The sequence below is a fragment of the Paucibacter hankyongi genome, assembly GCF_037482915.1.
Classification (GTDB): Bacteria; Pseudomonadota; Gammaproteobacteria; order Burkholderiales; family Burkholderiaceae_C; genus Paucibacter_A; species Paucibacter_A hankyongi.
The window spans coordinates 173015-230685 of sequence record NZ_JBBHJX010000004.1; the positions used below are offsets into that span (position 1 = coordinate 173015).

34 protein-coding genes (2 of these 34 running past the window's edge) are annotated in these 57671 nt (G+C 63.1%); 11 read left to right on the forward strand and 23 right to left on the reverse strand.

Going from position 1 to position 57671, the window contains the following annotated elements; genetic code table 11:
* A protein-coding gene (locus WG899_RS09010) for a penicillin acylase family protein (protein WP_339595298.1) crosses the window boundary here: on the forward strand, positions 1–1499 show its 3' portion. The gene continues 895 nt to the left of window position 1, outside the view; 1499 of the gene's 2394 nt are visible here — the last part of the coding sequence; its start codon lies off the left edge, out of view; its stop codon occupies positions 1497–1499.
* 92 nt (positions 1500–1591) lie between these two features.
* On the opposite strand, the gene WG899_RS09015 is transcribed toward WG899_RS09010, so the two are convergent.
* The 3 genes from WG899_RS09015 to WG899_RS09025 all read right to left on the reverse strand — a co-directional run bounded on the left by WG899_RS09015 (position 1592) and on the right by WG899_RS09025 (position 7061).
* Positions 1592–5356, reverse strand: a complete 3765-nt coding sequence (locus tag WG899_RS09015; RefSeq protein WP_339595299.1) for an EAL domain-containing protein — start codon at positions 5354–5356, stop codon at positions 1592–1594.
* A complete protein-coding gene (locus WG899_RS09020) occupies positions 5340–6497 on the reverse strand; it encodes an ABC transporter substrate-binding protein (protein WP_339595300.1) in 1158 nt (385 codons plus the stop codon). The genes WG899_RS09015 and WG899_RS09020 overlap by 17 nt, the downstream gene beginning before the upstream one ends.
* 138 nt (positions 6498–6635) lie before the next feature.
* Positions 6636–7061: an Lrp/AsnC family transcriptional regulator gene (locus WG899_RS09025; RefSeq protein ID WP_339595301.1), complete on the reverse strand. Its 426-nt coding sequence runs from the start codon at positions 7059–7061 to the stop codon at positions 6636–6638.
* A gap of 182 nt (positions 7062–7243) precedes the next feature.
* On the opposite strand from WG899_RS09025, the gene ocd reads away from it, so the two are divergent.
* Entirely contained in the window at positions 7244–8332 is a 1089-nt protein-coding gene (gene ocd / locus WG899_RS09030) for an ornithine cyclodeaminase (RefSeq protein WP_339595302.1), read from the forward strand.
* A gap of 1 nt (position 8333) precedes the next feature.
* Here the strand turns inward: ocd and WG899_RS09035 are convergent, their stop codons facing one another.
* The 3 genes from WG899_RS09035 to WG899_RS09045 all read right to left on the reverse strand — a co-directional run bounded on the left by WG899_RS09035 (position 8334) and on the right by WG899_RS09045 (position 10899).
* Complete coding sequence (locus tag WG899_RS09035; protein WP_339595303.1) at positions 8334–9554, reverse strand: ATP-binding protein; 1221 nt, start codon at positions 9552–9554, stop codon at positions 8334–8336.
* A gap of 88 nt (positions 9555–9642) precedes the next feature.
* Entirely contained in the window at positions 9643–10404 is a 762-nt protein-coding gene (locus WG899_RS09040; protein WP_339595304.1) for a substrate-binding periplasmic protein, read from the reverse strand.
* A 54-nt stretch (positions 10405–10458) separates the two neighbouring features.
* Entirely contained in the window at positions 10459–10899 is a 441-nt protein-coding gene (locus WG899_RS09045; RefSeq protein WP_339595305.1) for an HIT family protein, read from the reverse strand.
* Positions 10900–10961: 62 nt separating this feature from the next.
* Here WG899_RS09045 and WG899_RS09050 point away from each other — a divergent pair, with 62 nt between their 5' ends.
* Positions 10962–11957: a Bug family tripartite tricarboxylate transporter substrate binding protein gene (locus WG899_RS09050; RefSeq protein WP_339595306.1), complete on the forward strand. Its 996-nt coding sequence runs from the start codon at positions 10962–10964 to the stop codon at positions 11955–11957.
* Between the two features lies 1 nt (position 11958).
* On the opposite strand, the gene WG899_RS09055 is transcribed toward WG899_RS09050, so the two are convergent.
* Together WG899_RS09055 and WG899_RS09060 are read right to left on the reverse strand one after the other, a co-directional pair.
* The gene (locus WG899_RS09055; protein ID WP_339595307.1) at positions 11959–16035 is read right to left on the reverse strand and encodes a response regulator; all 4077 of its coding nucleotides are present in this window, start codon (positions 16033–16035) and stop codon (positions 11959–11961) included.
* Between the two features lie 165 nt (positions 16036–16200).
* On the reverse strand, positions 16201–20142 hold the full coding sequence (locus tag WG899_RS09060) for a DUF3683 domain-containing protein (protein ID WP_444718828.1): 3942 nt from the start codon (positions 20140–20142) through the stop codon (positions 16201–16203).
* Positions 20143–20545: 403 nt separating this feature from the next.
* On the opposite strand from WG899_RS09060, the gene ugpB reads away from it, so the two are divergent.
* The 5 genes from ugpB (at position 20546) to ugpQ (ending at position 25911) form a co-directional block, all read left to right on the forward strand.
* Positions 20546–21865 carry a sn-glycerol-3-phosphate ABC transporter substrate-binding protein UgpB gene (gene ugpB, locus WG899_RS09065; RefSeq protein WP_339595309.1) on the forward strand — a complete coding sequence of 440 codons (1320 nt, stop codon included), beginning with the start codon at positions 20546–20548 and terminating at the stop codon, positions 21863–21865.
* Between the two features lie 332 nt (positions 21866–22197).
* Positions 22198–23079, forward strand: a complete 882-nt coding sequence (ugpA, locus tag WG899_RS09070) for a sn-glycerol-3-phosphate ABC transporter permease UgpA (RefSeq protein ID WP_339595310.1) — start codon at positions 22198–22200, stop codon at positions 23077–23079.
* Positions 23080–23100: 21 nt separating this feature from the next.
* A complete protein-coding gene (gene ugpE, locus WG899_RS09075) occupies positions 23101–23952 on the forward strand; it encodes a sn-glycerol-3-phosphate ABC transporter permease UgpE (RefSeq protein WP_339595311.1) in 852 nt (283 codons plus the stop codon).
* A gap of 122 nt (positions 23953–24074) precedes the next feature.
* The gene (locus WG899_RS09080) at positions 24075–25157 is read left to right on the forward strand and encodes a sn-glycerol-3-phosphate import ATP-binding protein UgpC (RefSeq protein ID WP_339595312.1); all 1083 of its coding nucleotides are present in this window, start codon (positions 24075–24077) and stop codon (positions 25155–25157) included.
* 10 nt (positions 25158–25167) lie between these two features.
* The gene (gene ugpQ, locus WG899_RS09085; protein ID WP_339595313.1) at positions 25168–25911 is read left to right on the forward strand and encodes a glycerophosphodiester phosphodiesterase; all 744 of its coding nucleotides are present in this window, start codon (positions 25168–25170) and stop codon (positions 25909–25911) included.
* 8 nt (positions 25912–25919) lie between these two features.
* On the opposite strand, the gene WG899_RS09090 is transcribed toward ugpQ, so the two are convergent.
* Complete coding sequence (locus WG899_RS09090) at positions 25920–26558, reverse strand: NAD(P)-dependent oxidoreductase (RefSeq protein WP_339595314.1); 639 nt, start codon at positions 26556–26558, stop codon at positions 25920–25922.
* A 121-nt stretch (positions 26559–26679) separates the two neighbouring features.
* Between WG899_RS09090 and WG899_RS09095 the strand changes: the two genes are divergently transcribed.
* Entirely contained in the window at positions 26680–27594 is a 915-nt protein-coding gene (locus tag WG899_RS09095; protein ID WP_339595315.1) for a LysR family transcriptional regulator, read from the forward strand.
* A gap of 29 nt (positions 27595–27623) precedes the next feature.
* On the opposite strand, the gene WG899_RS09100 is transcribed toward WG899_RS09095, so the two are convergent.
* The 4 genes from WG899_RS09100 to WG899_RS09115 form a co-directional block, all read right to left on the reverse strand.
* Entirely contained in the window at positions 27624–28205 is a 582-nt protein-coding gene (locus WG899_RS09100; protein WP_339595316.1) for a GNAT family N-acetyltransferase, read from the reverse strand.
* Between the two features lie 8 nt (positions 28206–28213).
* Positions 28214–29608 carry an MFS transporter gene (locus WG899_RS09105; protein ID WP_339595317.1) on the reverse strand — a complete coding sequence of 465 codons (1395 nt, stop codon included), beginning with the start codon at positions 29606–29608 and terminating at the stop codon, positions 28214–28216.
* A gap of 352 nt (positions 29609–29960) precedes the next feature.
* Positions 29961–30860, reverse strand: coding sequence for a GNAT family N-acetyltransferase (locus WG899_RS09110; protein ID WP_339595318.1), 900 nt, complete (start codon positions 30858–30860; stop codon positions 29961–29963).
* On the reverse strand, positions 30838–32469 hold the full coding sequence (locus WG899_RS09115) for a gamma-glutamyltransferase family protein (RefSeq protein ID WP_339595319.1): 1632 nt from the start codon (positions 32467–32469) through the stop codon (positions 30838–30840). The genes WG899_RS09110 and WG899_RS09115 overlap by 23 nt, the downstream gene beginning before the upstream one ends.
* 1329 nt (positions 32470–33798) lie before the next feature.
* Between WG899_RS09115 and WG899_RS09120 the strand changes: the two genes are divergently transcribed.
* Positions 33799–34464: a class I SAM-dependent methyltransferase gene (locus WG899_RS09120; protein ID WP_339595320.1), complete on the forward strand. Its 666-nt coding sequence runs from the start codon at positions 33799–33801 to the stop codon at positions 34462–34464.
* Complete coding sequence (locus WG899_RS09125) at positions 34461–35447, forward strand: GlcNAc-transferase family protein (protein WP_339595321.1); 987 nt, start codon at positions 34461–34463, stop codon at positions 35445–35447. The genes WG899_RS09120 and WG899_RS09125 overlap by 4 nt, the downstream gene beginning before the upstream one ends.
* Before the next feature lie 19 nt (positions 35448–35466).
* Here the strand turns inward: WG899_RS09125 and WG899_RS09130 are convergent, their stop codons facing one another.
* The 10 genes from WG899_RS09130 to WG899_RS09175 form a co-directional block, all read right to left on the reverse strand.
* Entirely contained in the window at positions 35467–36159 is a 693-nt protein-coding gene (locus tag WG899_RS09130; protein ID WP_339595322.1) for a hypothetical protein, read from the reverse strand.
* Between the two features lie 10 nt (positions 36160–36169).
* A complete protein-coding gene (locus tag WG899_RS09135) occupies positions 36170–37960 on the reverse strand; it encodes a putative porin (RefSeq protein WP_339595323.1) in 1791 nt (596 codons plus the stop codon).
* A 75-nt stretch (positions 37961–38035) separates the two neighbouring features.
* Positions 38036–38758, reverse strand: a complete 723-nt coding sequence (locus WG899_RS09140) for a TonB C-terminal domain-containing protein (protein ID WP_339595324.1) — start codon at positions 38756–38758, stop codon at positions 38036–38038.
* Between the two features lie 11 nt (positions 38759–38769).
* The gene (locus WG899_RS09145) at positions 38770–39171 is read right to left on the reverse strand and encodes an ExbD/TolR family protein (protein ID WP_263537697.1); all 402 of its coding nucleotides are present in this window, start codon (positions 39169–39171) and stop codon (positions 38770–38772) included.
* Between the two features lie 24 nt (positions 39172–39195).
* Complete coding sequence (locus WG899_RS09150; RefSeq protein WP_339595325.1) at positions 39196–39609, reverse strand: ExbD/TolR family protein; 414 nt, start codon at positions 39607–39609, stop codon at positions 39196–39198.
* A 39-nt stretch (positions 39610–39648) separates the two neighbouring features.
* Positions 39649–41364: a DUF2341 domain-containing protein gene (locus WG899_RS09155; protein WP_339595326.1), complete on the reverse strand. Its 1716-nt coding sequence runs from the start codon at positions 41362–41364 to the stop codon at positions 39649–39651.
* 53 nt (positions 41365–41417) lie between these two features.
* Positions 41418–53825: a filamentous hemagglutinin family protein gene (locus tag WG899_RS09160; protein WP_339595327.1), complete on the reverse strand. Its 12408-nt coding sequence runs from the start codon at positions 53823–53825 to the stop codon at positions 41418–41420.
* A gap of 96 nt (positions 53826–53921) precedes the next feature.
* Complete coding sequence (locus WG899_RS09165; protein WP_339595328.1) at positions 53922–55703, reverse strand: ShlB/FhaC/HecB family hemolysin secretion/activation protein; 1782 nt, start codon at positions 55701–55703, stop codon at positions 53922–53924.
* Between the two features lie 45 nt (positions 55704–55748).
* Positions 55749–56903 (reverse strand): PEP-CTERM sorting domain-containing protein, encoded by a 1155-nt coding sequence (locus WG899_RS09170; RefSeq protein ID WP_339595329.1) that lies wholly within the window; start codon positions 56901–56903, stop codon positions 55749–55751.
* 135 nt (positions 56904–57038) lie between these two features.
* On the reverse strand, positions 57039–57671 hold the 3' portion of the coding sequence (locus WG899_RS09175) for a hypothetical protein (protein ID WP_339595330.1). Its footprint extends 717 nt past the window's final position; only the last 633 of its 1350 coding nucleotides appear in the window; the start codon falls outside the window, past its right edge — the gene reads right to left on this strand; the stop codon is at positions 57039–57041.

Sequence of the window (57671 nt, forward strand, 5' to 3'; positions counted from 1 at the left end):
GTGTGCCCAGCATCTGGTACCGGGCCCAGTTTGAAATCCAAGCACCGAAGGAAGCGGGCAAGCAGGGTCAGGTCTTGCGCGCCGCCGGTCTGACGCTGCCGGGCATGCCCGGCCTGGTGGTGGGCAGCAACGGCCATGTCGCCTGGGGCTTCACCAATGCCTACGGCCAATGGTTTGACTGGATCAAACTGCCAAAGGATTTGCCCGCGAGTCGTTTGACCCGACACGCAGAGAGCATCGCCATCAAGGGCGCCCCTGCGCAGCCGCTTGAGGTGTTGGAGTTCGAGGGCGCGCCGGTGCTGCAGGAGCAGCAAGGCGAGCGCTATGCCTTGCGCTGGGTCGCCCACCAGGGCTTGGCCTACAACCTGGAGCTCGACCGGATGCTGCAAGCCACGACCGTTCAGCGGGCCCTGCGGATTGCCGCGGGCTCCGGCATGCCGCATCAAAACATCTTGCTCACCGACGCGCAGGGGCAAATTGCCTGGAGTCTGGCCGGCCGGGTCTGGTCACACCGCGACCTGAGCAGCAGCTATGCACGATTCCAAACCCCGGATCTGCCGCCGACTCAGTGGCTGGCCCCGAGCGACTATCCGCAAGTCCTCAACCCCAGGGACGGCCAGCTGTGGACGGCCAATAACCGGCAACTGGGCGGCGCCCACGGTTCCCTCATCGGCGACGGCGGTTTCGGCTTCGGTGCCCGCGCCCAACAAATCCGCGAGCGGCTCAGCGAAAAACCTCGCCACGATCCGGCGAGCATGACGGCCATCCTCTTCGACGATGAAGCGCGCTTGATTCAAAGCTGGGCCCATCGCATCGCCCCACTGACGCAAGCCAGCCAGGCGCATACCGAGGTCAGCCAGATCTTGCGGCAATGGAATGGCCGCGCCGATGCCGACCAAGTCGGCTACCGGCTGGCCCGTGCGGTGCGCTTGCGCACTTTGGACACCTTGTGGGCGGCCTGGACTTTGCCGATCCTGGGGCCGCAACAGCTCGAGAAGAAGCCCAAGCTCAAATGGCCTTCGCACTTTGAATACAGCGCGGTGCAGGCACTGGAGCAGCAGCCGCCGCATCTGCTGCCGCCCGGCTATAGCAGCTGGGACGCCTTGCTGCTGGCCCAGGTGGACGCCGCGGTGAAAGAGCTGACGCTTGATGGCCGCCAGCCCCTGAGCAAGGCCAGTTGGGGCCAACACAATCGCAGCCACATTCAGCATGTTTTGTCCAAGGCGATACCTGCCCTGGGCTGGCTGCTGGACATGCCCTCGCAGCCGCAAAGCGGTGACTCGAACCTGCCGCATGTGGCGCATCCCGACTTCGGTCAATCGCAGCGCATGGTGGTGTCGCCAGGCCACGAAGAGCAGGCCACGCTGTCAATGCCGGGCGGCCAGAGCGGCCATCCGCTATCGCCCTTCTACGGCGCCGGCCATGCCGATTGGGCGCAGGGCAAAGGCACGGCCTTGTTGGCCGGCCCGCCCCGGCACCAGATCAGTGTCAGACCATGAGCAACTGCCCGGTCCAGGATGCGGAGCCAGACCTGTCCCCGTGCCCGCACCGCCCCCCCATTCCCTGAACTGCACGCCAGAGGAATCTTGGCTCAGGAGAGAACGCTACCGACATCACCCCGAGAGACCGTGCTTGCCAGCAACGCTTCGAATTCCCCCACCGGAAGTGGCCGGCTGAACAGATAGCCCTGATAAGCAAAACAACCCTGGCTACGCAAGAAGTCGCGCTGCTCCTCGGTCTCGACGCCTTCGGCAATCACTGACAAGCCCAGACTGTCCGCCAGCACCACCACCATGCGAGCAATGGCGGCGTCATTGGGGTCGACCAGGATGTCCCGTACAAAGCCCTGATCGATCTTCAGCTGATCGAGCGGCAAGCGTTTCAGATAGGCGAGCGAAGAGTAGCCGGTGCCGAAGTCATCGAGTGAAAAACCGACGCCAATCGCCTTCAAGGCCTGCATCTTGGCCGTCACCTCTTCGATATTGTTGACCAGCAGTCCTTCGGTCAACTCTAGCTTCAGGCGTTCCGGCCGCGCCCCAGTGCGCGCCAATACCGCCTGCACCTGCTCGACAAAGCCGTCCTGGTGAAACTGCTTGGCGCTGACATTGACCGCCACGCTCAGCGCAGCCAATTCAGGTTGATCTGCTCGCGCTGCCCAGTCGGCCAGTTGACGACAAGCGGCATCCAGCACCCATTCGCCCAGCGGCAGGATCAGGCCGGTGTCCTCGGCCAAGGGAATGAACTCGGCCGGCGACACCATGCCGCGCTGAGGGTGCCGCCAGCGCAGCAGCACCTCCGCACCCACAATCCGATCAAAGCCGCTGCCTGCGGACGGCTGCTGCATGAGCTGGGCTTGAAAGTACAAGAAGAACTGCCCCTGCGCCAAACCCTCGCGCAGGCCCTGCTCCAAGGCCACACGGGCCGTCACCACGGCCTGCATCTGAGGGTCAAAAGCGCGCAAGGTGTTCTTGCCGGCGGCCTTGGCCTGGTACATCGCCAGATCGGCTCGCTTCAAGGGCTCGTCAATGCCCTCGGGCCGTTCACCAAACAAGGTAACGCCAATGCTCGGCGTGCTGTGGTGCTCTTGAGTGGACAACTCGTAGCCCTTCCCGAGCAGCTCAAGCATCTTGCGGCCCACCACATCCGCCTGCGCCGCAGCCTCGGCAGGCTCACCACTCAGGTCCTCCAGCATCACCACGAACTCATCACCGCCGAGCCGAGCCACCGTGTCGCAGTCGCGCACGCAAGCGCTCAAACGCTTGGCCACCTGAACCAGCAGGATGTCCCCGTACTCATGGCCCAAAGTGTCATTGAGCGTCTTGAAGTTATCCAGATCCACAAACAGCAAAGCACCCAGATGCTGGTGGCGCAGACCCGTGGCCAGGGCCTTCTGCAGCCTGTCCATCAACAAGCGCCGATTGGGCAACCCGGTCAACGGGTCATAGTAGGCCAAGCTCTTGATCTGCTCCTCGCTGGCGCGGCGCTCGGTGATGTCTTGAAAGGTGCCCGCCAAGCGCAGCGTGACGCCGCCCTCTTGCTCGGCGAATCCTTGCGTGCGCAGCCACTTGCTGCGTCCGCGCACCGTGATGATGGGCAGTTCTAGGTCATAAGGCGTACCTTGCTCAATCGCCGTCTGCATCGCGGCCTCGAGCTGCGGCCTGATCTCGGCCGCGAAGAGGTCGAGGCCCCACGCCGGTGGAGGCACAGAAGAAGGCTCGAGGTCATGGATGCGGTAGGTTTCATCCGACCAAATCAGCGTATTGCTGCGAAGGTCCAACTCCCATCCGCCCACCTTGGCCAATTCGCCGGTGCGCGCCAGCAGCGCGGCCGAGCGATCGAGCGCCTCGCGCATTCGGTAGTCTTCGGTGACATCACTGAACACCAGCACCACGCCCAAGATCGTTCCAGCACTATCTCGAATCGGCGCGGCGCTGTCGGAGATTTGGTACTCCCGCCCGTCCCGGGCCAGCAAAGCGGTGTGGTTTGCCAAGCCAACCACTTGCCCATGGGCCATGACCGATTGCACCGGGTTGGTCGACGGCTCGCGCGTCTGCACATTGATGATGCGGAAGACCTCGGCGAGTGAGCGCCCCAGGGCCTCGGCCAAGGTCCACCCTGTCAAACGCTCAGCGGTCGTGTTCATGCGGGTAATCCGCCCTCCGGCATCGGTGGCAATCACGGCGTCACCGATCGACTGCAAGGTAATGGCCAAGTTCTCTTCGCTCAGGCGCAGGCGCTCCTCGCTGGCTTTGCGGGCCGAAATATCGCGAATCGTTGCCTGCATCAGCGCCAAGCCCTCGACCTCGACGCGGTTCAACAGCACTTCGGTCATGAAGGCCGCGCCGCTGTCGATTCGCTGATGCAGCCATTCAAAAGCCAGACTGCCATCCTGCAAGGAGAGCTCAGTGATTTTTTCAGCCGCCAAGCGCGAACTTTCGCCACTCGGCTGCAAGGGCGGTGACAAGTCAGCCGGATGCCGACCCAACAACTGCTCGCGCGAATCGACGCCAAACATCCGCAGCGCGGCAGGATTGCAATCGATCACCAAACCGCCATTGAGCAGCAAGACCGCATCGGCGCTGAACTCAAACAAGGTTCGGTGCCGCGCCTCGGATCGCTGCAACTCTTCGCTGCGCTCACGCACCTGCGTTTCCAAAGTATGGTGAGCGCGCGCGATATCGCGCGCCATGCTGTTGAAGGCCGTTGCCAAAACCGCGACTTCGCGGCTCTGGTCACGCTCAGCCACCTCTGCGCGCACCGTCAGATCGCCGGCACCCAAGGCGCGGGCGGCAGTGGCCAGCGTTTGCAGCGGTAGGCTTAAACGCCGCGCCAACCAGTTGATCAACACCAGCCCGAGCAGCGTCAACAACACACCCGCCAAGCCCAAACGCCAGGCTGTGTCACTCAAGCCCTCGACGGCCTCCCGCTCCAAGATGAAGTGAGCCAGATTCCAGCCCCGGGAACCACTGAGCGGCAGCGGCCGATACACCACCAGCAGCTTCTCGCCGCCACGCCCTTGCTCCCGCAAGGAGCCCTCGAAACCTACAGTGAGTCGAGAGTTGCTCTCGTACACCTCGGCGGCCCCCTCCAATTCCGGAAAACGCGCCAAGGGCCGACCCGTCGAATCAAACAACAAGGTCGCCCCGAGTTGCCCCGCACCCGTCAACTCGAACGCAGCCCCGAAATCGACAAACTTCTGCAGGTCGATGAAGGCCACCACGACCCCGACAAGTCGACCGCTCACATAACCATCGGCATCCCGCACATGCATCTGGCGAAAAATCCCCAAGCCCCGACGTCCGTCGGGGCCGGCCATTTCTGCCACGACTTCAAGTGCACCGGGCTGGCGCAGCATGCGAATCAACTCGGGTTGGCGAAAGGCCTGGCCCACCTCGGCGGCATCGCTGCTTGCCACCACGCGCTCGGTTTCTGGATCAAGCAAAGCGAGACCCTGGAACCGGTCGGGATAGGCCCGCTGCCAGCGCTCGAAGACCCGCAACAAACTCGCTTGCGCCGACTCGCGTCGATCCAGCAGCCCGGACAGAACGACGTTCTCAGCGACGATCAGCACATCGCCACGGCGTTCCTTGATGCCACTGGCCAAATTGTCGCGTTGCAGATCGGCCCGCGCTTCCAGGGTTCGCAGCGCCTGATTCAGGCGCATATCGGCCGCGCCCGATATCCCCAATTGCGGTAGGCCGAAATACCAAAGCGCCAGCAAGGCCGTCATGGCCAGCAGAAACAAAGCGCCGAAGTAACTCGCAATTCGCTTGGACAGCGCTAAGTGCCGATGCGACGCGGCGCCCGGCGACGAAGGCACATCGGACAAGGTGACAGGCTCAGTCCGAATAGTCATAACTGCGCAATTGGTAGGCGCGGGCCATGCCCTGCACGCGAGCCAAGCCGTCGTAACGGAAGGCCGTCTCCACCTGCGCCCAGGTGCTGGACGGCGGTAACTTGCCAAGCTTGCGCAGGAATTGGAACTCCTGCTGCAAGGGCGGCGCCTCGGCATGAACCAAGATATGCGGCGCCGACGGGACATTCAGGATCTCGCGTCGGGTAATGGTGGCAATCTGCGCCGCCGTCAGTCCCGAGGCCTTCCCGTCGAAGGTCTGGGTGTCAGCCATCGCCCAGCGTGCAGCCCGTTCTAGATTGGCGCTCGACATGCGCATCCATTCCAAGGCACGCAGATACGCCGCCACCAACAACGAAGCGGCTTGCGGAGAACGCTGCTCAAAGCGCCGTTCGATCACAAAGTAATCGCTGCTCTGGCTGCGAAACACGATATGGTTCTTGTCGCTGCGGGCCAGCGCCAATGTGGGTGCGGGCTCCCAGGCCGCAAAGGCGTCGATGTCGCCGCGCTCCAGCGCCTGCGGCATGTCGACCACCCCGACCGGCACCATCTTGACCTGCGTCTCTTGAATACCGGCCGAGGCCAAGCCTTGCAGCAAGGTCAGATGGGCACTGGAGCCTTCCACATAGCCGATGCGCTTGCCGGCCAGATCACCCACCTGCACATCCCCTTTGGCCACAATGGCCGTCGACGTTTGCTTGACCAGACCCACGATCAAGACCTGCCCCGCCGCCGCGGCCAGCAAGGTCGGCATATCCCCCAAGAGCCCAGCCTCAAGACGCTGTTCACCGAGCAAGCCAATCATGTCGGCGCCGCGGCGAAAAGGATGCACCTTGAGCGGCTGTCGGATCTCCGCCAGCGCCCGCCTCAAGATGGAGTCGCGCTGAATGACGGCACTGATCACGCCGGAGGGGTAACCCAGCGGCTGAGCACCCAAATCAAGTTCCGGCGAGGCGGGCTGCAAGCCATAGCGATCAAAGTAGTTGTCCGCCATGGCCGGACTCAAAGCACAAGCGCCGGTCAGCATGAGCAGCACCAGGAGGATGCGCTGCCCCCTACGAGCGTGCGGACCGAGCGAACGCTGCGAACGCCAAGCTTCAGCGGCATCGCGCGCGTCCGAGTGACCATTGACGGAAAAATCCATGGCGATTCCCTCGCTCAGTCCCACCGTTTCAAATCGACCGCTTCAAATCGACCGCTTCAAATCGAATCGCAGACCATCCTACTATGGGCTCGGTCGCCCGCCAGCCGAGTGTTGTCAAGCTTTTTGAGACTGGCGCGCTCAGGTCGCCTTGTAGCTCTGCAAATGGATGCTGGTCTCGGTGGCACCAATGCCCTTGATCAGCCGCACCCGCTCCAGCACCTCGGCCAACTCGCCCAGGGTGGCCGCGCGCAGCTCGGCCAACAGGTCCCAGCGGCCATTGGTATCAAACAAGCCGGAGACACCCGGTTCGCCGAGCAAGATGCTGATGACTTCGCGGGTCTTGTTGCCCTCCACCGCAATGCTGGTCCAGGCGGTGATCTCATTCGGCGTCACGTCCGGGCGCAGCTTGACGGTATAGCCAACGATCACGCCGCTGTCCTCCAGCTTGGTGATGCGGTTGCTGACCGTGCCGCGCGAGACCTTCAGCTTGTTCGCCAAGGTGGCGACGCTGGCGCGCGCGTCGTGGCGCAAGAGCGCCATCAGTTGTTGGTCCAGGCTGTCCATAGCGGCTCCACATCGACGTTGAAAGCTGGGGCGCGTTGCGCCCTTTTTCGCTCGAATTCTGTCATATCGGCAATTGCTACTGTCGAAATGGCAAGTTTTTATGATTTTTTAATCATTTGTTGCTCTTCTCGCTAACAGCCAGGTTGGCAAAAATCTCCCCAAGAAATCAAATGGAGACTTTCATGACCACCTTGCTGACCACCCAAGACGTCGCCCACATCACCCAGACACTCGGCATCGCCGAGGTCTTCAAACGCATGGTCGGCTATCTCGAATCCGACTATCTGCGCTGGGCCGAGTTCGACAAATGTGCCCGCGTCGCCAGTCATTCCGAGGACGGCGTGATCGAGCTGATGCCGATTGCCGACGGCGAGCTCTACAGCTTCAAATACGTCAACGGCCATCCGAAAAACACCAAGTCCGGCCTGCCCACGGTGATGGCCGTTGGCCTGCTGGCCGAAGTGGCCACCGGTCGCCCTGAGTTGGTCAGCGAGTTGACGCTGACCACCGCCATCCGCACCGCCGCCACCTCGGTGATGGCCGCCAAGGCCCTCGCCCGCAAGAACTCCCGCAGCATGGCCTTGATCGGCAATGGCGCGCAAAGCGAGTTCCAGGCGCTGGCCTTCCACTACCTGCTCGGCATCAATGAGATCCGCCTGTTCGACATCGAAGCCGCCGCCACCGCCAAGCTGCAGCGCAATCTGGCCGGCATCGCGGGCCTGCGTTTGATCGTTTGCCAGAGCACGGCCGAGGCCGTGCGCGGCGCCGACATCATCACCACCGTGACCGCCGACAAGACCAATGCCACCATCATCACGCCCGAGATGATCGAACCCGGTATGCACATCAACGGCGTCGGCGGTGATTGCCCCGGCAAGACCGAGATGCACCGCGGCGTATTGGAAGCATCCAAGGTGTTCGTGGAGTTCGAGCCGCAGTCGCGCATCGAAGGTGATCTGCAGCAGATGCCGGCAGACTTTGCCGTGACCGAGTTCTGGCAGGTGCTGAAGGGCAGCCGCAGCGGCCGCGACAGCGCCGATCAAATCACCTTCTTCGACTCGGTTGGGTTTGCGCTGGAAGACTTCTCGGCCCTGCGCCTGCTGCGCGACCTGGCGCGTGAATTGGGCCTGGGGCAAGACGTGGCCCTGATCCCGACCATGGCCGACCCGAAAGACTTGTTCGGCCAGCTGCGCGCCCCAGCCCCCACGGGTCTGCAAGCCGAAACCGTTACGAGCTTCAAGCCAGTCGCTGTCAACCGCCGGGCAGCCTGATTCAGCCCAGCCAGCTTTGGTCCGGCGGCTTGAGGCCCTTGCCCTGGCGCCGCTGCTCGCGCAGGCTGCGAATCACTTCGTCCAGCCGCGCACTGTCGGCCTCGGCCAGGGCTTCGACAATGCGCGTGCTCAGCTGCGGTAATTGGGCTTGCACCGCTTGGGCGGCCTGATCACGCCGCGCCAGCCTTGAGGCCAAGCCTTGCTGAGCCACCTTGGCCAAATCTGCTTGCTCCGAAGCGCGGTACAAGCGCTCCAGCGCGCGGTAGGTCGGCATGGCCACCACATCCCTAACACGCAACTCACCGGGCTCAAACACCCGCGTCAGCAGGTCCAGGGCGGTCTGCGCGTCACCTTGCTCATCGGCCATCAAGGCCAGCTCCAACAGCACCGGCCGGCGTACCGCATACCAGCCGGCTGACTCTGATTTGGCCAAGGCATCCAAGAACGCGCCGCGCGCCAATTGCTGGCGCCCACAGCGACGGTGCCAGCGCGCCAAATTGGCCCGCAGCATATAGACGATGTAATCACCGGCCAGTCCGGGAGCCAAGGCCTCTGCCTCGGGCACAAAGCCATCCACCTTGCGCAAGATCGCCTGCGCCAAATGCGGGAGCTCAGCCTCCAAATACATATCGTGCAAGCTGCAACTCAAATGCAGTGCATTCGAGAAGCGCCGAATTCGCTCGTACAGGGGACTGTGCTGGTCCATATAGCCCAGCGCTTCAAACATGAAGCGCTCGGCGGCCGGCCCGTCCCCCATGAAAAAGTACGTCATCGCCACCCGTTCCAGGGCCTGAGCGGTCAGCAAGCGGTCTTGCAGCAACAAGCCGTCTTGCATCGCCACATGAGCAGCGCGCAAAGCCTGCTCCGACATGCCGCATTGGGTATGCGCGAAAGCCAGTTGCGTCATCAACTGCGCGCGTTGGCTGGAGGGTTGATCGAGGGACACCAAATCCAGCATCCGGGCGCCCTCTCGCAGCACCTCTTCAAAACGATCGAGTTTGCTCAGGCCGACGATGCACATCATGCGAGCCCGGAACTCCAAATCACGCAAGCTCGCGTTGCCGGGGGTCGCCAAGTCCTCGATGTCCTTCAACAGGAACTGGACACGGTCGAACCCCGCCTCCAGGCTGCCTTCTTGGAACAGCGCCTCGACCTGCGCCAACTGCTGCTCAAGCGCCGCCAAGGCCTCAGGGTCCAGCGGGTTTTCATTCATGGCAAGCATCGCTCACACCTCTTCTTGGTTCGCGGGCGCCGGCGCCATGGGGCAGTCCGGCGCTCTCGCTTGATGCCGTTCTCGAAGCCTTTGTCTCTCAATCTTCAAAATAGCGCTGCCGCAGCTTGGCGTAGCGCCCGTCGCGTTTGAGTGCATCCAGCGCGGCCTGCAAACGCTGCCGAGTGGCCGGATCAAAATTCTGGTGCAAGCCGTACCAATAAGACAGCCGGGTATCCAACTCATGCACCTGGGTCAGGGCCGAGAACGGCAGCTTGAGCTGGCGCAGATTCCAGGCCGCGGCCCAGTCCAGCATGACCAGGTATTCCATCCGGCTGGCCAAGAGCTTGCGCAAATTGCTGGCGTCATCCTGCGCCCACTCGATGTCCTCGTCGGACTTCAGGCCGAGCGCCAGCAACTGCTTGCCGGCGGCCGATTCACGCACCGCGCCGAGGCGGCTGCCACCCAGCTCACCGAAACCCGCAAAAGACAAGTCGGTGCGCTTGCTCAAACGATAGATGACGATGCGGCGTTCGCTGATCGGCCCAACCCATTGGTATTGGGCCTCGCGTTCAGGCAGGCGCGCGAGCGAAAACAGTAACGAGTCGCGTGACTCGCCGGCCGAGCGGACGGCACGCACCCAGGGTTGCACCTCGATGTCGAGCTTGAGTTTGGCCTCGCTGGCCATCATGCGCAGCAATTCAACACTGAATCCGGCCGGTCCCGTTTCGCCCGAGTAATTCAACGGCGGCAGGTTTTCGGTAAAGCCATGCAAGACCTGACCCTGATCGCTGGCGCGAACCCAGCCGCAAGGCAGCAAAGCGCTCAGCAGCACATGGTTCAACTGACGCCGCTTCAGCATCGGGCGGATTCCTTCACTGTTGGGGGCCTGCGGCCAGTGTAAGCCGAGGTGCGCTCAGCCGAGCAGCGTCGACAGCGCCGCGCGCACCCTTTCATCCAAATCACTCAAGCCGACAGCCAAGCGATCCACCGCCGCCCCTTCCAGGCCGCGCATGGGCACGCCCCAGATCGGATTGGGAAAGTGGCTGTCCCAGTCAAAACGGGCCACAACATGCCAATGCAGATGCGGCACCACATTGCCGAGCGCGGCCAGATTGATCTTTGTCGGCCGCAAGGCCTCGCGCAAGACCCGCTCGATCACGGTGACCGCCTCCATGCAAGCCAGCCTCTCGGGACCACTCAGCTCGCTGAACTCGGCCACATGGGCCTGCCAAACGAGTCGGTAAAAGGCCGGAAACTGTGCATCCTCGGCGCGAATGACGCGCCACTGCGGTGTTTGCAGGATCAACAGGCCTCCATCGTCGCGGCAAAGAGGGCATTCAGGGGCGCTGGTCATGACAAGGGGCTGGCTATGGCTAAGATGCGCCGACTGTAGCAACCCAAGACAGGAATCGCTTCATGTGCCTCAACGCTCCCATCGGCTCGCGTCGCCGCCAACTCCTCGGCATGGCCCTGCTGGCCCTGAGTCCCCTCGGCGCCAGCCCAGCGCTGGCCGACAACTGGCCCAGCAAGCCGATCAAATGGGTGGTGGCCTACCCCGCCGGCGGCGGTTCTGATTTCCTGGCCCGACAACTCGCGCCGCAGCTGGCCAAACAGCTTGGCCAGACCATCATCATCGACAACCGGCCCGGCGCGGCCGGCAGCATCGGCACCGATGCAGTGGCCAAGTCTGCACCCGATGGCTACACAGTACTGAGTGGCGACAACGGCGCCATGGTGTTCAACCACGCGATGTACAAGAAGCTGCCCTATGCGGTCAGCGACCTCGCGCCAGTTGGCCTGATGGCTCGCTTCCCCTTGATCCTGACCGTCAACCCCGCCTCCGGATTCACCAGCGCCCGCCAGTGGCTGGCAGAGGTAAAGGCCCATCCGGGCAAATACAGCTATGCCTCCGCCGGCATCGGCAGCCCACACCATTTGGCGATGGAATTGATCAAGGAACGCAGCCAAAGTTTCATCGTCCACGTGCCCTACCGCGGCACTGCCTTTGCGATCCAAGACCTGATGGCCGGCGTGGTGCCGATGGCAGTTCTGGACAGCGCCGCCGGTCTGCCGCAGATCCGCGCCGGCAAGCTGCGCCCGCTGGCCGTGCTGAGCAGCAAGCGCATCGCGCAGCTGCCGGATGTGCCGACCTTTGAAGAACTGGGCCTGAAGGGCGTCGACGTCGCGGCCTGGCAGGGTCTGTTCGTCCCCAAGGGCACGCCCGAAGCCATCACAGCCCGCCTCGGCAGCGAGATGCAGAAGGCGCTGGCCATCCCGGAGGTGAAGGCGCGGCTGGAGGATTTCGGCCTGGAGCTCGCGCCCAGCGATGGCGCAAACCTGAGCCGCTTCATTCAACAGGAAACGCAGGCTTGGCACGCCTTGATCAAGGAGCGCCGCCTCTCGGCGGAGTGAGTCAGGGCGCCGGCGGGGCGGCCAGGGCCACGATGTCGGCGGCCAAGGCCCGCAAGCTGGCGTTGTTGGCGATGATGGCCTGCGCCAAGCCGGCGCGCCAGGCCGCGTCGGGCGCTTCAGCGGCCTTGAGCATCGCCTCGCCTTGCCCGCCCAACTGAGCCAAGTCGGTCGCCCCCAAAGTGGCGGCCAAGCCCTTGAAGCTGTGCAGCGCCATCTGGGCCTCGGGCATTTGCCCCAGTGACAAAAAGGCGTCGAGCTGGGCCGGCAAGTTTTCTGCATTGCTGCAGAAGGACTTGACCATGCGCTGATACAGCTCGGCCTTGCCCATGAAACGGTCAATGGCCGTCTGAGCGTCGATGCCGCAGGCCTGCGCCCGGGCCTGCAAGTCGGCTGGCAACGCCAGCGTGGCGAACTCCCGCGGCGCGGCCGCACCCGGCTCCGTCCGCCCCGTCATGCGCAGCACCACCCGCACCAGCTGATCAATCTCAAAGGGCTTGCTGACATGGTCGTTCATGCCGGCCGCCAAACAGTCATCCCGGTCGGAGGCCATCGCATTGGCCGTCATCGCCACAATCGGTAGTTCCGTCAGCCCCAGGCCCTCACCCTCCTCGGAGCGGATCAGGCGCGACGCAGTGAAGCCATCCATCACCGGCATCTGCACATCCATCAGCACCAGATCGAAGGCGCCGGGTCGCTCGCGCAAAAGCTCGACGGCCTGCCGGCCATCACCGGCCAATTGCAACTCGGCCCCGGCCTGTTGGAGCAGCTCCTTGGCGACCTGCTGATTCAACTCATTGTCTTCCACCACCAGCAGCCGAATCCCCTTCAAGGCCTGCCGATTGGCGCCACGCGCACGCGCCCGGTGCCGCACATTGGAATGCCCGGCGCGCACGCTCAGCACCATGTCATGCAGCATGGCCGCAGTCACCGGCTTGACCAAAATGCCGTTCAAGCTGGCCTGTTCTTGATCGCTGCGTTCGGCCAGACGTTCGCGGCCGTGGGCCGTCACCATCACCGTCACCGGCGCCTGCGGACCGAGCGCTTCGCGCATGCGTGCGATCGTCAACCAGCCGTCCATGCCGGGCATTTCCCAGTCCATCAAGACCGCGTCAAAAGCACCGCCACCTTCATTGCGTCGAGCCTGCATCAGCGCCAAGGCCTCGGCACCACTGGCCGCCACCTGCGCCTCCCAGCCCAGCGACTCCACCATATGCTGCAGCAGTTCGCGCGCCAGCGCGTTGTCGTCGACGACCAAGACTTGCAGATGCTCGTGTTCAGCGGCGCCTGCGGCTTCATCCGGCACCTCGGCCAGAGCCGTGCCGATCGGCAGATCGAGGGTGAAGAAAAAGCTGCTGCCGCGCCCCAACTCACTCTCAAGCCCCAAGATCCCGCCCATCAGATCGACCAGGCGCTTGGAAATATTCAGCCCCAGGCCAGTGCCGCCAAAGCGGCGCGTGGTCGACACCTCGGCCTGCGAAAAACCTTCGAAGATGTTCTTCTGGTTCTCCGGCGCGATGCCGATGCCGCTGTCGCGCACCGAGAAGCGCAGTCGCGCCGATTGCTCCTGGCGCTGCAGCAGTTCGATGCGGATCAAGACCTCGCCTTCGGCGGTGAACTTGATGGCGTTGCCGCTCAGATTGATCAGCACCTGCTGCAGGCGCAAGGCGTCAGCGATCAGCACCGGCGGCACTTGCGGGTCAATATCGAACAAGACCTCGACCGGCTTTTTGCCGACATTGGTGGACACGATCACCGACAGGTCGCGCATCAGCTGATCGACGGCGACGGGCTGCGGGTCCAGCGTCATCTTGCCGGCATCCATCTTGGAAAAATCGAGGATGTCGTTGATCAAGCCCAACAGCGACTTGGCCGCGCCGGATGCCTTGACCGTGTAATCCAGCTGGCGCTCATCCAGGTCGGTGTTTTGCAAGAGCTTGAGCATGCCCAGCACCGCGTTCATCGGCGTGCGGATCTCGTGGCTCATATTGGCCAGGAACTGGCCCTTGGCGGCGGTGGCGGCCTCCAGCTGGCGATAGGCATTGGCATTGTCCAGTGCGATGGCGCCGTAGCCACACAGCGCCCGCATGATCGAAATCTCGCGCTCGCCATAGGCATGCTGCTGCGGTGACTGCACCGACATCACCCCCAGTACCCGCTCCCCAACCAGCAGCGGAAAGTACATCATGCTGCGCGTTTCCAGCGTGCCGGGAATGGCGGCAGTGCCTTCATCGGCACACTCGAGTTCGATCACCAACTCGGCCGATTCGCGCGCGCAGCGGGCGAAATGCGAGCTCGGATGATCCAGTGCCAACTGCGCACCGGGCACCGACTGATCCCCCTCCATGGCGAACACCATTTCCAAACGCCGATTCTCGATATCGAGCAGGCTAACGCCGAAGAAGGACGCATCCATCAGTCGATGCACATGCCGGTTCAGGGCCGCAAATACCTCATCGGCATTCAGGCTGGCCGTCACCTCACGGCCGATCTGACCCAAGGTCTCCAGCGTGTCGCTGGTCTCCTGCAATGCCGCCGCCCGGCGTGCCTCGGTCTGCGCCAGTTGGCGCTGGTGTTCCGCCTCGGCATGCGCGCGCTCGGTATCCTGGCGCACCTGCAGGGCGATGGCCCGCTTGTGACCTTCGGCCACGCGGCTGCTTTCTCGGGTAGCCGTCGCCTGCGTTGCATAGCCATAGGCGGCCCCGAAAGCGCCGATGCGGGCATTGGCCCGCGCCAAATCGTCCAGCAATTCGGTCGGCGCCGACAAGCCACTGACGGCGGCCACCCGGTTCAAGGCCAGCTGCAAAAAATGCAGTTCCGCATTCTCCTGCTGCATATCGGGCGGCGCAGGCAAACCGGGGCTGCGATAGACCTCGGCCATCACCCGCAGGACCTTGATCTGCTCTTCGACATTGCTGTGCTGCTCGGCCAGCGCCTGCGCCAACTCGGCCTTGGCCAAAGCCTCGGGCAAGAGCCCCAGGCGTGACAGCGTCAAGGCCTGACCCCGGAAGCAACGCAGTTGCAACATCGGCTCGCCCAAGACTGCGGCCGAGGCCTCGGCCTGGGCAAAGCGCTGCTGCGCCTCTTGCAGCTCACCCAGGTCGAGCAACAACTCACCCAGGTTCTGCAAAGTCATCACATAGTTGTTGGATTTGTTCAGTGCGCTCAGCACCGACAAGGCTTCCTGCAAATTGGTTCGCGCGTCTTCTCGCCGCCCGAGCAGGCGCAGCACATTGGCCGACTGGGTCAGGGCCAGGCCCAACATGCCGGGCCAGCCGGTACGGCGCGCCAGCTCCAAGGACTGGGCTGACCATTCCAGCGCCGCATCGAAGTCCCCCAACGATGAAAAGGAGTCGGCACCATTGCCGGCGGACACAATCGCCAGCCGGGTCTGGCCGGTCTTGATCGCACAGTCTCGGGCGATGGTGAAGTGCTTGATTGAACCGGCCAGATCATCGGTATAGCCAGCCACCACGGCCCGCACGCTGGCCAGCATGGCCGTCACCACCGGACCGTAGTCGCGCGCGGCATCAAACTGCTCGGCCACCAGCACGGCGGCGGCCTTGGCATCGCGAAAGGCGGCATATAAAAGCCGGCGAGCCGAGCTCGCCTGGACCCGCTCTTCATCGCCGCCGGCGCGAAAATTTTCCTCGGCGGCGCTGAGCATCTCATCGCGCAATTGCGGTTGGCCACGCTCGATGGCCAAGGAAACCAGCAGTCCGCGGCCATCACCGGCGCCGACCCGATCGCCGAATTTTTCGAACATCTCGATCGCTCGGCGCACCAGGGGCTCGGCCAGATCGGGTTTGCCCTTGAGCCAAGCTGACTCGGCCCGCACCAGCAGTAAACGAGCACCACCCCGGTGGGCCGCCTCGGGCTCCAGGTCCAAGCCGACCATCAAGGCCTCGGCCTCATCGACCAGTTGCAAGGCGCGGCCGCAATCACGCTGGCGCAGATGCCAGGCCAGCGGCACCAAGATGGCCAAGCGCATCGGCCCCGACCACAAAGCCAAGGCGTCATCCAGCGCCGCTACCTCAGCGTCATCGACGAACTGCGCGACGGTTGGGTCGAATGTCCTCACAAGTCCCTTGCTCAGAATTGGTCTTGGCCGCGTGTTCAGTTGAACATATTTTCAAGACCTCACCAAGCCGGCTAGAAGGACAAGTTGCTACAAAAACAAAGGCGAATTCGCGCTATCGCCACCGGCCTGCATGGGGCACAAGCCGGCAGCGACACGAGCGGTCGTTTAAACCAAGACGCGCTCGATGCCGCCGCTATTGGCCTTGGCCACATACTCGGGCATCCAGTCCTCACCGAGGATCTTCTTGGCCATTTCCACCACGATGTAGTCGGCCTCGAGCAAGCCGTTTTGCAGGTCGCCGCCGTAGCGCGACAGGCCTTGCAAGCAGCTCGGGCAGCTGGTCAAAATCTTCAGGTTCTCGGCCGCGGCGACCTTGCCGCTGTCGCGCAGCTGGGTCTCGGTCTTGCGCAGCTCTTCTTCCTTGCGGAAACGGATCTGCGTCGAGATATCCGGCCTTGTCACGCCCAAGGTGCCGCTCTCGCCGCAGCAGCGCTTGCTCTCGACCACGTTGTCGCCGACCAAGGCCTTGACGGTCTTCATCGGCTCCTGCAGCTTCATCGGCGTGTGGCAGGGGTCGTGATAGAGATAGCTCTTGTCGGAGCCGAGGGTGATGCCTTTTTCCAGCAGGTACTCGTGGATGTCGATGATGCGGCAGCCGGGGAAGATCTCCTCGAACTTATAGCCCTGCAGCTGGTCATAGCAGGTGCCACAAGACACCACCACGGTCTTGATGTCCAGGTAGTTCAGCGTGTTGGCGACGCGGTGGAAGAGCACCCGGTTGTCGGTGATCATCTTCTCGGCCTTGTCGAACTGGCCCGAGCCGCGCTGCGGATAGCCGCAGCACAGATAGCCCGGTGGCAGCACGGTCTGCACGCCGGCATGCCAGAGCATGGCTTGCGTGGCCAGGCCCACCTGGCTGAACAGGCGCTCGGAGCCGCAGCCGGGGAAGTAGAACACCGCCTCCGTCTCGGCCGTGGTGGCGGCCGGGTTGCGGATGATGGGCACGTAGTCCTTGTCCTCGATGTCCAGCAGCGCCCGCGCCGTTTTCTTGGGCAGGCCGCCGGGCAGCTTTTTATTGATGAAGTGGATGACCTGTTCCTTGATCGGCGCCGGGCCCAGCGTGGCGCGCGGGGCGGCGGTCTGCTTCTTGGCAAAGGTCTTCAGCACATCATGCGCCAGGCGCTGGGCCTTGAAGCCCACGCCCACCATGGCCGCCCGAGCCATCTTGATGGTCTCAGGGTTGGTGGCATTGAGCATGAACATGGCCGCGGCATTGCCGGGGCGGAAGCTCTTCTGCCCCATCTTGCGCAAGAGGTTGCGCATATTCATGGTCACATCGCCGAAGTCGATCTTGACCGGGCAAGGATTGGCGCATTTGTGGCAGACCGTGCAGTGGTCGGCCACATCCTCGAACTCTTCCCAATGCTTGATCGAGATGCCGCGGCGGGTCTGCTCTTCGTACAAAAAGGCCTCGACCAGCAGCGAGGTGGCCAGGATCTTGTTGCGCGGTGAATAGAGCAAATTGGCGCGCGGCACATGCGTCGCGCAAACCGGCTTGCACTTGCCGCAGCGCAGGCAGTCCTTGATGCTGTCGCTGATGGCGCCGATATCGCTTTGCTGCATGATCAGCGACTCATGCCCCATCAAGCCGAAGCTGGGCGTGTAGGCATTGGTCAGGTCGGCAAAAGTGGTCATGGACTCAGGCCCGCCCAGGCGCAAGAGCTTGCCCTTGTTGAAGCGACCTTCCGGGTCCACCTTGGCCTTGTAGCCGGCAAAAGGCGCCAGCTCTGCGTCGCTCAAGAACTCCAGCTTGGTGATGCCGATGCCGTGCTCGCCGGAGATCACACCGTCGAGGCTGCGCGCCAGCTTCATGATGCGGGCCACCGCCTCATGCGCGGTCTGCAGCATCTCGTAGTTATCGGAATTGACCGGGATGTTGGTGTGCACATTGCCGTCGCCAGCGTGCATATGCAGCGCCACCCAGACGCGGCCACGCAGCTGCTCCTGATGGATGCGCTTGCACTCATCCAGAATCGCCGCAAAGGCGCCGCCGGTGAAGATGGCTTGCAGCGGCTTGAGGATTTGCGTCTTCCAAGAAGCGCGCAGGCTGTGGTCTTGCAACTGGTCGAAGAAGCTACGGCCATCGGCTTGCGACACATCCAGCTGATCCAACCACAGCTGCCACTGACCACCGACCTCGTCCAAGAGCGCGAGCGCTTGCTGGACACGGTCGCCCAACAGTTCGGCGCTGGGGATGTCGCCCGCGTCATCGCTCTTGCCCAAGGGCAAAGCGCCTTGGCTGAACAGCTTTTTGAGCGCCGCCACAAAGCCCAGCTTGTTGCGCAGGCTCAGCTCGATATTGATACGCTCAATGCCCAGGGTGTACTCGCCCATGCGCGGCAGCGGGATCACCACATCCTCGTTCACCTTGAAGGCATTGGTGTGCTTGGAGATGGCCGCGGTGCGCTTGCGATCCAGCCAGAACTTCTTGCGCGCATCGGCGCTGATGGCCACAAAGCCTTCACCGTTGCGGCCATTGGCCAGTCGCACCACCTCGGAGGTGGCGCGGGCCACCGCATCGGCGTCCTCGCCAACGATATCGCCCACCAAGACCATCTTGGGCAGGCCGCCGCTGGAGGCGCCGGCCAGATTGGCGCGCTTGCTCTTGGTGGCGTAGCCCACGGCCTTCAGGTAGCGATCGTCCAGATGCTCCAGGCCCGCCAGCACGGCGCCGCCGGGGCGCTTGGCTTCGGCGAACATGAAGTCCTTGATGTCGACAATCGCCGGCACGCAGTCCTTGGGGTTGCCAAAAAATTCCAGGCAGACGGTGCGCACATGGGCCGGCATTTTGTGCACCACCCAGCGGGCGCTGGTGATCAGGCCGTCGCAACCTTCTTTTTGTATGCCGGGCAGGCCGGCCAGGAACTTGTCGGTGACGTCCTTGCCCAGGCCTTCTTTGCGGAAGACGCGGCCGGGGATGTCGAGCCGCTCAGTGCGCTCCAGCTTTTTGCCCGAGGCGTCGAAGTAGCGCAGCTCAAAGCTGGCCATCTCCACATCATGGATCTTGCCCATATTGTGGTTCAGGCGAACCACCTCCAGCCACTTGGCATCGGGCGTGACCATGCGCCAAGACGCGAGGTTATCGAGCGCCGTGCCCCAGAGCACCGCCTTCTTGCCGCCGGCATTCATCGCCACATTGCCGCCCACGCAGGAGGCCTCGGCGCTGGTGGGGTCGACGGCGAAGACAAAGCCATGCTGTTCCGCCAGGTCAGCTACGCGCTGAGTCACCACACCAGCTTCGCTGAAGATGGTGGCCACCTCGCGGTCCATGCCGGGCAAGGTCAGCATCTCGACGCCGCGCAGCGCTTCGAGCTTCTCGGTGTTGATGACTGCGCTGTTCCAGACCAGGGGCACGGCGCCGCCGGTGTAACCGGTGCCGCCGCCGCGCGGGATGATGGTCAGGCCCAGCTCGATGCAGCCCTTTACCAACTGGGCCATTTCGGCCTCGGAATCGGGGGTCAGCACGACAAAGGGGTACTCGACCCGCCAGTCGGTGGCGTCGGTCACATGCGAGACGCGCGCCAGACCGTCGAATTTGATGTTGTCGCGCGCCGTGGTCTTGCCCAAGAGCCGCGTGGTGCGGCGGCGCAATTCGGCCACCGCATCAAACTGGGCCGCAAACTGGTTGATGGCCTTGCGCGCCGCCGTCAGCAACTCGCCCACCGAGGCATCGCGCTGCGGGTCACTGGCCGGGTCACGGCGGCGCTCCACCTCATGCAGGCGGTGCTCCAAAGCCTCGATCAAAAGGCTGCGGCGCTTCGGGTTGTCCAGCAAATCGTCTTGCAGATAGGGGTTGCGCTGCACCACCCAGATATCGCCCAAGACTTCGTACAACATGCGCGCCGAACGGCCGGTGCGGCGCTCTTGGCGCAGCTGGTTCAACAACTCCCAGGCATGGCTGCCGAGCAGGCGGATGACGATCTCGCGGTCGGAGAAGGAGGTGTAGTTGTAGGGAATCTCGCGCAGACGGGGTGCAGCTTCGGCACCATGCTTGGCAGGAGGCAGATCTTGAGCGGGGACAGACATCAGCGGATGCGGTGCATTCATGGCGGCCGGGCGCGGACAAAGCGCCCATGGTTGGCTGCAACCCGGCCTCCTGGGAAGGCCTGGGTCGCAAGGCTGGAATTTTGCAACGGCGCTGGCGGGCTTTTGGCCCTGGGCATCGTGAGACAAACCTAATAAGGGTCAACGGATGGACTCAATCGGTCTAGCACACCACCCGCCCAGCGGGGCATGAACCCAGGGCCGGGCAGCGATCCTACCGCAGCGCAGCATTTTCTCGCGAGCCGGCCCTGCAAAGTCCTTGCCGGCACGCAGCGCTTCGCGACAAGGAAAGAAGCGCTTCGCCTTGTGCGAAGCGCGCGCAAAGCCAAGCGGCTGACTGTCACAATCCGCGCCGAACATCTGACCTTTCTTTTCGCGCATCCTATTTACCGACGGAGCTTCAAGAATGAAATCCAACAAGCTTGCATACTCGCTGGCCCTGCTGCTGGCCGGCGGACTGATCAGTGCCTCGGCCCAGGCCCAGGTGGAAGTGCAATGGTGGCACTCGATGAGCGGCGGCCTGGGCGACTGGGTCACCGATCTGGCCAAGGACTTCAATGCCAGCCAGAAGGACGTCAAGATCGTGCCCACCTTCAAGGGCAGCTACGACGAGTCGATGACGGCCGCCATCGCCGCCTTCCGCGCCGGCAATGCGCCGCACATCTTGCAAGTCTTTGAAGTCGGCACCGCCACCATGATGGCCAGCAAGGGCGCCATCGTGCCGGTGGGTGAAGTGATGAAGATGGGTGGCGCCAAGTTTGACGCCGGCGCTTATGTGCCTGCCGTGGCCGGCTACTACACCGCCCCCAACGGCCAAATGCTGAGCTTCCCCTTCAACAGCTCGACCACCGTCTTCCACTACAACAAAGACGCACTGAAGGCCGCCGGCATTGACCCGAACAAGCCGCCGTCAACCTGGCCCGAGGTCGCTCTGGCCGCCGCCAAGCTCAAGGCCAGCGGCCACAAATGTCCCTTCACCACCTCTTGGGTGAGCTGGACGCAGCTGGAAAGCTTCTCGGCCTGGCACAACGTCGAGTACGCCAGCAAGAACAACGGCTTCGGCGGTCTGGACACACGTTTGGCCTTCAACACGCCGCTGCATGTGCGCCACATCGAGAACCTAGCCAATATGAGCAAGCAAGGCTTGTTGGTCTACAAGGGCCGGGGCAATGCCGCGGACGCCACCTTTGTGTCGGGTGAATGCGCCATGATGACCGGCAGCTCCGGCATGTACGCCAATATCAAGAAGAACGCCAAGTTCGCCAGCGGCATCGCGCCCCTGCCCTACTACCCCGATGTGGCCGGCGCACCGCAAAACACCGTCATCGGTGGCGCCAGCCTGTGGGTGATGGCCGGCAAAAAGCCTGCCGAGTACAAGGGCGTGGCCGCCTTCTTCAACTACCTGGCCCAGGCCGAAGTGGCCTCTGAGAGCCACAAGCGCACCGGCTATCTGCCGGTCACCAAGGCCGCTTTTGAGCTGACCGACAAGAGTGGCTTCTACAAGGCCAACCCCGGCACCGATGTGGCCGTGACACAGATGATCCGCAAGACCACCGACAAGTCACGCGGCATCCGTCTGGGCAACTTTGTGCAGATCCGCACCATCATCGACGAAGAGATGGAACAGGTGTGGGGCGGCAAGAAGAGCGCCAAAGAAGGCTTGGACGCCGCCATTCAGCGCGGCAATGAGCAGCTGGAGCGCTTCCAGAAAGCCAACAAAGGCTAAGGCAAGGTTGAACAAGTCCCCGTACGTCGCGTTTGCGAGAGATGGGGCCCGAAACTAGGCGCGGCGCGCAGGTCGGGCTGGTGGCCCGAACGCCAAGCGCCGCAACGACGGAGCGGGCGGCATCTCTCACAAACCCATTCGGGGCAGGACTTTGCGGGCCTTGGTCGGCGTTGCGAACCTTGCCCAACATCCCGCAAAGACCCTGCCGCGGCGCACGGGGACTTATTCAGCCTTGCCCTCAGCCCGGCTGATTCACAATCAACCCGCCGTCTTGGTGAGCACCGAGCCGGCGGGTTCTTGTTTTCTCAGGCTTGCCACGCACCCTCATCCCCATGGAAAAACGCGTTCAATTCAAAACCTCCTGGCTGCCCTGGCTGCTGCTAACACCGCAGTTGCTGGTGATCACCGTGTTCTTCTTCTGGCCGGCCGGTCAGGCGATTCTGCAATCGCTGCAGCGCCAAGACGCTTTCGGCATGTCGACCGAATGGGTCGGGCTGGAGAACTTCCGCGAGCTCTTCAATGACGCCAGCTATCTGGCCTCCTTCAAGACCACGGCAGTGTTCTCGCTGCTGGTGGCCAGCATCGGCATTGCGGTTTCACTGCTGCTGGCGGTGATGGCGGACCGGGTGGTCAAGGGTGCGGGCTTTTACAAAACGCTGTTGATCTGGCCCTATGCGGTGGCGCCTGCGATTGCCGGGGTGCTGTGGCTCTTTATGTTCGCGCCCTCAATCGGCGTGGTGTCTTACGCGCTCAATGCCATGGGCATCCCCTGGAACCATTTGCTCAACTCCAACCATGCGATGACGCTGGTGGTGATGGCCGCGGTGTGGAAGCAAATCTCTTACAACTTCTTGTTCTTCCTGGCGGGCTTGCAGTCGATTCCTAAGTCTCTGATCGAGGCCGCCGCCATCGACGGCGCTGGCCCCTGGCGGCGTTTTTGGACCATTGTGTTCCCGCTGCTCTCGCCCACCACTTTCTTCCTCTTGGTGATCAACGTGGTCTACGCCTTCTTTGACACCTTCGGCATCATCGACGCTGCCACCCACGGCGGCCCCGGCAAAGACACCGCCATCCTGGTCTACAAGGTCTATTACGACGGCTTCAAAGCCATGGACCTGGGCGGCTCGGCCGCGCAGTCGGTGGTCTTGATGTTCATCGTGATTGCGCTGACCGTGGTGCAGTTCCGTTATGTCGAGAAAAAAGTTCAGTACTGAAGAAGAGGCCGCTAAAACACCATGATTGAACGCCGCCCCGCTCTGACGGTCTTGTCCCACCTGGTGCTGATCCTGGGGGTCTTGATCGTCGCCTTCCCGCTCTACATCACCTTTGTGGCCTCCACCCAAACGGCCGACGCCATCGTGCAAGCGCCCATGCCGCTGCTGCCCGGCGGCCACATGATCGACAACTACAAGGCCGCGCTCTTCGGCGCCGAAACCGGCGCCGGCTCCAAGGCCCCGGTGGGCCAGATGATGATGGTCAGCCTGATCAGCGCGCTGACGATTGCCATCGGCAAGATCGCCATCTCGCTCTTGTCGGCCTTCGCCATCGTCTACTTCCGCATTCCCGGCAAGCCCTTTTTCTTCTGGGCCATCTTCGTCACGCTGATGCTGCCGGTGGAGGTGCGCATCGGCCCCACCTACCAAGTGGTGGCCGATCTGGGCCTCTTGAACAGCTACGCCGGCCTGACCGTGCCCTTGATCGCCTCGGCCACCGCCACCTTTTTGTTCCGCCAGTTCTTCATGACAGTGCCGGACGAATTGATCGAAGCCTCGCGCATGGACGGCGCCAGCCCGATGCGTTTTTTCAAAGACGTGCTGCTGCCGCTGTCCAGCACCAGCATCGCGGCGCTATTCGTCATCCAGTTCATCTACGGTTGGAACCAATACCTGTGGCCGCTCTTGGTGACCACCAACGAGACCATGTACCCCGTGGTCATCGGCATCAAACGCATGATCAGCGGCGGCGACGCAGCCAATGACTGGAACATCATCATGGCCACCGCCATGCTGGCCATGATCCCGCCGGCGTTGGTGGTGATCTTGATGCAGAAGTGGTTCGTCAAGGGCCTGGTCGATACCGAGAAATAAATAAGTAGGACTGGCGTGCCAGACCGCCCGAGCGAAGCGAGTAGCTCTGGCTCCCACTGATTGAGCGGGTTCTTTGAGGTCGAACACTCGCCTTAAGCCGCAAGCACTAAGAGAATTGAAATATGGCAAGCATTTCTTTGCGCAATGTCGTCAAACGCTATGGCCACGGCCCCAAGGCCAACCCGGTCATCCACGGCGTCAATGCCGAAATCAAGGACGGCGAGTTCATCGTCATCGTCGGCCCTTCGGGCTGCGGCAAGTCCACCTTGCTGCGCATGGTGGCGGGCTTGGAAGAAATTTCCGGCGGCGAGATTGCCATTGGCGGGCGCGTGGTCAACGAGGTCGAGCCGGCCGATCGCGACATCGCCATGGTCTTCCAAAACTATGCGCTCTACCCGCATATGACGGTGTTCGCCAATATGGCGTACGGCCTGAAGATCAAAAAAGTGCCCGAGGCCGAGATCAAGGCGCGCGTCGACAAGGCCGCCAAGATTTTGGAGTTGGGCGCCCTGCTGGAGCGCACACCGCGCCAACTCTCCGGCGGCCAGCGCCAGCGCGTCGCCATGGGCCGCGCCATCGTGCGCAACCCGCAGGTGTTTTTATTCGATGAGCCACTCTCCAATCTGGACGCCAAGCTGCGCGCGCACACACGGTTGGAGATCCAAAAACTGCACCGCGAATTGGGTGTGACCTCGCTGTTCGTCACCCACGATCAGGTGGAGGCCATGACTCTGGCCCAGCGCATGATCGTGATGAACGGCGGCCATATGGAGCAGATTGGCACGCCCGAAGAAGTCTATGCCCGCCCCGCCACCACTTTTGTGGCCGGCTTCATCGGCTCGCCGCCGATGAATCTGCTGAAGGGCCAGGCCTCGAGCCATAGCTTCGCCGTGGGCGGCATCAGCGTGCCGCTGCCAGCACCGGCGCCGCGCGATGGCGAATTGATTTTGGGCCTGCGCCCGGAGCACTTGGATCATTGGCACGACAGGGAAGCCGGCGGCCCCGGCTGGCCCTTCACGGTGGAGATGATCGAAATGTTGGGCGCTGAGCGCCTGGTCTACGGTCGTCTGGGCAGCGAGATGTTCACCCTGCGCATCGACGGCACGCTCACCCCGCCAGCCATCGGCGCCACCTTGATGCTGGAACTCAGCGACAAGCATCTGAACTGGTTCGACCCGCAGACCACCCGTCGGGTGGAGAAGTAAGAGGAAAGAGATGCAAGCATCGCCCCACTGGCCCCTGCCCTTTTGGATTGCGCACCGAGGTGCTGGCAAGTTAGCGCCGGAAAACACCTTGGCCGCTTTCCGGCTGGGTGCGCAACACGGCTACCGGGCTTTTGAGTGCGATGTGAAGCTGTCCAGCGAAGGCATTCCATTTCTGCTGCATGACGCCACGCTCGATCGCACCAGCAATGGCCAAGGCGTGGCCGGCGAATTGCCCTGGGGCGAGCTCGCTCGCCTAGACGCCGGCAGCTGGCACAGCCGCGCCTATGCCGGCGAGCCGCTGCCCAGCTTGGAAGCGTTGGCCCGCTTCGTCCTGGCCAATCGCTACGGCTTCAATGTCGAAATCAAGCCCACGCCGGGCCAGGCCTTGCGGACCGGCCAGGTCGTCGGCCGCGAGGTCTTGCGTTTGTGGGCGGGGTCAGGTCTTGCGCCACTGTTCAGCTCCTTCGAGCCGGAGGCCTTGCAAGGCGCTCGCGAGACTGCGCCTGAGATCTTGCGTGGCCTGCTACTGGACAGCTTGCGCGAGGGCTGGCTGAGTGAAGCCCAAGCCCTGAGCTGTGCCGCCGTCATCACCAATTACCGGCTGATGGACGAGGCCACCGTCGGCGCCATCCACGCCGCCGGCATGAAGGCCCTGGTCTATACCGTGAACGACGCAGAAGCCGCCCAGACCCTGATGGATCGAGGCGTGGACGGCATCATCACCGATGCGGTGGACCGGTTTTCTCCGGCTTAAGGACTGAATCAGTAAGCCACGCTGAAGCGCTGGCGGCGATGTGCCGGCCGCTCCATCTCATCGAGCATGGCGACGGCATAGTCGGCCACGCTGATGCGGCTCTGGCCCTCGGCGTCGGTCATCAACTGGTCGCCGCCCAAACGGAAGACGCCCGTGCGTTCGCCCGGGGCCAGCATGGCCGCAGGGCTGAGCAGCGTCCATTCCAACTCGGGTTCGGCTTGCAACAAGCGCAAAGCTTGTCGAGCGCCATCCGCCGAGGCTTTCCATTCGGCAGGGAACTGCGGCGTGTCCAGCAGGTTCACACCTGGCGCTACTTCTAGCGAGCCGGCACCGCCCACCACCAAGAGGCGCGGCGCGGCTGCCGCTTTGGCGGCACTCAGAATGGACTGAAAGCCCTGCATAAAGTAGCCCAAAACATCGGCCTGTGCGTGGCCGCTGAAAGCGCTGATCACCACATCATGGCCACGCAGGGCCTGGGTCAGCGCAGCGGTGTCTTGCACATTCATCGCCTGGGCCTGCACGCCCGGCAGCGCCGGCACTTTCTCAGGATGCTGAACCAAGGCGGTCACCTGATGACCGCGCTGCACCGCTTCTTGCAGCAGTTGCGAACCAATAAAGCCGGTGGCGCCAATCAATGCAATCTTCATGTTTGAACTCCTGTTTGGGTTGCGATGGACTGAACTTTGCCGGAGTCGATTGAATAGATAAACAGCAACAAACTAAACTGATTGTTATTGAATTCAATACAAACTCTCGGAGCATCACCGCATGAACCCCGCCCCGCATGTGGATCTGAATGATTTGCTGGCCTTTGCCGCCGTGGCCGAGGCCGGCAGCTTCACCGCTGCGGCCGAGCGCCTGGACAGCAGCAAGGCGCGCCTGAGCCTGCAAGTGCGCCGTCTTGAAACCGCCCTGGCCCAAGAGCTGTTTCACCGCACCACCCGACGCCTAACGCTCAGCGAGGCCGGCGCGCATTTGTTGGACAAAAGCATCCCGCCGCTGCGCTTGGCGCTGGAGGGGCTCAGCCACGCAAGTCGCGGTGCCGCACCAAGCGAGTTGAGTGGCACCCTGCGCATTGCCAGCACGGTAGAACATGCAGTGCAGCAACTGGCGGCCTATGTGGCCGAGTTCGCGGCCCTGCACCCCAAGCTGGAGATTGACCTGCGCAGCAACGACCGGGTGGCGGATCTGGTGCGAGACGGCATCGATATTGCGCTGCGCAAGGGCTGGCTGCCGGACTCCTCGCTGCGGGCCGTCAAGCTGGGGCGTTTTGAGCAAATCCTGGTCGCCTCACCGGACTATTTGCAGCGCGCCGGCCGCCCGAAAAAGCCCGAAGACTTGGCGCAACACGACTGGCTGGCGCTGACTCTGCTGAGCACACCGCTGACTTGGAAGTTCAGTGACAAGCGCGGCGACAGCGTCACGGTGCGCATGAAGCACCCCCGACTGCGCACCGACAACCCTGGCACCCTGCGCAGCCTGGCCGAAGCCGGCGCCGGCATCACCGCCTTGGACAATGCCAGCGTGGCGCCCTCCATCGAAGCGGGCCGTTTGCAACGCCTCTTGCCGCAATGGCGCTTGCCCGAAGGCGGCCAATACGCGGTCTTCCCGCCCGGCCGCCATCAACCGCCGCAAGTGAAAGCCTTTATGGCGTTTTACAAGGCCAAGCTGGAGGCCGACTGAAGTGCAGCGCTGGCCTCAAGCCGAGTGTCTCAAGCTGAAACACGCGCATAAACGCAAGTATTCCTCACCTCGCCCGCCGGGGTCAGGCTGTCGCAGCGCAGAATGCCTTCGAGCTCAAAGCCGCAACGCTCAGCCACTGCACGGCTGCGGAGGTTGTTGTCGTCCATGCGGATCTCGACCCGGCGCGCCTGCAGTTGCTCGAAGGCCATGCGCGTCAGCGCCATCACGGCCTCGGAGACATAGCCCTGACCCTGGGCGCTGGCGCGAATCCAGTAACCGATCTCGAAACGGCGCACATCCCAGTCGAGCCGGTGCAGCCCAGTGCCACCCAACAAGCGGCGGCCTTCGGGCGCGCGGTCATAGATTTGATAGACCAGATCGCGGCGAGCCACAAAGTCCGCGCATTGGCGGCGCGCCACCGCCTCGGAGTCCTCAAAACTGGGCGCTTGCTGGGCCCAGGGCAGCCAGGGGCTGAGTTGGCCGACAGACTCGGCGATGGCCACCGCCATCGCCGGGCCGATGCCGGGCCGAGGCGCGGCGATCAAGAGCCGCTCGGTTTCGATCGCCTCGGGCACCTCGATCAGAATGGGATTGGGTTTGGCTTGCATCATCACTTCGTTCATTTGCTGGAGACCCGGCCGGCGAGTCCATCGGTTTGGGTTTCAAAGCCGGGGCCGGGCATGGCTTCGGCGCCGAGTTGGGCCTCTTCATCCTCTTCCTCCGGCGTCGGCAATTCGCGAACACTGCGCAGCACTGGAGAGCGCCAGGCCAGCAAGCCCAAGAGCAGCGTGCCCACGCCGGCAAACAGCAAGGCCGAACGCAAGCCCAAATGCTCGCCCAGCCACCCGCCGGCGAGCGCACCGGGGCCAGCCGGAATCAGGATCAACCAACGCATGGTGCTGGTCATGCGGCCCAGCATCGGCGCCGGCGTCACCGCCTGGCGCAGCGACAAGAAGTTGATGAAGATCAGCACCGCGCCAACGCCGAAGGTGAACAGCATGAAGGCGAAGGCCGCTATGCCCAAAGGCCCCAGAGGCGCCAGCGACAAGAGCAACCAGCCCAGGCCGGTGACAGCCACACCCAAGACTAAACAAGGCCCAGGCCCCAAGCGGCGGCTGATGCGATGCCCCAGAACACTGGTCAGCACCGTGCCCGCGCCCAAGGCCACATAGCTCAGGCCGACTTGCTGCGCACTCAGGCCCAGCGTGCGGGTGGCGAAAAGAATCTGCACCACCTGGGCCGCGTTATTGAACAGTTGCCAACCACCGACCGTACAGGCCAAGGCGATCAGCAAGGCCCGCTCGCGCACAAAGTGCACGCCGGCCTTCAGGTCGCGCCAGAAGTGCGAATCCTCGGCCTTGTGCAGTTCTTCCTGCACCTTGATGCCGCGCAGGATCAGGGCCGAAATCAGCACCAGCACCGCATCGACCGCCAAGGCCATCGGCGCACCCATCAGCTTGATCAGCATGCCGGCAAGACCTGGCCCCGCCACCTCGGCGCCGCTGGAGGCCAGCGCGTTCTTGGCATGCGCCTCGACCAGACGGTCGCGGCTGACCACCTGGGTCAGCACGATCTGCGCGGCGCTGCCGGCCGTCGTGTAAACCGTGCCGAGCACAAAGCCGACCACATAGAGCCAAGCCATGCTGAGCCAACCCATCATGGCGGCCAAGGGCACGGTGGCCACGGCCACGGCCAGCAAGGTTTCGCCCCAGACATAGACCGGCAGCTTGCGCACCCGGTCCAGCCAAACGCCGGAAGGCAAGGAGAACAACACGAAGGGCAGAATCTCCATCGTGGTCAACAGGCCCATCTGGGTCGGGCTGGCATTCAGCAGCACGGCCGCCGTCAGCGGCAGCGCCAACATGGTGACCTGCCCCCCCAGCGAGCTGATCAAGATCGAGGACCACAGACGCCGGTACACCGCATCACGCAGCAGATCGCCGGGCGGCAGCGTCAGCGCACGCCGCAGTCTGTCGAGCCAAGCCAAGCTCAGATTGGATTGGGCTTCTTGCATAGAAATTCTCCAAACTCTGGGGAGCAAGCCCTGCTCAGGCGGGGCCCCCGGGTCTCGCGACAATCAAGTCCAGCGAAACTGGTGCACACTTTGGGCACCGAAAAAATGAATGCGCGGACCGTGTTCACGCGCAGGCGGCAGCAAAAACCTAGGCCGTCAATGCGGCGCTGCCGGCAAGGGCGCATGACCGCGAGCGCGCAGGCCCGCGGCGCGGAGTGCGCTACGTCGGGTGCGGTCGAGGAGTTTGGTCATGGCGGAGTACTTGCCTTGGATCAATCGAGCGGCCATATTAGCAGGCCCGCCGCACCCGCCACAAGTGCGAAAAGCCATGGCGAGATGACCCTCGCCTCACTCATTGATCCGCATCGCCCACTTGATGCGCAACGCCCAGATCTCGCGGAGCGCGCCGCTGTGCGGCGAAGGCACGCGAGACCCGCGCAAAACCGAGCGACTCGTAAATGCCAATCGCCACATCATCGGGATCGGCGCACATGACCAAGGTCAGCAAGCCCATTTGCGCGAAGCCATGCTGCAAGGTGGCCGAGATCAGCGCCGTGCACAGGCCGCGCCGACGCCACGCCGGATGGGTGCTGACATGCTGAAAGCGCCCCAGGGCCAACTGCGCCTGAGCCGCATGAAAAAGCCCGCAATCGGCGAGCAGGTCGGCGCCGCGCCAGATGCCAAACCAATGCCCCAGGTCAGCACGCTGCATGGCGGCATAACGCCGCATCTGCAGCTCCCGGTACAGCCGGTAGCCGGCCGGCTCGAAGCCCTGCGCCATGGCGGCGCACTGCAGGTCTAACACGGCGGCAAACTCTGCGGCCTGACTCAGGTCGATCGCGCGAAACTCAAACTCGGGGGCCAAAGGCATGGGCTGAACGCGCCGGTCGGTGCTCCGCAGCCGCAAGGTCTCACTGGCATGGATTTCGAATCCAGCGGCCGCCCAAGCGAGCAGCGGCGGGTGCGGCGCGAGGGCGTCATAGCCGATCGCCACATGGCCGGACTCGGTGGTGAATCGCCCCACTTCCTGCTCGAAACGCGCCAGCCAATGGGCGAGATCTGCATCCAAAGGCGGCCGCGGCAAGATCAGGCAATTGCCCCAATAAAAGCGCGGATTGGCCGGCGTGCGCACCACCACGCAATCGGCACATTCGCTGACCACGCCATCAAAGCGCGCAAAGATCAGGTCGGTCTGCCAACCGAGCGAGAGCCCGTCGATCACCGCCAACTCAGTAGCCCACGGCGGCGCCATCGCGGCGCGGGTCACTGGCCGCCACATAGCCTGCTTCGGCCGGATCACCCATCCGCCAGATGAATTGGCCGGCACCGAAGTCTTGATAGCTGTCGTGGATATCGCCGATCTCATGGCCCAGGGCCTGCAGGCCGGCAATGGTGTCGGGCGGCATGTGCGGCTCCACATTCAGCGACAAGCCCTCGTTGAAGCGCCAGCGCGGCGCATCGCAAGCGGCCTGCGGGTTCTGGCCATAGTCCAGCATGCGCACCAGGGTCTGCATATGGCCTTGGGGCTGCATATTGCCGCCCATGACGCCGTAGCTCATCACCGGCTGACCGTTCTTGGTCAAGAAGGCGGGGATGATGGTGTGGAAGGGCCGCTTGCCCGGCGCCACTTGGTTCGGGTGGCCGGCTTCCAGCGTGAAGCAGTGGCCGCGGTTTTGCAGCGAGAGCCCGTAGCCCGGCAGCACCAGGCCCGAGCCAAAGCCCATGTAATTGCTCTGGATGAAGCTCACCATCATGCCGCTCTCGTCGGCCGTGGTGAGATAGATGGTGCCGCCCTTGACCGGGTTGCCGCATTGGAAATCTTGCGCGCGGCGCGGGTCGATCAGCTTGGCCCGCTCGGCCAGATAGGCCGGGTCCAGCATCTCGGCGGCGGTGACGTTCATGCTGCGAGCGTCGCCGACATAACGGTACACATCAGCGAAGGCCAGCTTCATCGCCTCGATCTGCAAATGCTGCGAGGCCACGCCGTCCACCGCATGGCTGGGCAGGTCCAAATGCTTCAAGATGCCCAGCGCGATCAGCGCCGCAATGCCTTGGCCATTCGGCGGAATCTCATGCAGCTCATGGCCGGCATAGCTTTGCGAGATCGGCGTCACCCACTCAGGTTGATAAGCGGCAAAGTCGGCCGCCGTCATGGCGCCGCCGGTCTGGCGCGCAAAAGCCGCCACCGCCTCGGCCACCTCACCGCGATAGAAAGCCTCGCCCTTGCTCTCGGCAATGAGGCGCAGGGTGCGCGCCGCGGCCGGGAACTTGAACAACTCGCCCACCTCGGGCGCCCGCCCGCGCGGCAAAAAGGCCTCGGCAAAGCCGGCTTGCTGGGTCAGCTCGGACACCGCCGCCGCCATCGCCCATTTGCTTTGCACCACCACCGGCACCGCATAGCCGCGCTCGGCGATTTCAATGGCAGGCGCCATCAGGTCGGCAAAAGGCAGCTTGCCGAAACGCTCGCTCAAAGCCACCCAGCCGGCCACAGCGCCGGGCACGGTCACCCCGCCCCAGCCGCGCTTGGGTGGATTCTTCAAGTCCGACCCATAGGTCTTGAAGAAATAGTCCGGCGTCCAGGCCGTCGGCGCTGTGCCCGAGGCGTTCAGGCCATGCAGTTGCTGGCCGTCCCAGAGGATGCAAAACGCGTCCGAGCCCAGGCCATTGCTGCAGGGCTCGACCAAGGTCATGCAAGCCGCCGTGGCAATGGCCGCGTCCACCGCATTGCCACCCTGGGCCAGGATCCGCAAGCCGGCCTGCGCGGCCAGCGGATGCGAGGTGGACACGATGTTGCGAGCAAACACCGGGCTGCGCACGCTCGGGTAGGTCTTGTTCCAATCAAAGCGCGAGTAGGAAGTCATGATGGGCGCGTCTCCTGTTTCGTGTGAGGGCATTGTGGCGGCTCCACGCACGGCCGGCCACCTTGCAGGAGTCAGAGCTCGCACAAAATGTCGACACCCGCGGCCTGGGATGGATGCACCTCTGCCTTAAAGATAACTACTTGGGTGACGCGAGTTCTACGGCACTTTTGCCATTACGAAAAGCCGTGACGCCAAGTGCGGCCTTTAAACGTCCTCATCGACAGCGCGCACAACCGAAGTCCTCGGCGCCATGGTTGACCGAATTGGTAAGTCACGAACAGGTGTCGTCCCTGTCAAACCAGTGTTCAGGTTTTTCGATCGCCCATATCGCGACAAATGCTCGACTTTTGATGTGTTGAGACCGGTCTCTAATCAAGACACATGCAAGGGATGAGCGATGATCTTGAAGACTTGCTCGGTCTTATGCTCCCGATCCTCACTTGGCGGCTTGCGAGGGTTTCAGATTCAAGGCCTGACCCATCGATTTATAAACGGTCAATTCAGATTGAACTTGAGGGAATGCAGTTGCCACGCGAAACAACGAGGTCACCTATTGAAATCTATTATATTTTTGATTCAGATTTGCACAATTATTGCAGCAATCCCAATAATATACAAAGAATGGAGCCTGGATAAACAACGGAAGAAAGATAAAGCATTGTTCGAAAATTTCAATGATCTCGACAAATACGGGAGAAGCAGTAAATACAAAATGCTGGTCGCATTATTTTTCTCGATATTTTTGATGACAAAGATATTGAGCCTTATTTTTCTATAGTCAACGGCGATAGGGCTTATTTCTCGCATCGTCTTCAATTCGCCATGGGGGTCACCCGATAGACCCTCCCGTCAAGTCGCAAACCCTCGAGCTTGCGCCAAAAGAGCGCACTGTTCTCTTCTTCAAGCTTAAGGACCTCGCTCGTCGAGATCACCGCGTAGTTGGTTCTCACTGCATGGTTGAGCCGCAGGGCACCAGTCACCTTTCAAGATCAAGGCTACACATGTGAATAAACATGCGCGCCCGTGGCGGCACGCCCCCCAGAGAACCCTCTGAGCACACCGTATCCATTCTTTGCAAGGCGCAGTGGGGTCAAGCCTTGAATATCAAAGGGGCCCCAATTTAGGGGCGGACCCTCTCGCGCACTTTCATCAGCAATCTGCGCGAGGCCACTGCCGCATAGGGCACGGACCTGGCCTAGCTTCTGCCCACGGCACAAGAGCGTTCAATTTCAAGAACTGCCCCATCGCCGCAAGCGTCGCTCACACTTGCTCCGCCGGTCATCGCGTGGTCATCTGTAGGTCATTCGGCCCATCTAGACTGCGCCCATCATGCCCGGATCCTTCTCAGTTTTTGACTCCCTGGCGGAGCATCTGATCGCCACGCTGGCCCCGCGCAGCGCGCTCGATATCGGCTGCGGCGCTGGCAAGTACGGCCAGATGCTGGCTCGCCTCGCGCCGCAATGCCGGCGCAGCGCCATCGAGCCCGAGGCCAGCTATATCGAGCAATATCGATTGAACGAGCTGTATGCCGAGGTGCTGAACTGCAGCGCGGCGGATTGGCAAGCGCGTGCGCAGTCGCTGGACGCTCAGTTCGACCTGGTCATCTTGGGCGACTGCATCGAACACATGCCCAAAAGTGCGGGCCTCGATTTGCTCAACTTCCTGGCCTATCGCAGCGCCTACATCCTGGTGCTGGCGCCGGAGTTTGTGGTGCAAGGCGTGGTCGGCGGTGTGACTTCAGAAGCTCATGTCTCGGTCTGGAGCGAGCGCGATCTGGGCTGGCACGATCTCTGGGCCTGGGAGAACTGCCGCTCGGTCGGGCTCTATCTCTTGCGCGGCTATCTGCCGGTGGGGCCGGCGCTGAGCCAGGTGGTCGAGGGCGTCAACGCGCTGAGCCTGCCCATCCATGAGTTCCATGATCGCCAAAGCGTGGTGCGGCCGGCACGGCTGCGCCTGGTCGACCATGGGCGCGAGACCAGCTACCGACCGGCGTGAACGGCCTGACTGCATCAGCCTCGCCTTCCGTAGGTCGTGAGCGCATCTTCATCAGCATCGCCGCCTTTTGCGATCCACTGCTGGGCTTCACGATTCGCAGCGCGCTGCGCCAGGCCAGCCACCCGGAGCGGGTGTTCATTGGTCTGGTGGAGCAACAAGTGCCCGAGCTGTGTCTGCATCTGCCCGAGTCGCTGCAACAACAAGTCCGCAGCATCCACATCCACCCCTTAGAAGCACGCGGCCCTTGCTGGGCGCGTGCCCTGGCCATGGGCTTGCACCAAGGCGAAGAATGGTTTTTGCAAGTGGACTCGCACACTTGGTTCGAGCCCGGCTGGGATGAGCGCTTCATTCGCTGGGGTCAGTCCTGCCAGCGCCTGAACCCGCGCTGCCTGATCACCGCCTACCCCAACCCTTTCACTCTGGTTGAAGGCCAGCCGGTGGCGCAGTTGGTGAGCACCCAGGTGCTAGCCCATGTGGTCAAGACCGATTGCCAGTTTGACCCTGCCCACCCGGTGCTTTACTTTGAAGGCGTGCCGGTGGCCAGCGACAAGCCCATCTACGGCCTGCATGTGGCGGCCGGTTGCTTGTTTGCGCCGGGCGCGGTGGTGAACGCCCTGCCCTATGACCCGTTTCTGTACTTCCACGGCGAAGAGCAGTCTTTTGCTTTGCGCGCTTGGACGCAAGGTTGGGACATCTTTCATGTGCCCGCCGTTCCGCTCTACCACCACTATGTGGGCGCCGGCGGCTCAGGCCGGCCCATGCATTGGTCGCCGGAGCTGGATGCGCAGCGCAAGGTACGCTCCGGCGTGCTGAGCGAGGCCGCCAATCGCCGCTTGAGTGCGCTGTTATGGGAACAGGCCGATCTGGGCGTCTATGGCCTGGGCCGCGAGCGCAGCCTGGCGGACTACGCCGAATTCAGCGGCATTGACTATTTGCAGCGCCGCATCGCGCCCATGAGCTACAAGGCGAGATTCGGCTACTGAAGCCAAGGCAATTTGCGGATCAACGAGCGACCGTTTGCCCGCCGATTGAGGCCACCGGCTGCACCCGTTGTGCCTGCATTTGCGAGCGCAATTCTTCGGCCACGTTCTCCAAACGAATGTCGGTGAAGCCGAACAAGGGGTCGCCAATGCCGGTGATCTCTGAGGGCGTGCGGCTCAGATAGCGCTTGATGGCTTCTTGGCCGATCGCATAGAGCTTGCGGTTTTTGTCTTCGGCATCGGCCAGCGACTGGGTGCTGCGCTCCAGCATTCGCGTCGTCACTTGCACCGCTTGCTGACGCTCATTGCTTTCACGGCGGGCGGCCAGCAATTGCTGTTGCAGCTCTTGCTCGCGGCTCTTGGAGGCAGCCTCCAGCGCTTGGCGAGCGGCTTCGGCAGCCTGCAAATCGGCTTGCAGTTTTTGCGCCTGCGCCTCCAGCGCTTTCAGCTTGGCGGCTTGGCCCTGGGCTTGCGAGCGGGCTTTGCTGGCTTCTTGCTCGGCCTGCGTCTTCTCCTGCTCCAGCTTGCTCTTTTCCGCTTGCAAGCTGGACTGCTGCTCTTGCGCGGCCTTCAAGGCGCTTTGTGAGCGGCGCAGCGCCTCACGCTCTTTGGAGACTTTGGCGTCTTGCGCGTGGGCAGGCATGGCCACACTGGCGCACACCATCAGCGCGGCCGCCCACAGCTGCCGAGATCCAAACAAGGTCTTGCTACTCATGGTGGCCACCTCAGAAGCGAGCGTTCAGATCCAGCTGGATCACATCAATGCGCAGCGGCGCGCTGCCGAAGTAGCCAATCAACGGCGAGTTAGGGTCCAACTTGTTCGACAAGAAGTGCACGCCATCGTCCAAGTTGCGGGTGCTGGTCCAGCGCGCACCCAGCCAGAAATTGCGATCAAAAGCGTAGTTGCCGCCCAAGGACCAGCCCTTGTAATTGGTGCCGCCCAGATGCCATGTGGTGTCGGTGAAAGCGTCCACCCAGGCATCGCGCTCCATATAGCGGTAGGCCAGGAAGCCTTGCCAATCACCGCGCTTGGCCAGCTTGGCCGCACCGGCTTGCACCCGGCCTTGCAGGGCCGTGGTCTTGTTCAAAAGCGGCGCTGTCGGGTCGTTCAATGAAGCACCGGACCGGCTGCGAATGTCGGCCAGGTCAAAGCCAGTGTTCTTCACCCAATCGAAGCTGAAGTTCAGCATCACCGGCGCCAGCGCATCCACGCTCAGGCCGGCGGTGAAGTTGACGGGCTTGAACTTGGAGGCCAGGCCCCAGGTCGGCGCAGCCGCGCTGGACGGGTCATTGATGTTGATCAGCGTATTGCCCTTGGAACGCCAGCTGCTCGGGTACTGGCTGCCAAAGTAGTCCACCGAAGAACTGCTGGCGCCGCTGGGTGGGGGCACGCTCTCACGCTGGCCTTCGATGTTCTTGAACTGGTAGTAGGCCAGACCCAGCTTCAGCTGCGTGCCCTTGGCCACTTCGAACTCCGCGCCGACTTGCGCGCCGAGCAGCCATTTGTCGCGGGTGTTCAACTCCAGCTCTTGCACCAGGAAGGCACCGGCGGTGGCGTAAACGCCTTTTCGAGCAGCGAAGTAATGCTGCATCTTGGCGGCAACACCGTCGAAGGCCAGATCGTCAGACCAGGTCAGATCGCTGCTGTAGAAGGGGTTGGGCATGCGGCCGAAATCGGCGCTCAGGCCTTGCCAGCCGGCGGGCGGCTGCCAGTGCAGCCAGGCCCGATCCAGGGTCAAGTTGTAGCGATTGAAGCCACCGGCATTGTTGCCGCTGCCATTGCTGCTGCCCAGAGTCTGGCTGGTGGAGGCGGGACCGGTCAGGCCGCCGCTCGACAAACGCAAGCCGGCTTGTACCTGGTCGGACAGCTTCGCGTCGATGTCCAAGCGTGCACGCAGCGTCATGCGCTCGCGGTCTTGCGTCGTGTTCTTCAGGTCGGGGGCCCAGGCCGGCGTGCCGGTCTGGTTGTTGTAGTACGAGGCGTGCAGATTGCCCTGGTCGAACTTGTCGCTCTGGGCACGCACCCGCAGGTCGCCGCCGATCTTCACGCGCGACAGCCATTCGGGCATGGCACCCGGCTCACCCCAGCGCTCGCTGCGCGCTTGCGCCAGCACATCGGCCTTGATCTCTTCGCGCATTTGCTGGCGTGCCGACTCGGGCACATAAGGCACACGCACCACCTTGGAGGCAGCAGCGCCGGCCGCCGCACCGGCCGCGCCCGCAGCCAATGGCGTGCCCCATTGCGGCTCAGTGCTGCTAGGTGCCGCAGCAGATTGACGCGCTTGCTTGACGATGGCTTCAGCGCGCTCACGGGTGATCAAGCCCTGCGACACCAGCGCCTCAATCAGCGCCTGCGTGGTGGCGCGCAGCGTGGCCAGCTCCTGCTTTTCATCGGCGCTGGCCTGGCCTTGTTGAGCCCGGGCGGGCAGGCTGCAGCCCATCGCTGCCGCCAGCGCGACCGTGCTCAGGGTGAGCGTTTGCGCGAGGCTGCGAGGGCTCTTGTGTTGAGTGTTCATGACTAAGGCAAAAAAGAGGAAAAGGTTCAAATCAAATTCGGGCTATCGCGCACGCCGCTCGCTCAAACAGAGCGCTCAGGCCTGCGGCCGCACGCTGAGGCGAAAGCGCATCGGCTGCGTCATGGCCACCGGTGGCGGCAGCAGCTTGAACTGGCGCGAGGTCTCGTCCAGAGCCAGGCGCAGCGCCTTGTCATGCGTGGCGTCGCCGGTAGACGTCAGCTCAAAGCGCTGGATAGCGCCGTCTCGGTCTAGCCAAATGGCAAAGGTGGCGGTCAGCTGATCGGCCTCGCTTTTCAGGCGGCGCTCGATTTCGTCGCGCAACATCTGGCGCGCGCTATTGGCATACATGCGCTCTTGCGCACGGTCGACCATCGTTCCGCCGCCCGCACCGGCCGCGCCGGTATTGGCCGCGCCACCGCTGTATTCCTTGCTGACGCCGCCGGCCGCGAAGGCGCTCGGGCCATCGCCGGCCGCACCTTCCATCTTGATGGGCTCGTTCGCCGGTTTGGGCGCCTCGGCCTGCTTGACCTGGTCCTCGCGCATCACCTGCTTGGGCTCGTCCTTGGGCGGCTCGGGCTTTTTCAGCTCGGGCTTGGGCGGCGGGGGCGGTGGCGGCGTGTCGGGCAGGATGCTGATCTTGGCGACCTGGCGCTTGGGCGCCTCGGTCGGCTTCATACCCTTGACGGCCCAATAGCCCGCGCCCACCAGTGCCAAAAAGCCCAGCGCCACGCCCGCGCGAATCAGCCAGACGCGCTGCGGCGAATCATCCAAATGTTCTTCGGCCAAACCTGTACTCATGATGGCGGCCCTCAAGTCCCGATCTTGGCCGTCACCAGGCCCATATTGACCTGCAGCTTGTTGCACAGATCGATCACCGCCACCACGCTGGCGTACTGCGTGCGCGCGTCGCCCTTGATGGCCACCGACATCTGCGCATCCAAGCTCTTGGCCTGCTGCAGTTGCTGCTCCAGCTCGGGCAAGCTCACGCCTACGCCGTTCAGCAACACGCCGCCATCGGGCATCACTTGCACGATCTTCAGCTCATGCTTTTCGGCGCTGGGCTTGTTGCTGGGCTTGGGCAAGGTGATGGTGAGCCCCTGCACCGAGGCAGTGGTCATCAGAATGAACACCACCAGCAGCACATAGGCCAGGTCCAACATCGGCGTGACGTTGATGGTGTCAATCGGTTTGACTTCGTTGATGACTTGCATGGCAATACTCGCCTTTGTTCTGTCTTATTCCGGTGCCGCGCGCTTGGTGACCAGGCCGATCTCGGTGATGTCCAACTTCTTCACCACCTCCAAGACCTCCATCACCTTCTCGTACTGCGCCGCAGCGTCGGCCTTCAAGACCAGCGGCAGCGCGGGATTGGCAGCTTTGTACTGCGCCAATGTGTCACGCATCTGATCCATGCTGACCGGATAGGCATCTAAATACACCGCGCCATCGGCGGTGATGGTGACTGCCCGCACCTGCGGCTTGGCCAGATTGCTGGTGGCCTGCGTGGTGGGCGACTTCACCTTGACCCCTTGCACCGAAGCGGTGGTCAAGATGATGAAGACCACCAGCAGCACATAGGCAAGATCCAGCATCGGCGTGACGTTGATCTCGTCATACGGTTGGTTGTCACTTTTGACGTCAGCCGACATGGGGTGCGCTCCGCTTCAGGCAAACAGGGAGGGAGGTGTTCACGGCGCGCCGTGAACTTCGGCCACGCGGGTGATGAACTCGTCGATGAAGATCTGCATGTCGGACGACACGTTCTTGATCTTGGCGGCCAGGTAGTTGTAAGCAAACAGCGCCGGAATCGCCACGCCCAAGCCGGCCACCGTGGCCAGCAGCGCCGAAGCGATACCCGGGGCAATCGCGTTCACGTTCACATCACCGGCGGCAGCAATCGCCGCAAAAGTGATCATCACGCCCACCACTGTGCCCAGCAGACCCAGGAAGGGGCCACCAGCAATCGCGATCGTCAGCAGCACCATGTTCGAATTCAGATGCGCGTTTTCACGCACGAAGTCGGCATCCACTGAGGCCTTCACCGCATTCATCGCCGGGCCGGTCAAAGCGCCGCCGCCTTGCTGGCCGACCTTGCGCTTGTCGAGCTGTTGCACGCCGGCCTCATACAAGCGAAACAGCGGCGAATGCTTGTGTTTGGCGCCCACGCCCAGCGTCAACAAGTCCTTGTCGGCGTCACGGAAGCGCTTCAGGAAGCTGCGATTGTCCTTGTCGGCACGGCTGACCAAGATGGCCTTGGCGACCGTCACCCAAGCAGAGATGACAAACATAATGCCCAGAATGATGATGACCACCCAAGCGTCGGTCGTCAGGTTCTTGACCAAGATGGCCATATGGCCGCCATGCTCTTCCCCACCGGCGGTTTCCGTCGTTTCACGTTGCGAAGCGACAAGGCGGCTCTCGGCGCCTTGGGCGCCGGCCGTGACGGCCAACCATTCGGCGCTGCGCAGCACGCTGGAGATCTGCAACTCGTCGGCCAGGCCGGTCGTACCCTCGCCCAAGCGTAGGCTGTTGCCGAGCGCCGGCGTGGCCATATCGGCCTGCGCGACCTGGGCGCCGCCCACAAACAAGGTGGCTTTACCCAAACCCAAACGCAGTGCCAGATGGGTCCACTTGGCCGGGGCGATTTCGCCGCCTGCCAATTCGCTCTTGCCAGCGTTCACCACCAGTTTGCCGCCCTTAACAGCCAGGTTCAGATCACCCCACTTGACCAGGCCAGCGCGGTCCACCGCATCCAGCTTCACCCACAGCGACAGCGTCAGCTGATTGCCGCCGTCCACCACCGTCTTGTCGCTCAAGGGGTAAACAATGGCCTGGCCATTCAGCTTGGCGCTGGCCGCCAGCAAGCCATTCGGCTCGATGCTGATCGGGCCTTCCGGCTTCACGCCGCCCTGATGATCGGCCCCGGCGGGCGCCTTGTCGCTGAAGTGGAAAGCCGCCACCGTACCGGCATCAAAGCCCGCCGCGGCGACCGAGTCGCCCGGCTCAGCCGCAGCCTTGGCATTGCCCGAGTAGACATAAAACTGATTCTTATCACTGCCCGGCAGCACGCTGGGCACTTGCACCCACAGCACCGCCAGCTCATTGACGCCGTCGTAGCGCTCGACGCTGAACTTCAGCGGCGTCTTGTCATCGGCGGCGATCACGCGCAGGTCCGAGCCGTCTTCCTTGGCTGCGGTGAAGTCGAAATTGCCCGAGTGCAGACGCACCGCGACCGCCACATTGCTGGCGGCTTCTTTGGTTTCGGTGCCCTGCGCCGAGGTGTTCAGCGTGATGCGGGTGCGGCCGGTCCATTCGCTGTTCCACCAAGCATTGGCGATGCCCGGTAGGACAGCGCCCATCAGTGCAAGGGCAGAGACGGCCCGACGAATTTGTGCGTTACGCATGTCGTAGATCCAAAAAATGAGAGAGGGTCTTGCAATCAAATATCGAAACGAAATCAGCTGTTGCCGAAGCCCAAGAACTCCAGCAGCAGATTGCGGCGGCGGTTGCGACGCTTGCGCTCGTCGTCATCTTTTTCACCGGCGCTGACCCCGCTTGCCGCATTGGTCAGTGCTTCACTCACCGGCAAAGCAATCGGAGCCGGTGCCACCGCCTCAGGCGCTGTGCCGCTGCGCGCACCAGACACCTGGATGTCATTGGCATTGACCAGGCGCTCGGCGCCCAAGAAGGCATTGCCCTTGGAGCGAATTCCCGCCTCGCCGGCATTGATTTCGCCGGTGGGCGCGTACAGGTCCAGATCGCTGCCGGCGCTCAGCACCGCGATACCGCTGCCGCTGAAGGAGCCCGAGGTGTCGAAAACCAAACGCCCTTCGGAGTCCAAGCGCAGCACCGGCGCTGGCGCACCGCTGACCGTCTTGGCGCCGCGACCGGCATCCAAATTGCCCGCCGATGACCACATCAACACATTGCCCTTGTCCAAGGTGAAGACCCGCGAGGAATTGACCTCAAAGCTGCCCTGCACCACGGTGTTGATGTCGCCGCCGCTGACGGTGACCAGGCCGAGGTCGCTTGGCTTCTTCTTGGTGCTGGCCACCAAGTCTCCAGCCACGGCGCCACCGCCGGGGTTGAGCAAGGTGATGTCCGCCTTTTGCATCGACTTGATCTGGCTGGACGACATCAGGATTTGCGCGTTCGGGCGGTCTTGCGGGAACAAGAGGTCTACCGCCAAATAGCCGCTGCCATAGCGCGCCCAACGCTCATCGGCGTCCAGCAGCGAGGCGGCGCGACCAGCCGAGCGAAGCTCGCTCATCAACATCCGATTCAGCCAAGGCATCTGACGCTCCACCGACAAATCGGCGAAGGCACCCAAGGCTTGATCAGGATTGATCGTCTTGCCCAGATGCGCACTCACGTAGGCCGCCAAGGCCTTCAATTGATCGGCCGAGGCCAAGGCGCGCAAGCTCGTCTCGCGCTGGCTGGCGGGCAGTTGCCCCAGCTGCGCCAGCAAAGCGCGGGTGACAGCCTGGGCCTGTTGTGCACCCGACAATTTGTCAAACGCGATCAAGGCCTGGGCTGAAGTCAGAGCCGACCATGCGGGCTCGACCAAGCTGCTGCGGCTCTTCAAGGCCTCATCCACCGCCGCATCACCCACAGGCTTGCCCAGCAGAATCGCCTGACGCAAGCGTTGCTCTGTGGCGTCTGCGCGTGCAGGCAAGCCGCGCACATAACTGCTCAGCACCGCGTCCAACTTGCCAGGGTTCATCAACTGCTTCAGCGCCTGCAACTGAGCCGATCCGCTCAGGCGATCAAACTCAGCCGCCGTTGCGTTCTTGCCGCCCAGCAAGACATAGGCTTGACCCAGCTTGCCGTTCAGACCCGAAGCACCGAGCACATGGAAACCTTGCTGCGTGGCCGCCAGATAGTCCGAGCCATCTTCGCGCAAGCCGGCCACCACGGTCAGGTTGCTACCTTGCGCCGGCAAAAGCACGCTATTGGCCAGATTACCGCTGGCGACAATGCCCGCGCTGCCGCCCAGATTCACATCCCGGCCCGCCAGGACCAGCAGTTCACCCGGTCCTGCAATCTCAATGCCGGCGCCAGCGCCGTTCTCCTGGAAGGCGACGTCGCGCCCGGCCTTGATCCGCGTGATCTCGGTACTGGCACCAGGCTGATGCTGAACCGACACCACACCCGCCACATCAAAGCGCACATCACGTGCGGCCTGGATGTCGACCGGTCGGGCCGACGTCAGACGGCCCTGCAAGAACACATCGCCAGCTCCCGAGACGACCAGCACCGGCTCGCGGCTGCTGCGGTCCAGCTGCTGCTGGCCGTTTGCATCGCGCACCTTGAGACCGGCTTCCGCCACTTGCTGCAGCAGGTCCAGACGCTCGCCACCCAGATTGGGCTCACCACCGCCCAGGGCCATCACCTTGAAGTCGTTCAGCTGAATCTGGCCTTTTGCGGCCAAAGAGCTACGGGCCGATGCCGGGTCGCTCGCCGCGCTCCATTGGGTGACCGAAGCCATGCTCAGGCCACCGTTCGGGGCGTAGGCACGCAGGTCGGTCGGCACGATCTTGGCCAGCTCGTCGGTATCGCCAGGCTTGCGCTGCGGTGCGCTGGCGTAGTTGATCGAACCGCCAGCGCTTTGCATCAGCAAGCTGCTCTCGGCATCTTGCCCCGGCAATATCAGGCTCTGACCGAGCGAATTCTGCGATTGGGCGTAGGCGTAGGCCAGATTGCGAACGCTGGCCACCTCCATATCGCGACCGCTTTGCACCCGGATTGCCGCGTCTTGATAAACCAGCTGCAAGCCATGTGGCGCCAGCAGCGGATCGACCGTGCTGTCAGCCCGCACTTCACCACCAGCCTTGACCGACAGTGCTTGCCTGGCCGCAAAGAATTGACCGCTGACCAGATCCTGGCCCGCCTGCACACGCACCGCACCACCGCCGAACTGCTCAGCGTTGGCGATGCCCTCCACCTGGAAGAGCGGGTTCAGCTTGAAGCCGCTGCTGGCCGCCGCCGCACGCAAATGGCTGACATCACGGCCGGCCTGCACCGTGACGTCGCCGCCACCCAGCGTGGCAATGCCTTGAGCAAACTTGTCGGGTCGAGCAAACCAGCTGGCGGCGATGTCTTCGGTGTGCGCGCGCCACAGCCAGTCACTGACATAACGCTGTTCTGCCTCAGGCTTGGCGCCCACGATGTCGCGGCCGGCACGCACCGTGATGCTGCGGCCACCTTGGGTAAAGGGGCTCAAGCCGGAGGGATCGAGATCGCTGGACAACAAGTCCAGCATCTTTTGGTAGCGAGTGCCCGGCAAGGCCTCCACCGGCTCCGGTGGCACCGTCGGCTGTTGCGTGGGCTCAGCCGTGGGTCCGGTTGTGGGTCCCGTGGTCGGGCCAGTCGAGGGCCCTGTGCTAGGCGGCGGCGTCGGCTTGGCCGTCTGGCCCGGCGAGGTTTCCGGGTTCGGAGGCCTCACAGTGCCCGTACTGTCGCCATTGCCCTTGGACGGCTCGGTGGCAAGCGCAGCTTCGCCGTCCAAAGCACGAGCTTTGGCCTGGGCCAGCAATGCGCTGCTGGCTTGGAGCAATGCCTCAACCTGGGCGGAATCGCCTTCAAGGCCTTGGCTCAGGGCTCCGACGGGCGCGCCAATGCTGAGCACCGTGGCCGAGCTATTCAGCAGCTCGATGTCTTGCGCAGCCGCAAGCTCAATGCGACCCGTGGTGCTGCGCACCCGGACCGGAGTGATCTGCGCCGCGTCGCTGCCGATGCGCAGCGATCCGCCGCTGTCCGCATTGCTCGCGCTCAGACCCTGCGTCGCCAACAGATCGGCGCTACTCAGATCGGCGCCCGCGACCAACCGGATGGACCCGGCACGCTCAGACGTGCCCAGGCGATCCGCCCCATGCACCGGCGAAGGCCTGAAGCCGGTGGAGAGATCCGCCTTCAGCAGCAAGTCCCCTGCTGCGCGAAGCGTGATGGCGGCTTCGGCGGCATGCGGGCTGGCCCGCAACTGCTCCTGGCTCAAGACCGGCATGGCCCAATTCGATTGCAGCTCCAGTTTGCCAGTGCTGCGGATCTCTACGCCGGGCCTGACGCGCATCAATGCCAGTACTTCGGCCTTGCCGCCACTGAGGCGCTCGGCAATTTTCTGGGCGCCGGCATTGTCCGTGCCCATGAATTGAGCGTTGTCATAGACCACGCGCCCCACACCCAAGATGGTCGGGTCCACCGGCGGCAGCGTGGGCTCCGTGGTCGGAGGCAGGGTCGGCGTCTCGGTGGGCGAAATGGTCGGTGCAATTGTCGGCTTGACGGTCTGTCCCGGACCAACCGGCGGTGCAGGCGGATTGGCGCCGCCGGTGGTGTTGCCATTGCCATTGGAAGGCTGCGTTGCATTTGAGGGATCGACGCTGCCTGCATCGAGGCCACCCGCCACACGTGCTGGCGAAGCCGGTGTCGGCGCAGGCGCAGTCGTCGCTTGGGGCGGCTTGACCGTCCCAGTGCTGGGTCCATTGCCGGCCGACGGGCTGCTAGGTGCAGCGGTTGGCGCGGGTGTGGGCGCCGGCGTGGGAGCTACCGTTGGCGCGGGCGTAGGTGCTGCCGTAGGGGCGGCCGTTGGCGCTGCCGTGGGTGCGACCGTCGGGCCAGACGTAGGCGCTACGCTTGGGACGGTCGGAGGCGCCGGTGGCTTGATCGTGCCCGTGCCACCGCCGTTGCCGGCCGATGGGCTGGTCGGCGCAGCCGTGGGTGCCGCAGTCGGCGCAGCCGTAGGTGCAACGGTCGGCGCAGCAGTCGGCGCAGTCGTAGGTGCGACCGTCGGCGCAGCAGTCGGCGCAGTTGTAGGTGCGACCGTCGGCGCAACAGTCGGCGCAGCCGTAGGTGCGACCGTCGGCGCAACAGTCGGCGCAATCGTAGGCGCAACCGTAGGCGCAACCGTAGGCGCAGCTGTCGGAGCTGCGGTCGGAGCCAAGGTTGGTTTCGTCGGGGGAGCCGGCGGCTTGACCGTCCCTGTGCTGGGCCCATTGCCGGTTGAAGGATCTGTGGGCTGAGCCGTCGGTTGCACAGTCGGCGGCACGGTGGGTTGCAGTGTCGGCTGAACCGTCGGTTGTACCGTGGGCTGCACCGTGGGTTGCACGGTTGGCTGAACCGTTGGCTGCACGGTGGGTTGCACCGTCGGCTGCACGGTGGGCTGCGCAGTCGGGGCCACTGTCGGCTTGGTCGGCGGGGCAGGCGGCTTGATCGTGCCGGTGCTGCTGCCATTGCCGGCAGAGGGGTCGGTGACCGGCGCTGCCGTGGGAGCCAAGGTCGGTTTTGTAGGTGGTGCTGGCGGCTTGATGCTGCCGGTGCTATTGCCATTGCCTGACGACGGGTCGGTGGGCCCAGTGGTCGGGCTGACCGTTGGGGGCGTGGTCGGCTGGACCGTCGGCTCGACCGTCGGTTCCAAGGTCGGCTGAACTGTGGGCTGAACCGTCGGCGTTGTCGTAGGCGATGTGGTCGGAGTTGTGGTGGGCGTTGTGGTGGGCTTGACAGTCGGCGTCACCGTCGGCGTCACGGTGGGCGCAATCGTGGGCACACCGGTCGGAGCAAGCGTTGGCATCGGCACCAGGCCGTCCACCAATTGGTTGACGCCGTCATAGACCTTGAAGGCCTCCACATCGACGCGCTTGACACCCTTCAGGGTGGCGCCAATCGCAGCGATGCGCACATCTTGACCTGCGCGTGCGGCGCGTAGCAATAGCTCGGAAGTCGAAGGCTGCGTGTTGCCAGCTGCCGCACTCAAATCGATCAGGGCACCCGACAGCAAGTTCAAGTCACCTTGCTCGCTATTCAAGCTGAGCGTACCGCCTGCTCCGCCACGAGCCACGAGGCTAGCGCCGGCTTGCAAGCGGATGTCATCACGGGCGTTCAAGGCGATATAGCCAGCGCTGGCCGGGCTGCCCGCAGCAAACAGTTGGCCGTCCACCATCAAGCTGCCGCCATCGGCGGTCAGCGCGAGGCGCTGAGCCTGCAAGCTGGCGCCTGCCGGCATGATTTGATCGCCCTTGCGATTGCGCACTGAGATCGCATCAGCAAAGGCGAAACTGCCCGCCCGTTGCAACAGGCCACTCAGGTCAGCAAGATTGATGGCCTGATCGCTGTCCAGGCTCAGTACACCGCCACGTTCGATCGAGGCCGAGGCAGCATTCAACTCGCCCGCCAAGAGCAAGCGCCCTTGCGGCGCGCTCAGATCCAAGCGACCGGCATCGCCTGCATCGGCAGCCTTGCCACTCAGGCCGGCTGCCGACACATCCAGTTTGGAGCCCTGACGCAGATCCACATTGCCATGCTCGCTGGCGATGCTGATACGGCCGGCGGCCAAATTGGCCGTCACCGAGCTGCCAATTTTTTCGCTGCGGCCGGCCACATTGAGCCAGGCCTGCGCGTCGATAACGGCGGCGTCCGTTGTGGCCGAGCCCTTGCTCTGCAGGCTCAATTGGCCGGAAGGCAGATCAACGCCGGTGGCCACACGCAGGCGCTCGGCACTCAGCTTAAGTTGTGCCGCGGCAGCAGCTAGGCTGCTGCCGGTCGTGGAGGTTGCAGCACCTTCACCTGGGCTCAGATCAGCAGCGCCGCGCACCACCCAGCTGGCATCGGCCAGATTGCTGGCCCGCAAAACCGGTGTGCGCAACTGCAGATCACCATCGATCTGCAACTGGCTCTTGCCGTTCAGCAAGACGGCACGGTCGGCGCCCAAGTCCACGGTGGCGGCATGCAAGGTCTGCACCCCGGGGCCCAGGGTCAAGGTGCCGGGGCGCACGGTGCCAGTCTCACTCGCCGTGCCAGCGCGGGCATCCACCACCAGGCTGCCGCTGCTGGCCTTGTCGCTGGCTTGCGGCGCAAGGCCGGTGCTGTTGCTGAGCAAGACGCGCTGCGCCTGCAGCGTCGCCGTCCCTGCGCCCAAGACCTGCAAGCTCGGTGCATCCAGGCTCAGCTGACCCAAGCTAGGAGAGCCCAAGCCCAAACCGGCCAAGAGATCGACGCTGGAATAGCTGCGCAACAGCAATTGATCGGCGCCGCTGAGTTGCTTGAGCAAGTCGCTGTTGAGCAACAAGCTGTCAGCCTGCAACGCCTGGCTGCCGCCAACTTGAATGCGCGGCACGCCCAGGCCAATCTGAGCCGCAGCGAGTTTCACATCAGCACCCAAGCTGCTGGCTTGGGTCGAGTCCATCAGCAAGGTGCCGCCGCCTGCGCTCAAGCTCACGCCGTCCGCCACTTGCAAGCGCCCGGCTTCGCGCTTGGCGCCGCTGCGGGTCAGCACAGTGCCATCATTTCGGCCGGCCAAGAGCAGGGCTGCGCCATCGCCATTGACCCGCCAGTTCTGGCCCGCATCTAGGGTCGGCGCTTTGCCGCTGGTGTCGACGGGCACAAGCGCAGTTTTCAGCACAGCATCTTGGCCGAGATTGAGCTGATCCTTGGCCAACAACAAGAGGTTCTCGGCCTGCAGCGGCTGTTTCGGGCCGTTCAAGACCTGCAGCTCTCGGCTCAGCACATTGAGGCTGAGTGGCTGATCAGCGGCGCCCGGGGTCGCGCCCAAGATCAGGCTTTGCACCTTCAGAGCGGAGAGCTGGGTCGGGTCCAGAACCAAGGGGCTGTTGCTGCCCGCCTGAGAAGCCGAGCCACCGACTTGAATGCGGTCGGCCGCAAAGAAAGCCGAGCCGCCGCTACCGGCCACACCGGCCGCATTGCTGGCGGCCGTGAAACGCATGGCGCCTTGCACATCGGCGCGCTGCGCGGCCACCACTAGGCTGCCGGCGTCGCGGCTCAGCGCGGGCTGCACGCGGTCTTGCTTGGCGGCCAGGCTGCTGAAGAAAGAGTCCGCCTCAGCCATGCGAATTTCACTGAACTTGCGTGCTTGCGCAGGGGTCAGGACTTGCCAGGTGCTGGGCAGCGCATCGCGCACCGCCGTGCCGGCCTGCCCCAATTGAGCACCGACCCAGACCGAGCCATCCTCGCGCTGCACCGTGCTGCCCAAGGTCAGCGGATTGCCGCCGCCGGACACCGGTCGCAGCAGGTAGGCGCCGTCCAGCAAGGCATAACGCGCAGGCAAGAGGGTGTAGGTGCCCGCCGGCACCGGGCCACCCTCACCCAAGGTGATTTGGCGACCTGAGGCAGGCAGACTCACTGCGCCCAAGCCCTGGGTACCCGCGGCACCGCCCGAAGCGTGGCTGGGCACGATCGCAAAAGCGCCGTCCGCCCCGCTGAACACATCCTTGGAGCCGCCAGGTCCGGGCACAAACTGCCAGGCTTTGAGCGCGCCGCCGCCGCTCAAATCCAGCTGCGCTTCTTTGTCGACGCGCACCGCGCCTTGGCCGGCATTCAAAACAATGGCCTTGGCCGGCGCCGAGGTCTGGCCCGTCACCAACTGGCTGCCCGGCGTGTTCCAGCGGTCGCCCGCCCATTGACCAAACAAAAAGTCCTGGCCGGCGGCACTGACCGAGGTCTCACTGCCCGCCAGCAAAGAAACCGAGCGAGTGCCCAGCAACTCGATGCGTCCGGCGGGCGCACGCAGTCGCCCGCCCTGGTTGATCACATCGGCCTCAACGATCAAGCTGCCGCCGGCACTCCAGGGCAAGGCTGGGTTGCTGCCCACGCTGGCGAAAGCCAAGCTGCGGCCCGTGGCCTGCAGGCGGAACTCTTGGTCGGTAGCCGGCACGATCTGAGCGGCCGTGAGGGTCGCATCGGCCTGGGTGCTCAGCAAACCGCTCAATCGCTTGTCGACGTTGTAGAAGCTGCCTTGCAAAACCAAATCACCCGAGGTCTGCAGCTTCAGGCTGCCCACACCCTGGGTCACCAGGCGGCCTTCCAGCGTCAAGCGCTCCGAACCCTGCAATTGCAGACCGGCATTGCCAGCACTGGCTTGCGGCTGCGGTCTGTCGAGCGTGGCCGACACCGTCGCCTGGGTGTTGCTCCACTTCAGTTGCGGCGCGCTCAGGCTGGCACTGGCCGCGCCTGGGTTCATCGCCAACACTGGCGTGTCGATCTGAATGGCTGCGCCCAAATTGAGCGCTACGCCCTCACCCACGCTGATGCGTTCTTGTGCCGCCAGGCTCAAGTCCGAAGCGCCACTGGCCTGCAGCCATTGGCTGGAGACCGCGGCCTGCCCCTTCAGCTCGCTGGCCGGCCGCAGGTCTATGGCGCTCAAATTCGTGGTCAGCGCGGTCTTGCTGCGCTCCAACCGGAAGTCTTGAATTGGCGGCAAGGCGCTGGGGTCCGCGCTGTTGCGAACCGCTTTCAGCTTGAGCGCCACCTTGCCGCCGGCCTGCGAGCTGGCGCCGGCCTGAGCGCGCAGATCGCCTTCCAAGAGCATGTCCTGGTTGCCAGAGATCGTGAGCGAGCCCGCGCTGCTGGCCACAGCCTGGCGCGACACGCGCTCGCCGCCTTCGACCCGCTGACGAAGGTCGAGTTCGCCGCTGCTGCCGCTGATGTCGATCTTGCTGCCCTGCTGCCAGACCAGGCTGGTGCCATAGGTCCCCGCGGCCTCCAGGTTGATCTTGCCGCCGGCCAGAACGCGGCCAGTCTTACGGCCATCGGCGCCGATTTCGAACTGCTCCAGCCCCGCCACATCAATGCTGCTGCCAGCGCCCAGCCACAAATAGCGAGCCAGCGCGGGATTGGGCACAACCAGCTTGGGGTCTGCCTCTTCACTTCCAGCCAGCTTGACCGTCACCGTGCCGCCGGCCACATGCAAGCCGCCATTCATGCTGAGACTGGCACTAGCCCCTAGATCCAACGTCGAAGCCCCAGGCAAATCAATCAGGCTCACGCTGCCGATGTCCAAGCGCCCATCGCTGCGACCTTCACCAAAGCCGCTGGAACGCAAGCTCAGCTTGATCGGTTTGGGCAAGCCATTGATTTGCTTGCCGGTACTGAACACGGTGCTCAGCGGCACCTCCGAGGCGATTGCGCGCGCGTTTGCCTTGGCTTGCCACAGCAAGAGACTGGGCTTGACTTGCGCCCCGCTGGCGAGGTTCAAGAAGCTACGACCGTCAATCGCAAAGTCCTGGAAGCCGCCTTGGCTGAAGAACTCGGTGCCCAGATTCAGATTGGCGGGCGCCGCCCCGGGGGTCGCCCCGCCGATCTGGGCCGAGGCTGCTGTCAGTTTGAGCGCGCCGCCCTGGGTCATCGAGTAGCCGCGCAACTCAGCGCCACCCAGCAGCAGTTGCCGGTTCGTCGCATCGCTGAGGGCATTGGCCGTACCGGCGGACAAGACCAAGCTACCTGCAGCCGCGCCACACAAACGGTCCGCCGCGCAATCGCCGACCTTGCTGCTGCCGGTCAGCATGGCGCCGCCAGATACATCCAGCACCGTGCCCTGACCCAGGCTCACCGTCTTGCCGGCCTGTACCAACACGCTGCCGCCGGTCTGATTCAGCGGCGAGGCCTGAGAATCCTGCGCCAGATTGACCCAACGACCCGACACGTCCAACTGGCTGCCCGGGGCCACCTCCACCGAGTCCTCCAAGCTGCGCAAGCTGACGCTGCCCGAGGCCGAGCGAACGCTGCCGCCCAGCTTCACCAAGCCGCGCTCTGAGAGCAGGCTGAAGCTGCTGCGTGCCTGCAGGTTCAGCGAGCTGTTCAGGCTCACATCGCCTTCAGCCGCCACCGCCACATCCTGGAAGCCCGAACTCAGCAAGCGGCTCGCCGCCATGCCGGAACGCAGCGGAGCCACAACGATGGCCGGATCAGCCATCAATTGGTCCCACTGCGATTTGTCCATAGCCGCAGCAGCCGTGTCCAAGCTGAATCGGCTGAGGATGGCGCCGCCATAGCTGCCTTCGCCAAACTGATTGCGGTTCCGCAGGGCGCCCAGGCGCAGCTGGCCCAAGCCGGCCAGTGCGTCCAAGCCTGCCAGTTGCCGGCGGCCACTGACGGTCTCGCCGGCCAGGCTGCCGTCCAGCACCAAGCGCGGCGCCACCACCGTCAAGCTGCCGGCCGACTTGCCTTCCAGATAGCCGGCTTCCAAGCGGGCCGAGGTCACCGTGCCGTAGCCGATCACAGGGCCCCAGCGGTCATACTTGACCGGGTTGTTGCCGGCATTGCTGATGCCGGTGTAGATGATGTCTTTGGGCGCGTTATTGAGGTTGTAGGCCTGACCATTGCTGGCGATCAGCTGAGTCGGCCGCACCTCGGCCTCGACATAACGGACTTGTCCCCCGGTCACCGAGAGACTCGATGTTTGATTCGTGTAGACCGCGTCGCCGGCCAAGAGTCGCAGGCTGCCACCGGTGGCCAGGCGCTCGTTGGCGCTGCGCAGCAAGCTCTTGCGATAGCTGCCCAAGTCACCCAGGATGGTGGAGTCCTGGCGCAAATCCAAGGTCACCTTGTTGCGATAGAGTAGGCCGTCTTTTTGCAGCGGCGCATCTTTCAGGTCATTGCTGCCCAGCAACTCGGTGGTGACGAAGTTGCGCGCCACGCTCAACTCAGTGTCTTTAGTTCCCGACAGGTCAATGCGAGCACCAGCACCAATCACGATGCGGCCACTTTGGCCGCTCGGATCAAATTGTTCACGATTTAGCAATCCGCCCACATAGCTGGGCGTACTCAAGGCCCGCAGCTCCGCTTGGGCGCCCGGCGCGATGATCTGGGCCTGCTCGCCCAGCACGATATTGGCACCCGCCAAATCCAGGCGCGAGCGCACAAAGGTCGCGTTGTCATCCGACAGCAAAACCTTGCCATCGGCGCCGGTGTTCTCAACCGTCACCTCGGTAACGCTCTTGGCCCCCAGGGTCAGACCACCACTGTGCGAAGCGCGCTTGTAGCGGCTGTCGCTGGGCGTGACCGAATCGGCCACATTGTCCAAGGCGTCACCTTGCGCCAGCAGCAAAATGGAACCGTTCTGACTGACGCTGGTGCTGGCGCTGATGCGGCCCGACTGGTTGACCGCCATGCCCACCAAGGTCGTGTTGCCGCGCGGCGTGCTGATCTGCCCGTCCGGTGCATTCCAAACCGAACCCGCGCCTGTTGTCATGCCGGCTTTACCGACTTCGACCAATAGGCCTCGCAATGAAGGTACATCCGGATTGGCTTCCGAGGCATAAATCCCCTCAGCCGTCGGCAGCTTGTAATAAACCTCAGGCCCACCGGCCAGCACCACCTGGCCGCCCGGGGCCGTCAGCTTGCCTTCGTTCTCGACCCGCTTGGCAAACAGATAGATGCGGCCGCCTTCGGCCGTCTTCAGCTCCGCGCCGGTCTCTACCCGCACAAAGCTGCTGCTGTCCAGATAGGGCACACCGTCTTGCTTGTCCCATCTGAAGGCCGCCGAGCCGCCGGTGATATTGCCGACAAAGCCGTTCAGATAGTCTTCATTCTTGGGCTTCAGCGTGGTCGCCAACAAGCTGCCCACGTCGACGCTGGCTCCACGGCCGAACAAGATCCCGTTCGGGTTGTAGAGCAGCAGTTCACCGCCATTGGTGGCTGAGAGCTTGCCAAAGATCTGGCTGGGATCCCCGCCCGTGATGCGATTCAAGGCGCTGGCGCCGGGCTGCGCCATGTCGAAAGTGACCGAGCTGGCCGAACCGATATTGAAACTCTGCCATTGGTAGATGGCGCGCTGGCTGTCTTGGCGGATGCGCATGTCCTGCCCGCCCTGGGCATTCGATACACCGGCCGGCACGGCCGCCTGCCCCTGCCCGTAGATTCGCCAACCCTGCAGCGTGCCAGCCGGCACCGGCACTGCATTGGCAGCCGGCGGCTTGGGCGCCACCACGCGGGACTGCGCCATTGCCTGCAGCGGCAAGGCACTGGCCAGCGCGGCAGCCAAGGGATGCAAAAGCCAGGCACGCTGGCCCCAGGCAGGTCGACGCAGCGACGCCTTGGGGACGGGCTTGGTGATCGGCTGTGAGCGTGGGGTGGAGGCCATGGCAGAGATTGGGTTCGATCAATACGTACAGGACAGACAAAAAAACGGCGTTGAAGGCTGAAGACTGCTGCGCAGTACGCGGCCTATGAGTTCCGCTTAGAAGCGCAAGGCCGCGCGCACATGCACGAAGTCCTTGGACGCATCGGGTCGATTCGGAATCGGCCGGTGCCGCTGTGCCCAGTCCATGGACAAGCTCACACCGGGGCGCACCGCCAGGCGCAGGCCTAAGCCACCACCCAGCAAGGGCGTGCGCTTTTGCTGTCCAGGCTCGGGGTTGAACAAGCTCACGCGCGCAGCGTCGACAAAGCCGTAAAAGGTCAGTTCATTGAAGAGCGGCAAATTGCTCCACTCGGGCTCCTCGCGCAGCGAGCTCAAGGCACTGCCCAGATTGCGGCTGCGCAGCTCCAAAGAGGCCAAGAGGCCTTGATCGCCAGCCACCGAACCCTCGGCATAACCCCGCACCGTATCGGCGCCGCCAACCGAGAACTTCTCCGCGCTGGTCAGGGCCTGGGTGCTGAGTTGCCCGTTCAAACGAACAGCGAGTTCCACCGCGCCCAGGCGTTGGCTGGCGCGCCAGTCCAAGCGCAGGGTTGAGAAGCCGCCGTCCGCGCCACGTGTTTTGCAGGCAAATTGATCGGCCTCCCCGAAACCCGTGGGGCTGCCCGGCAAGGGGCAGTCTTGACGCGTTCTTTGCAGCAGCGAGCGTAAGCCCTGGGTTAGCGTCACACTGAGCTGCTGCTGCAGGCCATCGCCCCACCAATTGCCGCTGTAACTGGCTTGAAAGGGGATGTACTGCAGCGGGGATGGTGTCACGCCAGTGCTGGAGAGCACGTCTTCGGTCAGATTCTTGTAGTCAAAACCCAAACTCAGACCGTGAAAGGAGCTGGCCAAAGCCTTGGACGTGCTGTAGCGCAAGCCCAGCGTCGTGCCCTTGCCCAAGACGCGGGAGCCGCCCAGCGACTCAATATCGCTGCTGGAATCGACCGCACTGAAAATCAAGGAGTCACCGTCGGCCAGAGGCGCCTGGTAATTGAAGACCAGCACGCGAGACTGCTTGGGCGCACGCGGCGCACCCATCCAGGTGAAGGAGATCTGGTGGTCTTTTTGCAGGAAGTTGTCGTAATGCAGATTGGCCGACATGCGCAAGGGGTCGGTGCCGTCGGCAGCGGCGTTGCTCATTTCCACACTGCCGCCCAAGGGCAGCGTGTCTTCCACCTTCAGCTCGGCCTCCACCGTACCCGGCACCCGGCCGGGGCGCAGCACCGGCTGCACCCGGCGCTCCTCACCGCGGCTCACCGAGGCGAGTTGCTGCTGCACGATGTTGAAGTTAGGCACTTGGCCCGGTGTCAGCTCGGTCACCGCATTGCGAATGCGGCCCTGGGCAAAGTATTTGGAGCCGGTCACGTGCAGGCTGCCGACGCGGCCCTCCAGCACCACCAAACGGATCACACCACCATCGACCCGCTGCTCGGGGATATCCACAAACACGGTCAAATAGCCGGCGTTTTGATAGACCTTCTCCAGCGCTGCCCGGGCCGCTTCGACCTCATTCATGCCCAGCTGCAGGCCCAGAAAGGGCAGCACCGCCGCTTCGATCTGCAGATCGCTCAGGCGGGTGTTGCCCTCGATCTCGTATTCCAAGATGTCGAACTTGGGCGCGGCAATGGGCGCATCTTGCGCAGCGGCTTGCTGGCCGGTTTGCTGAGCCCAGCTAGGGCCAGTGACAGCCAGAGCTGCGCCACCGAGCCAAGCTGCCAGCCCGACTCGATTCCACACACGCAGCCGAAAGTAAAACCGCGCCCTGCGATGGGCGCGGATCTTGTTGAAGTCCATGATCTCAGTGTCACCAGGGCCGGTGAATCCGTTGTGAAAAAGCATGAGCCGAACAGCTCATGCATACACCCCACTCAGGGGATGCACGGGTCAGGCGACCGCAGTAGACGAGCTGGCTTTGCTGCGAGCCTGAGTGCGCGCACGCACGCCGACCGCCAACAAGCCCAAGGCCATCAAACCATAGGTGGTGGGCTCAGGCACGGCGCTGACCGAGCTGATGCTGCTCGGCACCCAGCCGGCAAACTCATCTGCACTGGCGCTCAAGACGCGTGCCTGGCCATAGGCCGCCGCGAAGTCGGTCCAGCTGCGGCGCTGCAGGCCCGCAGCCGACGTGACCTGGGTCAATGCCCCTTGCTGCGTGAAGCTCAGGATGTAGTCACCCTTTTCATCCACCGCCAAGCCCCAGTAAGCGTCATGCTTAAGATTATCGAATTCATCGACAACAACCGGAACATAATCATCTTCACCGGCGTTGGTCAAGTAATAAAACCAAGATGAATTACCAACCTTGTTGGTTGTCAAAAAACCCGTGTTACCAAATTTCCCCCCTGAAATCCCCGCCGCGTTCTTGAAGTTAGTAAGCGAACCTTTAGCGTCGAAGCTGGAACCATTGAAACCGTAGTCAAAATTTGTAGGAACAGGCTCCACCCCGCCATTGGAATTCTTTGTCCAATGGGTATTAAATGGATTTAGTCCAGCGGCAGCATAGCCGATGTTCAAACTAAGCCCCCATGTTTGAGCAATATTTCCAACCGGATCCTTGAAATCCACAACTTGAGTGTTTCGCATCGCGGTGTAGACCGGATTCACACCCGCGCCATTCCATTGATCACTGTTCAGTGTGGTAAACAGCCGAACATCTCCTGCGTTGAAACCATCACCAGTCGCGCCAGATGCGTAAACGCCCCAAACCTGATTGGCAACATCTGGGGAAAACTTACGGAATTGCTGAAAATTCGGATCGGTATTCAGCGCAGAAAAGAACTTCTGATAGCCAGCATCCTGCTGTGCATAGACAAAGAAATTATCTGTATAGCGGTCGCCGGAGGTGTACGGGAAGATGGACAAACCAAGGTCCTTGGTGTATGAAGCCTCGGTTACCGGGTCATACACAACCAGAATCAACTCTGCATCGCCGCGTGTATTGATCGCGCCACCCAGTATGGCTGCCCGCGCAGTAGAAAGCAGCCCAACTGCCGCCACAAGCGACAAAGCAATATGAGCGGTCAGTATTTTGAACTTCATAACAGTTGATACCCAGATACTTGAAACACAAGAGGGAGAGGCTTTGATTTCTCAGCCTCTCCCCTTTTTTTCATTGAATTACTTGCATATTCATTGAACTAACACCCCACTCAGCCCCATGGGCTGAGTGGATGTTTACTTGCTCATACGAATCGGTGTGCAGCTATTGCTTTTCACGCGGCTGGCGCGGGCCGAGAACAATTTGTCGTCAGCCGACAGATTGGCCCATGCACCCGCGTAGCTGTTCGGAGTAGCAACCAGACCAGCTTGCAGATCACCGTCCAGCTTTTGCAAAACTGAGGCCTTGCCCATGTTGTTGCGCATGTCAGTGATGAAAGCCAGAACGTCAGCAGCCGGAGCATTCACGCCAGAATCGCGCCATTGCATCGAGGCCTCGAAGACGAAGTCATAGGAGGTGTCGATGACGTTGGCACGCTCTGGCGCCACGCCATTCAGCTTGACAAAGCGATAGCCCTTGTCCTGCTTGACACCATTGACGGTCGGCCGAGGATTGTTCTCGCGACCGATGATGCCGAGAGCGTAAGCACCCAGGCCTTCGGCGGTTGTACCCAAGCAGCTCTCAACCACCTGAGTGCTACTGCCTTCAAAGTAACCAGTACGACCGTCTTTCTTGATAACTTGGTCGACCGTGCCAAGGACGGAGCCAACTTTGGTACCTGTGCTCGGAATGTAGTTATCTGCGCCGGCGCAAGGATTGGCCGCGAAATACATGTTGGAGGCTGCTTGAGTACCCGAATTGGCTGTACG

Bases quoted from the DNA above. Each gene is read 5' to 3' on its own strand.
- WG899_RS09105 (WP_339595317.1), bottom strand. From the start codon at position 29,608: ATGCAAGAAGCCCAATCCAATCTGAGCTTGGCTTGGCTCGACAGACTG.
- WG899_RS09130 (WP_339595322.1), bottom strand. From the start codon at position 36,159: ATGAGTAGCAAGACCTTGTTTGGATCTCGGCAGCTGTGGGCGGCCGCG.
- WG899_RS09080 (WP_339595312.1), top strand. From the start codon at position 24,075: ATGGCAAGCATTTCTTTGCGCAATGTCGTCAAACGCTATGGCCACGGC.
- WG899_RS09145 (WP_263537697.1), bottom strand. From the start codon at position 39,171: ATGCAAGTCATCAACGAAGTCAAACCGATTGACACCATCAACGTCACG.
- WG899_RS09115 (WP_339595319.1), bottom strand. From the start codon at position 32,469: ATGACTTCCTACTCGCGCTTTGATTGGAACAAGACCTACCCGAGCGTG.
- WG899_RS09110 (WP_339595318.1), bottom strand. From the start codon at position 30,860: ATGGCGCCGCCGTGGGCTACTGAGTTGGCGGTGATCGACGGGCTCTCG.
- WG899_RS09090 (WP_339595314.1), bottom strand. From the start codon at position 26,558: ATGAAGATTGCATTGATTGGCGCCACCGGCTTTATTGGTTCGCAACTG.
- ugpA (WP_339595310.1), top strand. From the start codon at position 22,198: ATGGAAAAACGCGTTCAATTCAAAACCTCCTGGCTGCCCTGGCTGCTG.
- WG899_RS09165 (WP_339595328.1), bottom strand. From the start codon at position 55,703: ATGCTTTTTCACAACGGATTCACCGGCCCTGGTGACACTGAGATCATG.
- WG899_RS09050 (WP_339595306.1), top strand. From the start codon at position 10,962: ATGTGCCTCAACGCTCCCATCGGCTCGCGTCGCCGCCAACTCCTCGGC.
- ugpB (WP_339595309.1), top strand. From the start codon at position 20,546: ATGAAATCCAACAAGCTTGCATACTCGCTGGCCCTGCTGCTGGCCGGC.
- ugpQ (WP_339595313.1), top strand. From the start codon at position 25,168: ATGCAAGCATCGCCCCACTGGCCCCTGCCCTTTTGGATTGCGCACCGA.
- WG899_RS09035 (WP_339595303.1), bottom strand. From the start codon at position 9,554: ATGCTTGCCATGAATGAAAACCCGCTGGACCCTGAGGCCTTGGCGGCG.
- WG899_RS09020 (WP_339595300.1), bottom strand. From the start codon at position 6,497: ATGGATTTTTCCGTCAATGGTCACTCGGACGCGCGCGATGCCGCTGAA.
- WG899_RS09150 (WP_339595325.1), bottom strand. From the start codon at position 39,609: ATGTCGGCTGACGTCAAAAGTGACAACCAACCGTATGACGAGATCAAC.
- WG899_RS09015 (WP_339595299.1), bottom strand. From the start codon at position 5,356: ATGACTATTCGGACTGAGCCTGTCACCTTGTCCGATGTGCCTTCGTCG.
- WG899_RS09040 (WP_339595304.1), bottom strand. From the start codon at position 10,404: ATGCTGAAGCGGCGTCAGTTGAACCATGTGCTGCTGAGCGCTTTGCTG.
- WG899_RS09170 (WP_339595329.1), bottom strand. From the start codon at position 56,903: ATGAAGTTCAAAATACTGACCGCTCATATTGCTTTGTCGCTTGTGGCG.
- WG899_RS09160 (WP_339595327.1), bottom strand. From the start codon at position 53,825: ATGGCCTCCACCCCACGCTCACAGCCGATCACCAAGCCCGTCCCCAAG.
- WG899_RS09045 (WP_339595305.1), bottom strand. From the start codon at position 10,899: ATGACCAGCGCCCCTGAATGCCCTCTTTGCCGCGACGATGGAGGCCTG.
- ugpE (WP_339595311.1), top strand. From the start codon at position 23,101: ATGATTGAACGCCGCCCCGCTCTGACGGTCTTGTCCCACCTGGTGCTG.
- WG899_RS09100 (WP_339595316.1), bottom strand. From the start codon at position 28,205: ATGATGCAAGCCAAACCCAATCCCATTCTGATCGAGGTGCCCGAGGCG.
- WG899_RS09155 (WP_339595326.1), bottom strand. From the start codon at position 41,364: ATGCGTAACGCACAAATTCGTCGGGCCGTCTCTGCCCTTGCACTGATG.
- WG899_RS09025 (WP_339595301.1), bottom strand. From the start codon at position 7,061: ATGGACAGCCTGGACCAACAACTGATGGCGCTCTTGCGCCACGACGCG.
- WG899_RS09135 (WP_339595323.1), bottom strand. From the start codon at position 37,960: ATGAACACTCAACACAAGAGCCCTCGCAGCCTCGCGCAAACGCTCACC.
- WG899_RS09060 (WP_444718828.1), bottom strand. From the start codon at position 20,142: ATGAATGCACCGCATCCGCTGATGTCTGTCCCCGCTCAAGATCTGCCT.
- ocd (WP_339595302.1), top strand. From the start codon at position 7,244: ATGACCACCTTGCTGACCACCCAAGACGTCGCCCACATCACCCAGACA.
- WG899_RS09120 (WP_339595320.1), top strand. From the start codon at position 33,799: ATGCCCGGATCCTTCTCAGTTTTTGACTCCCTGGCGGAGCATCTGATC.
- WG899_RS09140 (WP_339595324.1), bottom strand. From the start codon at position 38,758: ATGAGTACAGGTTTGGCCGAAGAACATTTGGATGATTCGCCGCAGCGC.
- WG899_RS09095 (WP_339595315.1), top strand. From the start codon at position 26,680: ATGAACCCCGCCCCGCATGTGGATCTGAATGATTTGCTGGCCTTTGCC.